The organism is Micromonospora sp. LOL_013 (assembly GCF_048060315.1).
Classification (GTDB): Bacteria; Actinomycetota; Actinomycetes; order Mycobacteriales; family Micromonosporaceae; genus Micromonospora_E.
Window position 1 is genome coordinate 1 of record NZ_JBHMIQ010000016.1, and the last position, 57671, is coordinate 57671.

Below are 57671 nucleotides of genomic sequence, written 5' to 3' on the forward strand. Positions count from 1 at the left end.
GGGCCGTCTCATTTATCGGGGGGTCCACTGTGGGTTATCGGGGCCCTGCTGAATAAGCCTCCGGGTTGTGAGTTCGGCGGTGGCGCGGCCTCGCGTTAGCTGGGCCCGGCGTCGCATCCCGTAATCGCCCTTTTCGCGCGTCGGGCCCGCCTGCTGGGCGGCGGCTCGGGGTTGACGTGGAGAGCCACCTCGGGTCGCCGCCCTTCCAACTCTCGTTGAGGGGGCGTTGTGTTCGGGAAGTGGTTTCAGCGTGCGGATGTGCCGGTGGATGTGGTGTATCCGGTGCCGGGTCGGCGGCGGTTTGCCGACCGTACGGTGCCGCCGCCGGACCGGCGGCCGGCGACCCGGACGGATCGGACGGATCGGCGTGGTGGTAACGCCGGCCGGTATTACCTGCGATGAGGACACCCGCAACCGGCAGGGAGCCGGTGCATGAGCCGGTGCGGCCGTCGTGGTGCTGCGCGGTCTGTCCGGACGGGACGCCGTGGCCGTGTCCGCCGGGCCGCACGCAGTTGGCGGAGGCTTACGTCGGTGAGCCGGTCGCGTTGTCGGTCGACGTCGGCGAACTGCTGACCCTGGCCGCCGAGGAGGCCGGCATCACCGACCCGGCCGAGCTGCACGAACGCTTCGTCTCTTGGACCTGGATCGACGGGACCGGGATCGATGCGGGTGGGCGGCCGTGAGCGTGGCGGTGGGGCGTCGGGTCGCCCTGTGGCGGGTACGGCGGCGGATGACCCAGCAGGTGCTCGCCGACCGGGTCGGTCGGTCTAAGAGCTGGGTGGAGAAGGTGGAGCGTGGTGTCCGGACGTTGGACCGGTTCTCGCTGATCCGGCAGGTCGCCGAGGTGCTGCGGGTCGACCCGGCGGAGTTGGTCGGCCCGGACCGGCCAGCGGAGGCCGGTGGGGCGGTCGACGGGGTGGCGGCGGTCCGAGCGGCGCTGGCCAGCTACGAGGTGTTCACCGCCGCCGACAGCGGACCGGCAGGGGAACAGGAGGTCACGCAGCGGGTGGAGCACGCCTGGTCGACGTACCAGCACGGCGACTATCCCCGGCTGCTGCGGACGGTGCCGGAGTTGCTGGACGCTGCCCGGCGGCTGCACGCCACCCGGCCTGCGCCTGGGGCGGAGTTGTTGGTGCGCGCTTACCGGATTATCGCGCTCGTGCTGGTCAAGGTCGGTGAACCCGAGCTGGCCTGGTTGGCGGCCGATCGGGCGCTGGCCGTGGCCGGCAGCGATCCGGTGCTGGCCGGTTCGGCGGCGGTGCCGCTCGGGCAGGCGCTGCGCGGGCTGGGCCAGGACCGGTTGGCGATGACGACGACGGTCGCCGCCGCCGACCGCATCGCGGCGGCGTCTGTCGAGCGCGGCACGGTGTACGGGACGTTGCTGCTGCAGGCCGGGTTGGCCGCTGCCGGCTGCGGCGAAACCCGCAGCGTCGACGAGCTGCTCGGCCGGGCCGCTGACGTCGCTGGCCGCATCGGCGACGGGCTGGACTACCGTACGGCGAGCTTCGGCCCGGCGGCTGTCGAGCTGGCGCACGTCGCGGCGGCCGTGGAGTCGGGCGACGCCCGGCAGGCGGTACGCCGACACGAAACGGCCACCCGGCAGCTGACGTGGCGTGGACTGCCGGCGGAGCATCGGGCGGCGTACCTGGTGGACGCCGCGCGGGCGTACCTCGACGTCGGTGACTTCGTAGCGGCAGGACGCTGGCTCGTCGAGGCGGACCGCGTCGTACCGGCTGAGATCCGCTGCCGGCCTTCCGCCCGTACGGTCGTGGCGGAGATCGCCCGGTGCGGGCCGGACGCGGCCGGCGTCGCCCGGCTGGCGACGGCGCTCGGGCTGACGACCGGCGTTTCGTAACGAGGGAACCTGTATGACCCTCAACCCGCCAGTTTCACGACAATACAGGTTCCCTCGCCAGCGTCAGCCGGGCAGCGTCACCGCGTTCCTCGGTGAGGTGGAAGGCACTGATCCATGCCTCGGTACGCGCGCGTTCCGTCGCCAGCGCGGCATCGTCCCCATCGTGCAGTTCGCTGCGGACGTCGTCCCAGTCGTGGAACTCGGTCATTGCCTCTCCTGTCGGCGGGTCGAGGGGCAGGCCATCCATGTCGCCGTGTTGCGCCACGATCTGGCGCTGGAGCAGGCGTCACGCCCGGATCAGGTTGACCGTCCGGCCTGACCCAGCACCCGGAGCAGGTCCTCGACCAGGTCCTCGGCGCTGGCGTGGCCCTTTCCGTCGGCTGCCAGGTGGCCGGTGATGGCCAGGTCGGCGGCGCCGTGCGCCAACGCGCGGACGAGGGCGGCGGCCCGTTCCGGGTCGCCGGCGGGTAGGGCGGCGGCGGCCTGCGCCTCGGCGGTCAGCTCGACGAGTCGCCGCCAGGTGGCGCCGGCCCGCTCGTGCAGGTCCGCTGAGGCGTTCATCGACCACCCGTAGACCAGCGCGAACCGTCGCGGGTGCTGCTGCGCCCAGCGTACGTATTCGAGCAGGACGCGCCGCAGCGGCGCGGCGGCCTCGGTCCGTGGCGTCGGCGTCGCCGTCATGACCCGGTCGAGCCGGTCGAACTCCTGGATGGCGACGGCCTCCAGCAGGGCCTGCTTGTCGGTGAAGTGCTTGTACGGCGCGTTGTGTGACACGCCGGCCCGACGCCCGACCTCCCGCAGGGTGACCCGATCGGGGCCGCCCTCGTCGAGCAGTGCGGTCGCTGCGGCGACCAGGTCGTCCCGGGTGCTCATCGCCCGATCCTAGATCAGGTTGACGCTGTCAACCTGGGCGACGTAAGGTCAGGTTGACAACGTCAACCCATGAAGGGGTTCATTCTGATGAGGACCGTCGTCATCACCGGGGCAACCACCGGCCTCGGACTGCGCGTCGCCGGGCGGCTCGCCGCCCAGGGCTGGCACGTTGTGCTCGGCTACCGGGCGGAAAGCCGGGGAGAAGCGGCGGCCCGGCAGATCCGTCGCCGGACCCCCGCTGCGAGCCTCGAACCGCTCCGGATCGACCTGGCCGACCTGCGCTCGGTCGCGGACGCGGCCGGGGCACTGCGCCGCTCCGGGCAGCGTCCGCCGCTGCACGCCATCGTCGGCAACGCCGGCGTTCAGATCATCGACGGGGTACGCCGGTCCGCCGACGGCTACGAGCTGACCTTCGCCACCAACCACCTCGGTCACCACCTGCTCGTCGCCGGGCTGCTGGATGACCTGGCCGCCGGGGCCCGGATCGCGATTGTCAGCAGCGGCACCCACTGGCGGGAGAAGAGCATGGGCTTTCCGGAGCCGCGTTGGACGAGTGCCCGCGAGCTCGTCGACCCGTCCGACGCCGCCGCGACCCCGACGGCGGGCCGGGTCCGCTACTCGACGTCGAAGCTGGCGAACATCTACTTCGTCTACGAGCTCGCCCGCCGCCTGGACGGGCGGCCGATCAGCGTCAACGCGTACGACCCGGGGCTGATGCCCGACACCAGCCTGTCCCGCGACTATCCGACGCTCGTCCGGACCGGCTTTCGGATGGCCGCTCCGCTGATCAGCGCGCTGCTGCCCGGCGCGCGCAGCTCCCGGGCCTCCGCCCGGCACCTGGCCGACCTGGTCAGCGACGCCCGGTTCGACGGCACCACCGGCGCCTACCTGGAGGGTCCGAAGATCGCCCCGTCCTCACCCGAGTCGTACGACGTCGCTCGGGCCCAGCAGCTCTGGGCCGACAGCGAGCAACTGATCGACCAGGCGCTCGCCCGCCGCTGAGCTGAGTGGGACCGCTGCGGATCGCGTCACCAGCAGCCGTGTTACCGTTGACGTTCGGGAAGTCCTGAACGTTCGTGATACTGATGTCCCGTGGTGGGATGTCGCCGGTGACGGAGGAGATGACGCGTGGACCCGGACGCCGGGCGGCGGTACGCCGAAGAGGTCGGTGTCGCCCTCGCTCAGATGGGCACCACCCCGGCGTTCGGCAAGCTGCTGGGCTGGCTGCTGATCTGCGACCCGCCGGGCCAGACCACCGCACAACTGTGCGAGGCGGTCGGGCTGTCCAAGGCCTCCGTCTCGGCCGGGATGCGGGCCCTGGAGCAGTCCGGCATGGTGCGCCGGGTGCCGACCAGCGGCCGGGGCCACGCGTACGAGATACACCCGGACGCCTTCGCCCGGGCGATCGACCCCACAGACAAGATGCGCACCTTCATCGACCTGATGCAGCGCGGCATCGACCTCGTCGGCGACGCGGACGCTCCCGAAGCGGACCGGCTCCGGCACACCCGCGACTTCTACACGTTCATGATCGAACGCACGCCCGCGCTGATGGAGGAGTTCCGCCGGCAGACCGGAAGGAGCGTGTGACGGTGCGGGTCCTGATCGTCACCGTCGGATCGCGCGGCGACGTCCAGCCGTACCTGGCGCTCGGCACCGGGCTGCGGGCGGCCGGCCATGACGTCACCCTGGCCACCTGCGCCAGATTTCGGTCCTTCGTCACCGACCACGGCCTGACGTACGGCCACCTCGGCGACGAGATCCTGCAACTGCTCGACTCGGCGGCGGGCCGCGCCGCGATGGAGGACACCACCGGACTTCTCGGCTCGATCAAGACCAACATCAGGCTGGCCCGGCAGGCGAACCCGATCAACCGGGGGCTGCTGGCCGACGTCTGGCAGGCGGCCCGCCAGGCCGACCCGGAAGTGATCGTCTACCACCCCAAGGCGCTGGCCGGCCCACACGTCGCCGAGAAACTCGGCGTGCCGGCGGTGCAGGCGGTGCCCGTACCGATGTCCGTGGCGACCGGCGACTTCCCGATGATCGGCATGCCGTCGCTGCCGCTGGGCCGCCCGTACAACCGGCTCACCTACCGGCTCGCCGGTGCCGGCTACCGGATGTACGACGGCATGGTCAACACCTTCCGGCAGGAGACGTTGGGGCTCGCCAGGACCAGCGGCGCGGCCCTGGCCACCCGGCTGCCCGACGGGCGGCCGATCCCGGTGCTGCACGCGATCAGCGGCCACGTCCTGCCGCGCCCCGCCGACTGGCCCGGCCACGCCCAGCTCACCGGATACTGGTTCCTCGACGATGCCACCGGCTGGCAGCCACCGGCCGAGCTGGTCGACTTCCTCGACGCAGGCGACCCGCCGGTGTACGTCGGCTTCGGCAGCATGGCCGGGCGCGACCCGCGGCGCCTCACCCGGGCCGTCGGCGACGCGTTGCGCCTGGCCGGCGTACGCGGCATCGTCGCCACCGGCTGGGGCGGGCTGGACGCGGCGGACCTGCCGGACAATGTCCTGCCCATCACCCAGGCGCCGCACGACTGGTTGTTTCCCCGGGTGTCCGCCGTGGTGCATCACGGCGGTGCCGGCACCACCGCCGCCGCGCTGCGCGCCGGCAGACCGTCGGTGATCTGTCCGTTCATCCTGGACCAGTTCTTCTGGGGTCGGCGGATCGCCGCGCTCGGCGCGGGCAGCACCCCGGTGCCGCAGTCCACACTCACCGCGCAGCGGCTCGCCGCCGCGATCCGCCAGGTCACCACCGACATCGACGTTCGGGATGCGGCGGCCGGGTTGGGGCGGCGCGTCACGGCCGAGGACGGCGTCGCGAGCGCGGTGGCACGGATCGAAGCCGCAGCGGCGTGACCGACCCCGGGTCGTTGACGGTCACGGTCCCGAGTCGGGTTTCGGCCGCACGATGAACCACATCGCGTGCACGTCCTGGTTGCCGACCTGTTCGTCGTACAGCCAGCGGCACCGGATCGATGCCGGTGTCCACCCGACGCCGGCCAGTCGCTGCGGTTCTTTAGCAGGTGCGGGCGGGACGAGTCGAACACCATGCTGTCCCCGGCGCCGAGCACGACCTCCTGGAAGCCGACCTGGCAGGTCAGCTCACCCTCCATGATGTAGGCGTGCTCGTGGCCGGTGTGTCGCTGGAACCGGCCGGACACACGCGGGACGCGCCGGGTCGTCGACATCCCGATCTCCGAGCAGGCCATCCTCGGTGCGGTGCTGGGCGCGGCGATGACCGGGCTGCGCCCGGTCACCGAGATCATGTTCTCCGACTTTTTCGCGGTCCGCTGGGACATCGTGGTCAACCAGATCGCCAAGACCCGGTACATGACCAACGGCCAGGTCAGCCTGCCGCTGGTGATCAAGTCCGGCAACGGCGGAAGCCTGCGGTTCGGTGCCCAGCTTTCGCAGTCGGTGGAGAACCGGGCGATGGCCGTACCCGGTCTGAAGGTGGTCAGCCCGTCCGCCCCGACCGACGTGATCGGCCTGATGGCCGCCGCCGTCCGCAGCGACGACCCGGTGCTGTTCTTCAAACACAAGGGACTGTACGCGGGGCGGGCCGAGGTGCCCGACGGGGAGATCGTCGACACCCTCGGCACCGCGAAGATCCGCCGGCCGGGCCGGGACGCCACCGTCGTCGCCCTCGGCCTGATGGTGCCCCGGGCGCTGCAGGCCGCCGACGAACTCGCTGGCCGGGGCATCGACGTCGAGGTCATCGACGTCCGGTCGCTGGTGCCGCTGGTGTTCTGGGACCTGGACGGGCCGGTCCAGCGGATCACCACCCCGCACATTCCGCCGGCACTACCTGCGATGAGGACACCCGGAACCGGCAAAGGGCCGGTGCATGAGCCGGTGCGGCCGTCGTGGTGCTGTGCGGTCTGTTCGGAGGGTACGCCGTGGCCGTGTCCGCCGGGTCGGACGCAGTTGGCGGAGGCGTACGTGGGTGAGCCGTTGGCGCTGTCGGTCGACGTCGGTGAGCTGCTGACGGTCGCCGTCGAGGAGGCGGGGATCACCGATCCGGCCGAGTTGTACGAGCGTTTCGTGTCGTGGACGTGGGTCGACGCGGGTGGGCGGCGGTGAGTGTGGCGGTGGGGCGTCGGGTGGCGCTGTGGCGGGTACGGCGGCGGATGACCCAGTGTTCGCCGCCGCCGGCCGGGTCGCCGCGGCGTCTGTCGAGTGTGGCGCGGTGCACGGGACGTTGCTGCTGCAGGCCGGGTTGGCCGCCGCCGGCTGCGGCGAAACCCGCAGCGTCGACGAGCTGATCGCACAGGCTGCTGAGGTGGCCAGGCAGATCGGGGACGGCCCGAACTACCGGCAGGCGAGCTTCCGCGCGGGCGTACCTCGACGTCGGCGACTTCAAAGCGGCGGGTCGGTGGGTGGTCGAGGCGGACCGCGTCGCACCGGCTGAGATCCGCTGCCGGCCCTCCGCCCGTACCCTCGTGGCGGAGACTGCCCGGTGCGGGCCGGACACTGCCGGCGTCGCCCGGCTGGCGACGGCGCTCGGGCTGACGACCGGCGTTTCGTGACGAGGGAACCTGTATGACCCTTAAACCGGCGGGTTGAGGGCCATAGCGGTTCCCTCGGTGGCGTCGGCCGTGCCGAGTACCCGGATCTGGTCGCCGGGCCGGATGACGCCACCGACCACGACGCGGGCGTAGAGGCCACGCAGCCGGGCCTGGCGACCCTGCTCACTCCAGACCAGCTTGTGCGCGTCGCGTCCGTAGCGGTTGGCGAACTTCGCGCACCCGGTGTGCGGCTCGGCCGTCACCTCGATGACCGCCTCGTCGCCGACCGCCAGTCGGGTGCCGGCGGGCAGCGCGTCGGCGTGCAGGTCGAGGTCGGCGAAGAGCTGGTCGCCGGCCAGCCCCCAGTGCTGCGGGTCGTCGCCGGCGACCAGCCGGACGAACCGGGAGTTCATCACGGTGAGCTGCCGGTCCGGGTGCGCAGACCCGTCACTGGTCGCCGAACTGCCGCGCTGCGCCCAGCCGTCGCCGACCAGCCCGTCGGTGATGTCGAGCCTCCCCTCGGCCAGCAGTTCCCGCTCGGCAACGGCCGGCCGGCGGACCACGAGGTGCAGCGTGCCGGAGCCGCGCGGGGAGCGAGCCACCTCCGCGAGCCCGGCGGTGAGCTCGGCGGTGGTCAGGTGGCGGGGAGTCGTGGTGTGCGCCGTGGGCCGGTCCATGCCCGTAGTGTGCCAAAGCTTTTCGCGTCGTCGCCTGCTGTCTGGCCGACCGCGTTCCCGCCGACTGAAGCTTCGTGATCGGTTCTGTTTCTTTGTGACCACCTTGCGCCGCCGCGTAGGGCGGCTGGCTGCGGTTACTGGCACCACGATGCCAACCGGGATCACCTGAGGGCGCACCCGGCCAGTGCGGTGCGGTCGATTGTGATCGGATGCGATCGACTCTGTTCTTTTCTGTTGTTGACTGGTGTCTTTCGATCGATTTACTGTCGCGAGACCAGCCGTGCATCGGACAGAAACATGCGGTCGGCAGAAGGAGATATTCATGAGACGTGGATCAGCCGTCGCAGCCCTGCTCGTGCTCGGGATGATCGCGCCAGCTCAACTGGTCTCTGGTACGTCTACCGCTGCGGCTGCACCTGCGGCGACCGTCGACATCACCGTGGACGCGAGCGTCGTCGCGGCTGACAACGTCAACGGCCTGACCTTCAAAGGCTTCGGCGTGCTGAGCGCGAACAGCACCAGCGCCGTGCTGATGGACTACAAGGCCCAGCACCCCGAGACGTACGCGCGGCTGCTGCGGGTCCTCTTCGGCGGCGACCGACCCGTCATGAGCCACGTCAAGATCGAGATGGGCAACGACCGGAACAACTCGACCGGACCCGACCCGGCCACCATGCGCCGGGAGACCGAGCCGGCGAACGTGGCCCGGCACCCGGGCTTCCAACTGGCCGCCGACGCCAGGAAGGTCAACCCCGACCTCAAGGTCAGCATCCTGCGGTGGAACGCGCCGGCGTGGGCGAACACCAACGACAAGATCTACACCTGGTACAAGAACACCATCCTGGCGGCCTACCGCGAGTACGGCTTCATGGTCGACTACGTCAACCCCGGGGTGAACGAGCACACCGCCGATCTCACCTGGACCAAGCAGTACGCGAACCAGGTGCGCAGCGACACCACCGGCTACGTCAGCGACGATCCCGCACTGGCCGGCTTCCGCCCCGGCGAGGCGCAGCTCTACCACCAGATCAAGGTCGTCATCTCCGACGAGGTCGGCATCGGCAGCTTCGGCGGCGCGATGGTCGGCGACGCCGAGCTGCGCGACGCAGTCGCGGTGGCCGGCTACCACTACAACACGAACGACGACGGTCAGCACAACTTCACCCGGCTCGCCGAGCAGTTCGACAAGGAAATCTGGAACAGCGAGGCGCAGGCCACCTTCAGCAACTCGTCGTTCCGGCAGAACAACAACACGGCAGACCCGACCGTGCCGGGCACCGGCATCGGCGGCACGGGCAGCGCGCTGGAGATGGCCAACACCATCGTCAAGGGCTTCGTGATGTCGCGGCGGACGCACTTCGTCTACCAACCCGCCATCGGCTCGTTTTTCGAAGGCGGCCAGTACTCCTTTAAGGAGCTCGTGTCCGCCCGCGACCCGTGGTCAGGGTGGATTCACTACGACGCGGGACTCGCCGTGCTGCAGCACTTCACCAGCTTCGCGCAGACCGGTTGGGAGAACGACTCCAACACCGCCGGGGTCTGGCGGGTTGTCCCGCAGGCCAGCGCCTCCACCGCCACCGGCACCAACCCGGTCGTCGGGCGCAACGGTCAGCCCAACTACCTCACCATGGCCGCGCCGGACCGGTCGGACTTCTCGACCGTGATCGTCAACGACTCCGAGTACGCACGGACCTATGAGATCACGCCGGTCGGTTTCGATCTCGGGGTCGACCCGAAACTCGCCGTCTGGCAGACCGGGGCTGCCGGCGGCGGCGAGGCGTTCGACGCCAACTACAAGCGCCACGTCGCCGATGCGGTGCCCGGCGTCACCGGCGGCTACCAGGTCAGCGTCGAACCATACTCCATCGTCACCGTCACCTCGCTCGACGTCACCGCAGATCCGGAGTGGGCCACGCCGCTGCCGGTCGAGGGCGAGCGCACGGTGCTCGACGCCGACCCGGAGCACGGCGTGCTGTGGGCCGACGACTTCGACTACGTCGGCCGGACCGTGCCGGTGATCGGTCCGGGTGGCGTCGTCACGAGCCAGACCGAGAGCTTCATCGACTCCCGTGGCGGCGACACGGGTGCCATCCCGCTGTACACCTGGGACCGGAACGGTGCCTTCGAGACGGTGCGGACCGGCGACGGGAACAACGTGCTGCGCCAGCAGATCGACCGGGCGACGACCGGTGTCGGCGGTGCCTGGAACAGCGCCGATCCCGTCACCGGCGTCGGTGATCTGCGCTGGACCAACTACCAGGCGGGCGTCGACGTGCGGTTCGACCGGGGCCCGGCGTCGGACAACTACGCAGCCATCGGCGCGCGTTCGACCGGCGGTGGCAGCTCACACAGTCTGAGCGGCACACCCTATGCGTTGCTGCTGGCCTCCGACGGGACCTGGCAGTTCCGCCGTACCGGTAGGACGATCTCCGGCGGGACCGTCGCCGGATTCGACGCCACCGCCTGGCACCGGTTGGCGATCCGGGTCGCCGGTCACCAGATCACCGGCTTCGTCAACGGCGACCAGGTGTTCAGCTGGACCGACGACGTGCCGTACCTGTCCGGTCGCGTCGACCTCGCCAGCGGCTTCCACCACACCCGGTTCGACAACCTGACGATCGAGCGGGTGCCGGGCTACCTGCCGTACTACCGCGAACTCCTCGACAATCTGGAGATGAACGACCTGGCCGACCCGCCGGCCGCACGGCTCGCCTACAGCGGAGACTGGCGGCACGCCAACGGCGGCAGCATGTACGAATATCATCGCTCGTCGTCGACCAGTCGGGGGCCCGGTGCCACCCTCGCGTACACGTTCACCGGTTCCGGGATCGACGTCACGGGAGTCAACGACGGCAGCGCCCGGCTCGACGTGCGGGTCGACGGCGAACTCGTCGCGACGAACCTGCCGACCAGGTCCGTCACCAACTTCCAGCAGACCGTGGCCGTGCGAGGACTGCCGTGGGGTCGGCACACTGTGACCTTTGAGGTGATCGCCGGGACGCTGGTGGTCGACTCGGTCGGTGTCCTGGGGACGCCGGCAACCGAGCCGGCGTCGAGCGATGCTGTCAGCCAGGCGTTGGCGGTAGCCTCGCGGATCGAGCGGACCGAGGACTTCACCGACCGGGACTGGGCGCTGCTGCAGTCCAACATCGCGATGGCCGGTCGTGCGGTGGCCGACCCGGTGGGCTATCGGCTCGACGGGGAGGGCGCCCGGCAGATCGTCTCCCGGCTTCAGGCGGCCAGCTACCCGCTGGCCAATCGGGTGGCCGCGCTGCCGCAGGTCTGGCGGGCGACCTTCCTCGGCCAGGCGCCGGACGATCTGCCGGCGACGCTGCCCGCCACGCTCACCGACGGCACCACCCGGGATCTCGCGGTGACCTGGGATCTCGACGGAATCGACGTCAGCCAGGCGTGGACGACGGTCGCCGTCCGGGGCAGCCACGGTGGTGCCACCACGACCGCCTGGGTCGAGGTCGTGCCGCCAGGGCTGAGGTACTTCGCGGACGTCAACGGGACCGCGGCCGGCACCCTGGGCTACAACTCGCCGGCCCACGCGGCGGTCGCCGAACTGCTGGGCGACGATCTGCGCAACGGCGCACCCGACCAGGTCCTCGAAGGAGATGCGACCTGGGGCCTCGGGGCGTCCAACGCCGCCGGCGACCGTGACATCCGGTACAAGGGGATCGTCGCTGGTGACTACAGCAAGACGACCACCACGGGGGTGTACACGGCCAACCAGGTGGGGGCGACCCTCAGTTACACCTTCACCCTGCCGGCGGGTCGCCACACGATCGTGGCGGGCAGCCACTCCTGGTGGCCCGGCAACAGTCGCGGCTACGACGTGTTCCTGGACTATAACGGTGCCGCGCACCAGGTCGGAGCGCAGGTCACCCTCGACACCGCCACGCCGTCGAGGGTGTTGAGCTACGACATCGACCTGGCCGCGGCCGGGCCGGTGACCATCCGGCTGCGGGCGACCAACAACCAGTCGCCGATGCTGTCGTGGGCCGCTGCGGTCGAGGGGGTCTACTCCGTGTCGTACGACGTCAACGGCGGCATCGGCACGGCCCCCGAGGCGCGCAATGGTCTGTTGCGGACCGATGCTGGTCTGGACGCGCCGGGCACCGGTCTGCGCAGGCCCGCGTTCGAGTTCGCCGGTTGGAACACCGCGGCCGACGGCAGCGGCACCACGGTGACCGCCGCCACCGAGGTGTCGGCCCTGGCCCAAACCGCGGCGACGCTGTACGCCCAGTGGACGCCGGTGGTACCCACCTGGGAGCCGTCGCAGGTGTACACCGAGGGTGATCTCGTGTTCCACGCCGGCCGGGCGTACCAGGCCCAGTGGTGGACGAGGAACCAGGTACCGGGTGCCACGCAGTGGGGTGCCTGGGCCGAGCTCGGTGCCTACCAGCACTGCGGCAGCGATTTCTACCCGGAGTGGACGTCGTCGTGGATCTACACCGGCGGCGAGACCGTCGAGCATGACGGGCAGCTGTGGACCGCACAGTGGTGGACGCGGGACCAGCAACCTGCCGCCTCCGGGTGGGGCCCCTGGAAACGGGTTGGTGCCTGCTGATCCCGCTCCGCCCGCCCGTCCCGCGCCGATCATGTCTGCCGGGTCGGGCGGCGCCGGCCGCCACCCGGTGTCCGGCGCGGTCCCGGCCAGCTCGCCGCCCAGGGCCGGTAGCGACCCCAGCCGGTGTCGTCGTCGAAGCGGATCGCCTCGCCGTGCCAGACCCCCCCGCTGCGGGCCTGCAACCGGACGAGATGACCGAGGATCTCGTACGTCGCCAGACTGTTGCGGGCGCAGAGCGCGCACCGCACCACCTCGGCCGGGCACTTCATAGCCGAGGAGGCACCCGAGGAAATCATCAAGATGCTGCGCCCCCCCTGCTTGAGCGCTAGCGCCGCTCAGCGCCGCTCATGCGTCGTCGCCGGGCCGCTGGCCCGGCCCCGGGACGGGTCGGGGCCGGGCCAGCGGTGGTTCAGGTCGCGGGCGAGGGCGAGGTACCGCAGTCGTTCGGCCGCGCTGGTGGCCCGAGTGAGCGCGGTCCTGACCTCGGCCGCTCCCCGGCCACACTTGATCATGTAGAAGAGGAAGAGGTTGATCGACGCCACGGACAAGGCGTACACGTACACGTCCTGCAGCGCGCCCTGGTAGACCGCGAGCCCGATTGTCCAGACGATCCCCGCGTAGAAAAGCGAGGTCGGCGTCCACTCCGCGAACGACGCGAGCCCGGTTGCCTTCGCGTCGCTCGACGGCACCGTGCTCAGCCCGCGTCGCCGCGCGTCGGCCAGAGCGCGCCGGGCAAACAGCAGCACCGCGCTGTTCGTGAACAGCGACAGGGTCTGGCCGATGGCACTGTTGATCGGCCAGAGTCTGGGGTCGTAGAGCACGATCGGCAGCACCAGTAGGGCACCGGTGATCGTCTGTATCCGGATGGTGAACTGGGCGAGGACGGCGCGGACGGTGAGACCGCCGGCCCGCCAGCCGGCGGCCAGCGGATCCATGCCCGCGAAGAGGTTGTGGTAGTACTTCGCCGACACCATCGCGTACGTCAGACCGACCAACAGGGCCGGCGCGTTCGTCTCGATGTCCGGTATGGAATAGCCCGGAGCGCGGAGCGAGTCGAGGACCGGAAAGCGGTCCTCCGAGCCGCCGAGCATCCGTTGCAGCGCCTCCACCATCCGGTTGCCCCAGGACCAGTCGAACTGCCGGACGATCCAGATGAGGGTGATGGAGAAGGTGACCGCCCAGGCCACCGAGGAGAGCCAGGACCAGGCCAACAGCCGGGCCGCGACGAGGGCCGACGCGCGGCTGGCGGCACCCGACTCACCTCGGCGGGTCCGGTAGATGCGGCGCAGCTGACCGGGGGCACCGGCGAGTGGCCGGAACAGTCCGAGGGTGAGTCGGGTCTGAAACAGTTCCCAGGTGCCGCGGACCAGCCGGTCGTCGGTCGGCGGAGTCCGGGCCGCCTCGGCATCGAGTTCCGCGGTGAAGGCGGCGTGGAGTCGGGCGTACCGGGAGATGTCCGGTGCCGGTTGATGTTCTTCACCGGCTACGGGGCACAGCTCGGTGGGATCGGCGTCCGGCGAGAACAGCAGCAACCGGTGGTCCGGGTGCGTGTCGATGAGGTCCTCGATGAACCGGGCCAGTAGCGGCGCGTGGGCGTAGAACTCGTCCGGAACGACATCACCCGGTTCCCCGCCACCGAACATCGTCAGCAACTTGCCCAGCGAGTAGACGTCGGACTTGTCACCGGCCGTCCCGTCGGCCTTGACCTCAGGAGCGACGAACTGTCCGTCCGGGCCTTCGAGCGCACCGAAGGCGTACGTGTACAGGTAGTTCGCGCCGATGTCGATCAGCCGGAAGACGGGCCGGCCATCCCGGTAGGTCACAATGATGTTCGACGGGGCGAGGTCGCCGTGCCCCCGCCTGGTCGGCTCGGTGGGGTGGTTGCCGGCGTTGAGAAACCGGTCGAGTTCCGCGAGCGCCAGGAAGGCGGCCGTGCCGTAGGCCCGCAGGTCGGCCAGGAGCGCGAACCGGTCGACCGAGGCCTCGCCGAGGCCCTGGTCGTCGCCGGCTGTCGCCGACCGCCCGGGCCGCACGCGTCGAGCGGAGCGGCGTCGTGCGGCACGCTCCCGCCACACCTCGTGGAGCGGACGCCCGGCGACGAAGTCCATCAGGATCCAGCTCTGCGAGCTGGCCCAGACCGCGACCAGATGGTCCGCCGGGACGCCGGCGAGATCGTAGAGCCCGGCGTACGCCTTCGTCGTGCTCGCGATGCGCGGAATCCGCAGGTACGGGTAGAGGATCAACTTGAGGGCGAAGGGTCGACGCAGCCCACCCCGTCGCGTGCCGGACCCGCGCAGGATCAGCGAGGTGGTCCCGTGTTCGTGGAACTCGAGGGTGTCGAAGTCGACTCCGGCGGTCCACTCGGACCCCGCGACGGCATCCTGGCCGGCCTGGTCCGAAAGCGGTCCGCCGACCGGCCGGTACAGCTCGCGGATCGTCTCGCGTACCGGCCGCTGCCGTACAAGACGCCCGCACACGCCGGGACAGTCGTGGCCGGGTAGGGGTGCGCTCCCGTCGGCGGTACCCGCCCGGGCCGGCGCGGTGGCGGTCCGGCGGTCACTCGATTCGGCCAGGCCGGTCAGAGTGATCAACAGCAGCGCCAGGAAGCCGACCGTCTGCCGACGCGGTGCCGGCAGGTCGGCGGCACCATCGGCGAGCCGGTCGCACTGTCGCGCCAGGTTGTCGAGGACCGCTTTCCAGCTGCCCGGGCGGAACCGATCGTCGAAGGACCGCTGGTCGAACGGGACGTCACGCAGCAGCGCCCGCCAGGAGGTCAGCTCGTCAGCCGTCGGTCGGTCCGCCGCAGTCGCCCGCCGCTCGGCGGCCGCCTGACCGCTGGCCGGCAGCAGTAGTTTCGTCAGCCGGTCGAGCTCCGGGCCGGGCGGCGTGGGCGGTCGGGAAAGCTCCTCGACCAGCTGGTCGAGGGTGGGTCGGCCAGCCATCAGCGCTGGTCCACGACCATCAGGCGGGGCACCGCGTGCAGCCGGCCCGAACGGAGCAGCGCCGCCGGTCGTCCCTCGACCGCGCAGTACATCAGGGAGTACGCTCGGCGCGCCGCGCTGATCAGCAGATGCGAGCGCAGTTCGTGCCGCTTGACCTCGGTGTCCTCGGGCAACGGGGCGAGGTCGAGGACGTACGGCGGCAGCTGGCTCGCGGTGCCGCGCCGGGCGGCGAGGTCGACCTGGTCGCGGAGCCGTTGCCGGACCGAGGCAAGGTAGGCGGCGCCCAGCCCTTCCTTCATCTTCTCCAGGTAGCGGTAGGTGTACCGGTGCTGCAGACCGAGCCCGCCGTTGCCGCTGCGCATGGGCCGGGTACTCAAGGAGAGCACGTGGGTGCATCCGTCGCGCAGCGCGAGCCGGAACGGCAGCGCGGTGACCACGCCACCGTCGAGAGCCCGCCAGCCCCGGAACTGCGCCGTCCCCCGTACGGCGATCGGCAGCCAGGCGGAGGCCAGCAGCGCTGCCTTGAGGTCGGCACGGTCGGAGAAATCGGATATCAGCCGGGTGGAAATTGCATCGACATCGGTGATAGCTATATGAAGTGGGAGGTCGGCTGCCAGAACGCGGTCATAGGCAAGCGGCTTGATGATCTCAACGATCTCTCCGAACGCGTAGTCGAGATCGAGGATGTTCCCGCCACGCAGGCCGCGGGTGAAGTCGATGAACCGGTGGCTGGTCAGGTCGTCGTAGTAGATCGAAACGGGGTACCAGGTCCCGCCGGCGAGGAAATAGGCACTGTTCACCGCGCCGGACGAGCAGCCGTACACCGCGTCGAACGCGCCGCTGAAACCCTGGTCCTCCAGCGTCGCGAGCATCGACGCCGAGACGACTCCCCGCATCCCGCCACCCTCGACCGCGAGGCCGACCTTCGCTGTGTCACCGTGATCGCGGGCACCGGGCCGACTGCCGGAGTCACGCCGTTTCCGAATGATCTTCAGCACCGGGTGCTCGGCGTCCCAAGGCTGCATCTCGATGGCGTCCGGTGACTCGCCCACGATCTCAACCGACCTTCTCGGCGGTGCCGTGACCGGCGGGCGACACCATCGACGATGGACTCACTCTACCGATGTTGCCAGTCGACCGATCTATTCGGCAAACGCGAGTATTCGCAGATGCCGAACCCCCCCGGGAATTGATCTACGAATCCGGCGCCCCCTTCGTGAAGAAGACTCTGATGGTCCAGGTTTCACCGCCGTTGTCGCTCGACCGTCACATCGCGCGTCACGCACTTCACTGTCACGTCGGGTTTGAGCGGGTGGTCCTGGGGCAGATGTACCAACTGGACACCGTACGCGAGTGAGAGGAGCCGCAGATGGCGACGACACTGCAGGGCAAACGGGTCGCCTTCCTGGCCGCCGACGGGGTGGAGGAGGTCGAGTACACCCAGCCCCGCGAAGCGGTCGAGGCGGCGGGCGCCGCCGTCGAACTGGTGTCGGTCCAGCCGGGCGAGATCCGGGCCTTCAACCACCTGGACAAGTCCCGGACGTATCCGGTGGACGTCACCGCGGACAAGGCGGATCCGGATGCCTACGACGCGTTGGTGCTGCCCGGCGGGGTGGCGAACCCGGACTTTCTGCGCACCGACCCGGACGCGGTCGACTTCGTCCGGTCGTTCTTCACCGCGGGCAAGCCGGTCGGGGCGATCTGCCATGCGCCGTGGACGATGATCGAGGCCGGGGTGGTGCGAGGCCGCACCCTGACCTCCTGGCCGAGTCTGCGTACCGACCTGACCAACGCCGGGGCGACTTGGGTGGACACCGAATGCCAGGCGGACAACGGTCTGGTCACCAGCCGCAGACCGGACGACCTGCCGGCGTTCTGCGCCAAGCTCGTCGAGGAGTGTGCCGAGGGCCGGCGCTGACCGCACGGTGGGCCGGTACGGGCGCGTCGTTGAGCCCGTACCGGCCGTCGGTCCGCCGCCGGTGGCTGGCGGCTGTCCGCAACCCGCAGTGACCGCGGGGCGGCGTCAGCGCTGGTCCGTCACCGCGGCGGGGGACAGGTGCCGGGCGTACGCTTCGGTCGTGAAGAACGCCGGCAGTTCCTCGCCGAGCGCGGTCTCCTCGACGATTCGGGCCGCCGCCTCGGCGCGGTCGCGGTCCGGTCCGTAGCGTCCGTCGACCAGCGCAACCAGCTCCTTGGCCAGGATCGACCGGACCAGGTCCTCGGTGACGCACCCGCCGTCGGCCAGCGGGGTGCCGTGGTGCAGCCACTGCCAGAGCTGACAGCGGGCGATCTCGGCGGTTGCCGCGTCCTCCATCAGGTTCCACAGCGCCACCGCGCCGGCGCCGCTGAGCCAGGCATCGACGTACCGCAGCGCCACCGCGACGTTGGCGCGGACCCCGGCCGCCGTCACCTGGCCGGGCGTCTTGTCCACCGCCAGCAGGTCGGTCGCGGTCACCGCCACCTCGTCGCGCAACCGGTCGACCTGGTGCGGACGTCCGTCGAGCACCGCGTCGAAGACCTTCCGGCAGGTCGGCACCAGGCCCGGGTGGGCCACCCAGGAGCCGTCGAAGCCGTCGCCGGCTTCGCGTTGCTTGTCCGCCCGCACCTTGCCCAGCGCGGCCTCGTTGACCTGCGGGTCCCGGCTGGGGATGAAGGCGGCCATCCCGCCGATGGCGTGCGCGCCGCGTCGGTGACAGGTCCGCACCAGCAGTTCGGTGTACGCCCGCATGAACGGCACCGTCATCGTCACCTCGGCACGGTCCGGCAGCACGAAGTCCGGCCACTGCCCGAAGTTCTTGATCACGCTGAAGATGTAGTCCCACCGGCCGGCGTTCAACCCGGCCGAGTGCTCCCGCAGCTCGTACAGAATCTCCTCCATCTCGAACGCGGCGGTGATCGTCTCGATCAGCGTGGTCGCCCGGATGGTGCCCTGCGGCAGGCCGAGCCGGCGTTGGGCGAGGACGAACACGTCGTTCCACAGCCGCGCCTCGCGGTGGTTTTCCAACTTCGGCAGGTAGAAGTACGGCCCGGCACCGGCGTCGAGCTGCCGGCGGGCGCAGTGGAAGAAGTACAGCCCGAAGTCGACCAGGCTGGCCGAGATCGGCCGCCCGTCCACCACGATGCCCTTCTCCACCAGGTGCCAGCCGCGCGGGCGGACCACGATCGTCGCGAGGTCGTCGCCGAGGGCGTACCGCTTGCCGCGCTCGTCGGTGAAGTCGATCCGCCGGTCGAGGGCGTCCATCAGGTTCAGCTGACCGCCGATCACGTTGCGCCAGGTCGGGCTGGTGGCGTCCTCGAAGTCGGCCAGCCACACCTTCGCGCCCGAGTTCAGCGCGTTGACGGTCATCTTCCGGTCGGTCGGCCCGGTGATTTCCACCCGCCGGTCGACCAGCCCGGGTGCGGGCGGGGCGACCCGCCATGTCGGGTCGGTGCGGATGTGTTCGGTCTCCGGCAGGAAGTCGGGCAGCTGTCCGGAGGCGTACCGGGCCCGCCGGGCGCGGCGGGTGTCCAGCAGCGCCACCCGCCGGGCGGCGAACTCGCCGTCCAGAGCGATCAGGAACTCCAGCGCCTCGGCGGTGAGCACTTCGTTGAACCGGTCGGCCATCGGGCCGAGAATCTCGTACCTCACGCGAACTGCTCCTCCTCGGTCGAGCCGCGCAGCGCGGTGGTCTCGCCGGCCGGATTGAGCACGGTAGAGACTAGGTCGAAGTAGCCGGTACCCACTTCCCGCTGGTGTTTCACCGCCGTGTAGCCGGCCGGTTCGGCGGCGAACTCGCGCTCCTGCAGCGACACGTAGGCGCTCATCCCGTCACTGGCGTAGCCGCGCGCCAGGTCGAACATCGAGTAGTTCAGCGCGTGGAAGCCGGCCAGGGTGATGAACTGGAACTTGTACCCCATGTGGCCGAGCTCCCGCTGGAACTTGCCGATGGTCGCGTCGTCGAGGTGCTTGCGCCAGTTGAACGACGGTGAGCAGTTGTACGCCAGCAGCTGGTCCGGGTACTCGCGCTTGATCGCCTCTGCGTACCGGCGGGCGACTTCCAGGTCCGGCGTGCTGGTCTCCATCCACAGCAGGTCGGCGTGCGGCGCGTAGGCCAGGCCTCGGGCGATGCACGGTTCGATGCCGTTGCGCACCCGGTAGAAGCCTTCGGCGGTGCGCTCGCCGGTGACGAACGGCCGGTCCCGCTCGTCGATATCGGTGGTCAGCAGGGTGGCGGCCTGCGCGTCGGTGCGGGCGATGACCACGCTCGGCACGCCGGCCACGTCGGCGGCCAGCCGGGCGGCTTCGAGGGTACGGAGGTGTGCGCCGGTCGGGATGAGCACCTTGCCGCCGAGGTGGCCGCACTTCTTCTCGGCGGCCAACTGGTCCTCCCAGTGGACCCCGGCCGCGCCGGCGGCGATCATCGCGGTCATCAGCTCGTACGCGTTGAGCACGCCGCCGAAGCCGGCCTCGGCGTCGGCGACGATCGGGGCCAGCCAGTCGGTCGCCGGGCCGTGCCCACCGCCCGGCCCGGCACTGTCGGGTCCGGCGCCGTCCGTACCGCTCTCGGCGGTGCTGATCTGCGCTGCCCGTAGCAGCGCGTTGTTGATCCGGCGGACCACCGCCGGCACCGAGTTCGCCGGGTAGAGGCTCTGGTCGGGGTAGGTGTGCCCGGCAAGGTTGGCGTCGGCGGCCACCTGCCAGCCGGACAGGTAGATCGCCTTCAGCCCGGCCCGGACCATCTGCACCGCCTGGTTGCCGGTGAGCGCGCCGAGGGCGTGGACGTAGTCCTCGCTGTGCAGCAGCTGCCACAGCCGCCGAGCCCCGTGCCGGGCCAGGGTGTGTTCCTCGGTGATGGCGCCGCGCAGCCGCACCACGTCTTCGGGGCGGTAGCTGCGCCGCACCCCGTGCCAGCGCGGATCGGTGTCCCATTCGTGTCGCAACTGATCCACTGCGCTCTGCACGGTCTCTACTGCGGTGTGCATCGTCGTCTCCTTCGGGTGGCGTGCGACCAACGGTCACATGACGCCGGCGACTGGTCGAGAGACGGAAGTAGCCAATTATTGAAAAGTCTCCGGCCCATTCTGCCAACTTGTGAAAGCAGCGATTCGCAGCCCTGCTAATGCAGGCCGGTCGCGTGTTAACGTTGGCGGATCACAGCTGGAACGAGCGTGGAGGTGAGGGCGATCGCCAAGACCTTCGCCGGTGCCAGACTGCGCCGGATGCGTGAGGACCGGGGGATCAGTCAGACCGAGTTGGCCCGGCAGCTCAACATTTCAGCGAGCTATCTCAACCAGATCGAGCACGACTCCCGGCCGTTGACCGTCGCGGTGCTGATGCGGATCACCGAGGTCTTCGGCGTCGACCCGACCAGCTTCGCCCCGCACGACACCCCGCGACTCGTCGCCGGGCTGCGCGAGGCGCTCGGCTCCCGCACCGGCATCGGCGACCTGACCGAGTTCGCTTCCCGGCTGCCGGAGGTGGCCGAGGCCGTGCTCGACCTGCACCGTCGTTACCAGCAGGCCGACGAGCAGCTGTCCGAACTGGTCGGCGACCGGGAGCGGATCGGCCACAGCCCGCACGACCAGGTCACTGAGTTCTTCTACCGGCGACAAAACTACGTTCCGGCGGTCGACGAGGCCGCCGAGCGGCTGTCCGATCAGATCGGGATCCGCCGGGGCGAGGCGCGGGCGGCGCTGCAGGACCGGCTGGCGCAGCGACACGGCGTACGGATCTCCCGCGACGACGCCGACTCCCTCGGCGGCGAGCTGCACCGCTACCGGCCGCAGACCCGCACCCTGCACCTGTCCACCTCGCTGCGCCCCGGGCAGGAGGCGATCCGGATGGCCGCGCAGATCGCCCTGCTGGAGTACGCCGACGTGATCGACGAGATCATCGAGGAGGAAGGGTTCGACGATGTCCAGACCCAGATCCTCACCCGGGTCGGCCTGGCGAACTACTTCGCCGCCGCGCTGATTCTGCCGTACGAGCGGTTCCTCTCCGCCGCCGAGACTCGCCGCTACGACATCGACCTGCTCACCGAGCACTTCGCGATGGGCTGGGAGACGGTCTGCCACCGGTTGAGCACCCTGCAGCGGCCCCGTTCGCGCGGGGTGCCGTTCTCGTTCGTCCGGGTCGACCGGGCCGGCAACATGTCCAAGCGTCAGTCGGCGACCGGGTTCCCGTTCTCCCGTACCGGCGGCACCTGCCCGCTGTGGAACGTCTACGAGGCGTTCGGCTCGCCGGGCCGGGTGGTCACCCAGGTCGCCGCGATGCCAGACGGCCAGCGCTACCTGTGGATCGCCCGGACCGTCATCCGCCACCACGGTGGCTACGGTCAACCCGGCAAGGTGTACGCGATCGGTCTCGGCTGCCAGACCCGCCATGCCGGTCGGCTGGTCTACTCGGCCGGGATGGACCTGCACGCCGCCGACGCCGCCACCCCGATCGGCCCCGGCTGCAAGACCTGCGAACGGATGACCTGCCCGCAGCGGGCCGCTCCGCCGATCAGCCGGCGGCTCGACGTCGACGAGAACCGCAGCACCTTCATCCCGTACCCGCTGCGGGACTGATCCGTACCTGCTGCGGGGACCGACCTGTGACGTTGCGGGACCGGGCGGCGATGCCACGCCGCCCGGTCCCGCGGCCTGGCCGGCACCGGTCTCAGGAGACTCCGACCCGCTGCCACTGCTGGTTGCCGCCGGTACCGCAGGTGTACTGGATCACCCGGGCGCTGTCGGCGGTGGAGTACCCGGCGACGTCGAGGCACTTGCCGCTGTGCCGGGCCACGATCCGCTGGTAGCCGGAGCCGGCGTCGACCAGCTGCCACTGCTGGTCGGTGCGTCCCGGCTGGCAGGCGTACTGGGCAACGGCGGTGTGGTCGGCGGTGGAGCCGTTCGACACGGTCAGGCAGCGGTCGCTGTGCCGGGCCACCAGCTGGTGGTAGCCGGTGCCCAGGTCACGCAGTTGCCAGTGCTGGTTGCCGCCGTTGTGGCAGCCGTACTGGGCGACGCCGGCACCATCCGTAGTGGACTCGTTGAGCACATCGAGGCACTTGCCGCTGTGCCGGGCCCGTAGCGTCTCGTAGGCGTACCCGCCGCCGACGCCAGTGACCTGCCCGGTCGCGGTGTCGATGCTGATCTGTGGGTGCCAGCTCATGCTCAGCGACGTGTCCGACGGGAAGGTCAACGGCAGCCAGACGTAGCGGGACTCGTTGACCCGGCCGCCCCAGGCGCTGGCCCAGCGGTCACCAAGGTACAGGTATGAGGTGGTGGCGGTGCCCTGCACCGGCAGGACGTAGGCCGGCTGGGAGCCGTAGGTGATGCTGTCAGCGAACGCGGTCGGCGCGGTCCAGGTGCCGGTGATGCTGTAGGCGGTGGCGTACCGGGCCTGGTTGGGCTGCCAGCCGGTGGCGCCGGAGGTGACCAGGAAGTAGACGCCGTTACGTTTGAACATGGCCGGCGCCTCCCGGTAGTTGCCCGGCCACAGGGTCTGCACCAGGCCGGCGACGCCGGTGTAGTCGGAGGTCAGCCGGTAGATGTTCAGGTCCGCGTTGACCCGGGTCGAGGAGATCAGGTACGCGGTGCCGTCGTCGTCGCGGAACACGGTCATGTCCCGTGAGTCGTAGCCGAGTGGCCGGAAACTGCCCAGGTACGTGTAGTTGCCGTCGACGGTGTCGGAGGTGGCCACCGCCACCCGGGCCTGGCCGTAGTCGACGCCGTTCTCCCAGTGCATCCAGAGTACGTACTTGCCGGTGGCCGGGTTGTAGAGGATCTTGGGACGCTCGATGTTGGCGACAGCGAGCTCCGGGCTGCTGTTCTGCCGCAGCACGTGGTTGCGCAACTCCCAGGTGCGCAGATCGGTTGACCGGTAGACGGAGACGTACCGGAAGGTATGGTCGTCGTGGCGGTTCTCACCGAACCAGTAGTAGTACCCGCCCACCTTGATCATGCCGCCGCCGTGGGCGTGGACGCCGGCGCCGGTGGTGTCGGTGAACTGGGTGGCATTGGTGACGGTGACCGGTGCGGCGGCGGCCGGCGGGGCAGCCAGCGCGAGCGCGGCGACCAGCATGAGCGGGACGGACAGAGCGGCGCAGGCGGTGCTGACCAGACGCCGTCGGTGGGGGCGTCGCCGGGTGCGGGGTGCGGCAGGCATCGGGTGCCTCCTTCAGGTGGCCGGGTCTGGTGTCGCGGACGTACGACACCACGTATGTCGACTCAGACTAGGCATAGAAGCGACATAAATCGATATGCTGGGTCGCCGGTCACCTGCGGATCGTCGTACGGTCGTACCGACCGCCGATCCTCGACACTCGACTCTCGACCTCGAGCTTGACAGGAGCACCTGGTGTCCGATCTCGCGAAGACCGCGACCACCTCCGAGCCGCTGCACCCGCTGCTCGCCGACCGGTGGAGCCCGCGCGCCTTCGACCCCGAGCGCCGGCTCACCGACCGGCAGCTGACCGCGCTGCTGGAAGCCGCACGCTGGGCACCCAGCCCAGCACGAAGGGCTCGCCGTGCACCAGCTCGGCGGCTTCGATGCCCACGTCGGTCCCCGACCCGGCGTAGCTGTCACCCTGGTTGACCTGGGTGGCTAGCATTTCGCCGGACCGGTGCGCCGAGTTGCCCGAGCCGGGCGCCGACCGAGATCTACGGAAGGGGAACCGTGTCACGGGTCCAACAGGGTATACGCAAGGCTGCCTCTGCGATCGCTGAAGGTAATGATCCTCGCCAGCTGGCCATGGCCGAACTGGGCCGCCGTGGCGGTGTCGTGACCGGTGGGGCTGGTGGAGGTCAGTCGGTCGAGGACGGGATGGATCCGGTCGACTTTCCGGCTGCCCGCGACCTCGGCGGCAGCATCGACACCGTCATGGAGCAGCGCCGGGTGCCGCTTGACGACGCGGGTGAGGTGCTCAACCGCAGCGAGCAGCGGCGCGGCGAGGGCGGGGCGGCGCACGTCATCTGCCCGATGGTGATTCCGCGCGGTCGTTCGCTGGTCACCATGCTGCCGGTGTCGCTGCTGCTGGTGCTCGGCGTACTCGGCTCCGCGGTGGTCTCGGTCGGCGGTGGCAACCTGTTTCTCAACCCGCTGTTCGGAATCCACTACTGGGTGCTGTCGCTGTTCGCCGTCGGTTTCGTCTGGTGGCGCCAGGGCATGGTCATGGTGCCGGACGGCTGCGCCGCGTTGATCACCCGGTTCGGCAAGCTGGAGCAGGTCGTCGGCCCCGGCCGGGTGATCCTGCTGAACCCGTGGAAGCGGGTGTCGTACATCGTCAACACCACCCGCGAGTACCCGTTCAACGCACCGGTGCGTGAGGCCCCGACCAAGGGCGGCGTGAAGGCGTCCATCGACCTGTTCATCCAGTTCCGGATCAGTGACCCGGTGGAGTTCGTCTACACCCTCGGCGCGGTCCGCGGTTTCGAGGAGAAGCTCAGCAACGCGGTCAGCGAGACCATCCGTAGCCTGATCTACGAACAGCAGGCCGCCGACATCTACAACATGGTCGGCGAGGACACCGGTCGCCTGCTGGAGCAGCTCAACCAGCAGTTCCTGCCGGCTGTCGAGCTGACCAACGCCAATATCACCCACGCCGAGCCGGCCGACCGGGAGTACCGGATGGACCTCGCCGCGCCCGAGATGGTGCGGGTCGCCAAGGACGCCTACACCCACCAGTACGCGCTGCAGCTACGCAAGGAGCAGGACGAGGGCGACCTGGCCAAGGAGCTGGCCACCCTGCACGAGACCCTGTCCGGCATCCAGGCCGAGATCGCCCAGTACCAGGCGCAAATGGACACTGCGGTGGAGCGGGAGACCAACCGCGCCGAGGCACTGGCCCGCCAGCGGTACGTGCTGGCCGAGTCCGAGGCACGGGCCAACGCCGCCCTGCTGGAGGCGCAGGCCCTGGACATCCGGGCGGTCACCGCCGCCGAAGCGCCGGAGATCCTCGACTACCGCTACCAGCGGGAGGTGCTGGACACCCTGGAGGAGGTCGCCGACCACCTGCCCCGGCTGGTGCGCATCGGCGGCTCCACCGACCCGAACGGTGCGGTCGGGGTGGACCTGCTCAAGCTGGCCCGTGAACTGGTCGGCGAGCGGGGTGCCGACCTGTTCAGCGAGACCGACATGGCCGCGATGCGCACCCGGCTGGCCGAGGTCGCCGCCCGGATCGCCGGACGTGAGCCGGAGATCGCCGCGCTCCGTGCGGCCGACCAGCCGACCGTGCCGGGCACCGATGCCGGCGTTTCCCTGGCCCCCGGTGCGCCGGAGCCGACCGACGACGACCCGGAGGCACAGTGGTGATGAGCAAACTCAGTGGCGGCAGGTCGGTCATCTCCGAGGCGGTAGCGCCGTGGAGCGAGCTCGCCCAGCTGCTGCGCGGCGGTGACGCGGGCAGCCTCGTACCGGTGGTGATTCCCAAGCACCGGCGACGGCTCGGCTGGATGGTGCCGCTCTGGCTCGGTCTGCTCGCCCTGCTGTCCGGCGTGATGTTCACCCTGAACGGTGTCGACGGGCTGATCGGCGCCGCGTACGGGGCCCTCGCCGGTGCCAGCTACCTGGCCGGGGTGGTACTGCTGCTGATCGGTGCGCTCTGGTGGTGGCGCTCGTCCATCGTGGAGATCGAGCAGGGCACCCACGGGGTGCTCACCCGCTACGGCGCGGTCACCCGCACCCTGGAGCCGGGCCGGCACTACCTGTGGCACCCCTGGTCACGGGTCGACTTCGTCGTCGACGTCGCCACCGAGATCCCGTACTCGGCGCCGGTGATGGCCTGCCCGACCCGGGAGAACGTGCCGCTGCGGTCGATCGAGTTCTTCATGAAGCTGCGGATCACCGACGCGGTGCTGTTCGTCCGGACCATCGGCGCCGGCAACTTCGACCTGGTGCTGTCCAGCGCCGTGCAGGACGCCATCCGGCAGCGGGCCCGCCAGGTGCAGACCGAACGGGCGTACGACCTGCGTGGCTCCGACGTGGCCGACATGCAGGACCTGCTCAACCGGCAGCTGTCCCGCTACGGGGTGCGGATCACCGGCTGCAACATTCCCGACGTGCAGCTGCCCACCCAGTATCAGCAGCACCTGGCCACCCGGGAACGGGTCGCCAAGGAGCACGCCGCGTACGAGCAGGAGTGGGGGCTGACCCGCAAACGGCGCATCGACAGCCTGCAGATGGACATCGAGCGGGCCAAGAAGGTGCGAGACGCCCGGTTCGTCGAGGTCAAGGCGGCCCTGAACAAGGCTCGTGAGCAGGTCGCGCAGCTGCTGGAGGAGCAGGAAACCAACGCGCAGCGGGTCCGGTTCGAGATCGAGACCCGGGGCCGCAGCGGGCTGATCGCCGCCGAGAACGAGGCCAAGGCGCAACGCCGGCTGGCCCAGTCGTACCGGGACAACCGGGCGGTGCTGCAGTACGAGCTGGCGCTGCGCCGGCTCGAGGTGGGCGCGGCGCTCGCCGGCAAGGCCCCGCAGCCGGTGGTGGTACGCACCGACGGTACCGGCGGCGGCGACGTCTCGGCACTGTCCACCCTGCTCACCGCGCAGTTGCTGCCGCGTACCGTGGCGCTGCCGGCCCGCGGTGCCACCGCAGGCGGGGACGACGACGGCTGACCCGACACAGGTCCGACCCCGGTCCGGGTACGGTGCATCCACCGCACACCGGACCGGGGAGGCCGACATGACAGTGGACGGATGGGTCGACGGCGGGTTCACCAACCCGGTACTGCCCGGCTTCCATCCGGACCCGAGTGTCTGCCGGGTCGGCGACGACTACTACCTTGCCTGCTCCAGCTTCGAGTACTTCCCCGGCGTACCGATCTACCACAGCCGCGACCTGGCCAACTGGGCCCAGATCGGCAACGTGCTGGACCGCCCCGGGCAGTTGGCCATCCCCGCGTCGACCCTGTCGTCCGGCGGGGTGTATGCACCCACCCTGCGCCACCACGACGGCCGGTTCTGGCTGATCACCACCAACGTGGCCAACGGCGGCGGCAACCTGCTGGTCACCGCCGCCGACCCGGCCGGGCCGTGGTCCGACCCGGTGCGCCTGGCCGGCGTGGCCGGCATCGACCCCGACCTGGCCTGGGACGACGACGGTCACTGCTGGTGCACTACGGCCGGAGTCCACCAGGTGCGGATCGACCCGCGGACCGGTGCCACGCTCGGGCCGACCCGCCGGTTGTGGTCCGGCACCCCCGGCGCCCAGGCGCCGGAGGCCCCGCACCTGTACCGGATCGGTGCCTACTGGTACCTGCTGATCGCCGAGGGCGGTACCGAACGCGGCCACGGCATCTCCGTCGCCCGGGGCCCGGCGCCGGGCGGCCCGTTCGAGCCGTGCCCGGCGAACCCGATCCTCACCCACCGCGGTACCGACCGGCCGATCCAGAACACCGGCCACGGCGACCTGGTTCAGGCACCGGACGGCTCCTGGTGGCTGGTGCTGCTCGGGGTCCGGCCGCGCGGCGGCACCCCCGGCTGGCACGTGCTCGGCCGGGAGACGTTCCTCGCCCCGGTCGACTGGGTCGACGGCTGGCCGGTCGTCGGCGCGCTCACCGGGCGAATGACCGCACCGCGCTGGCCTGCGGCACCGGTGACGCCACCGCCGACCCGGGACGACTTCGACGCCGACCGGCTGCACCCACGGTGGCTGTCGGTGCGGTCCCGGCCTGACGACGTGTGGTCGACGACCCGGCCGCCGGGCTGGCTGACCCTGCAGGCGCGCGGTGCGTCGCTCGGCGACGCCGACGTCACCTTCGTCGGCCGCCGCCAGCAGCACCTGTCCTGCCGGGTCCGGACCCTGATCGACCCGGGTGCCGGCCGGGGCGGCCTGGCGGTGCGGATGGACGAGAACCACCACTACACGGTCGAGGCCGGCGGTGGCGAGGTGCGGGCCGCGGCCCGGATCGGCCCGCTGCGGCCGGTGCTGGACTTCCAGCCGGTACCAGCCGGGCCGGTGGTGCTACGGGTCGACGCCGTCCCGTCGCCGACCTGGCATCCCCGGCAGGGGCCGGACGTGCTTCGGCTCGGCTTCGAAACCGCCGACGGTGAGTTCGCCGTACTGGCCGAGCTCGACGGCCGTTACCTGTCGACCGAGGTCGCCGGAGGCTTCACCGGCCGGGTGATCGGCATGTACGCCGCCGCCGGTACGGTCCGCTTCGACTGGTTCGACTACGAACCGGATGTGGCTTGCCAGATCTGAATACCACTGGTGTCCGGGCAGGTCACAGCCGGGGTGGCAGGTGTGACGGGCGTCCTTGGTACAGATGATCACCGGTGGTTAGCGTGGCCGGATGGTCTCACCCGGCGCGGTCCCCGTCGACAGGCCGGCCGGGGTCCCGCGGCCGCAGATCCCGCTGCTGCTCGGCGCGGTCTTCCTGGTCTTTCTCGGCCAGATGTCGATGAGTCCGATCATCGCCCCGTTGGCCCGCGAGATCGGTCTCGCCGAGTGGCAGGTCGGGGTGACCATCAGCATCTCCGCGTTGATGGTGGTGGCGACCAGCCAGCTGTGGGGACGTCGGTCCCAGTCGTGGGGTCGCAAGCCGGTGCTGGTCGCCGCGTTTACCCTGGCCACTTTGACGATGGCGCTGTTCGCGCTGCTCGCCGACCTCGGCATGCGGGGCGTCGTCACCGGCACCACCATGTTCCTGCTGTTCGTGGTGTTCCGGGGCGTCGGGTTCGGCACCGCGATGGCTGCTGTGCCACCGACCGCGCAGGCGTACATCGCCGACGTCACGGTCGACCAGTCCGCCCGGGTCAGAGGGATGGCCGGGATCGGGGCGGTGCAGGGCGGGGCAATGGTCGCTGGCGCGTTGGTCGGTGGCCTGCTCGCCGGTTTCGGGCTGATGGCTCCGCTGGTGGTGGTGCCGGTGCTGCTCGCCGTCGGGCTGGCCGTCGTCGCGGTGCGGCTGCGCCGGGAGAGCCGTACCGAGTTGATCGAGAAGCCGGTCCGGGTCAGCCCGTTCGACGCCCGGGTGTGGCCGTACCTGCTCGCCGGGTTCGGCATGTTCACCGCGCTCGGTTTCGTCCAGGTGGTCAGCGGGTTCCTGGTCCAGGACCGGTTCGGGTTGGACGCGGAGGCCACCGGTCTGGTCACCGGTGCGGCGCTGCTTGCCGCCGGTGTCGGGATGGCGTTCGCGCAGACCGTCGTGGTGCCGCGCAGCGGCTGGCGGCCGGCGAGGCTGCTGCGGGTCGGTGGGGCCGTCGGGCTGGTCGGGTTCGTTCTGCTGGTGCCGGACACGCACATCGGGTTCCTGGTCGCCGCGATGGCCATGATCGGACTCGGTCTCGGTATCGCGATGCCCGGCTACGTCGCCGGTCCGACGCTGGCGGTCCGCCGCGACGAGCAGGGCGGGCTGGCCGGAGTGATCGGCGCCACCAATGGGCTCACCTTCGTGCTCGCGCCGACCGCCAGTACAGCGCTGTACGCCGTCTGGGTGCCGCTTCCGGTGCTGATCGGCGCCGCGCTGATGGCCAGCGTGACCGGCTTCGTCCTGATCCATCCCACGTTCCGTTGACGCGTCGCGGGCCTTCACCCAGCCGGGCCCGGCCCGGTCGTGGTTGCGCGGTCCCAGCCCTGGTGTGAGCGAGCAAGGGCCCACCCGGTCGACGCTGTCGGGCAGCTGGCTCCCGGCTGTTGACGGGATGACATCTATCAATATGATGTGTGGAAAGCGCTTTCACGCACCTCACCGCAGGCCGTCGAAGTCCAGGAGGTGACTCGGCCGGCCGGTCGGCACCGGCCCGTCGGCTTGCTCGTCGTCGAACCTCACTCACCAGTGATCCCGGTCGTCAGTGGGGCGTGCCGCCCGCCGGTGACCGCTGGACCGACCATCAGGAGAACTCATGACTCGACACCTCCAACGGCCGGCGTGGCCGGTGGCGGCTGTGGCCACCGTGGCTCTCACTGCGGGAATGACCGCGGTGACCACCCTGTCGGCCAGCGCTGCCAGTGGCTGCCAGGTCACGTACACCGTCGCCGCGCAATGGCCGGGTGGCTTCGGCGCCAACCTCGCCATTACCAACCACGGTGCGCCGATCAACGGCTGGACGCTGAGCTGGACTTTTGCTGCCGACCAGGCCATCACCCAGTCCTGGGGATTTACTGCCGACCCGGCAAGTGGCACCGTCGTCGTGCGAAACGTCAGCTACAACGCGTCGATCCCTACCGGCGGCACTGTGACCGGGGGATTCAACGGCACCTGGAACAACTTGTCGAACCCAGTGCCGACCACTTTCACTCTGAACGGCACGGTCTGCAACGGACCCGCTCCCACCAGCCCGCCGCCGACGACCGTGCCGCCGACGACCGTGCCGCCGCCGACCGTGCCGCCACCGGGCAACACGCTTATCGTCGCGACCAACGGAAACGACGCGAACCCTGGCACAGTCGGGGCTCCGCTGGCGACCCTGGCTCGGGCGGTGACCTTGGCTTCCCCCGGCACGACGATCGCCATGCGGGGCGGCACCTACCAGTTCAGCACCAACGTGCGGATCATGAAGGACGGCACTGCGGCCAACCCTTACACGATCACCAGCTACAACCGGGAGCGGGTGGTTCTCGACGGTGAGGACCTGCCGCACACCCCGGCGCCGGTCGGTGGCAGCATCCCCAACCTCGAGCGTGGCGTGCTGCACATGGAGGCCGACTACTGGCGGGTACGTGACCTGGAGATCATTCACGGGCCGTACGCCATCTTCTGCCGCGACTGCAGCAACAACGTCTTCGAACGCCTCGTCACCCGCGACAACTACGAGTCCGGCCTGCAGATCCAGGGCGCCGCGAGCAACAACCAGGTGATCGACCTCGACTCGTACGGCAACCGGGACCCACGCAAGAACGGCGAGAGCGCCGACGGCCTGGCCATCAAGGAGGGCTCCGGCACCGGCAACGTGGTACGCGGAGTCCGGCTGTGGAACAACTCCGACGACGGTTTCGACGCCTGGGAGTTCGCCTCTCCGATCCTCGTCGAGGACTCTGCGGCCTGGGGCAACGGCTTCAACCGGTGGGATCTGCCCAACTACACCGGCGACGGCAACGGGTTCAAGATGGGCGGCGGTGACCCCGACCCGGCCGCGAACCACACCATCCGTAACAGCTTCTCGTTCAGCAACGCGGTGAGCGGGTTCATCGACAACGGCAACCCGGGCACCATCACGGTGGACCGCACCACGGCCTGGAACAACGGCGGCAGCGGGTACAAGTTTGCGAACTCGACCTCGCGGTTGACCGCGAACCTCGCGGTCGGCAACGGGGCGGGGGTGTCGCTGGGCAATTCCACGGCGACCAGGAACTCGTGGAACATCAAGAGTTCCTGGAGCAACTCGGATCTGCTCAGCACGGATCCGTCGGTGCTGATCGGACCGCGCGACACAGACGGCGGGATCCGGAGCTCTGCCTTCCTGCAACCACGCAGCTACCCGAACCTTGGGGCCCGCAGCTGACCACGAAAGCGACAATTAGCGGTTCTTACCACAAAGTTCCACTGCATCCCGATGCGCCTGACGGGCCTGTACGCCCCGTCAGGCGCATTCGTGTTGTCGATGACTGGTCGGCGATATATCGTCAAAGTATCGACAACGCATTTGGAGGCAGACATGAAGTTCCACCACCGGTTCCACGGCGGACGGCAGGCATGGATGCGGGGCGGATTCGGAGTCCCGCCGTTCGGCCCCGGCCTCGGGTTCGGTCCCGGCCCAGGCCCCGGCTTCGGCGCAGGGCCGGGCGGCGGCCCGCGGCGGGGCCGGGGCGGCGGCCGCAGCCGCCGGCCGAACGTGCGTGCCGCCGTGCTCGCCCTGCTCGTCGAAGGACCGATGCACGGGTACGAGATGATCCGGGAACTCGACTCCCGCACCGGCGGTGCCTGGCGACCGAGCCCGGGATCGATCTACCCCACCCTGCAACTGCTCGAGGACGAAGGGCTGGTCGTCGGGACCGTGGACGCGGCCGGCGGCAGCCGCCGGCAGTACGCGTTGACCGACGCCGGCCGCCCCGAGGCCGAGCAGGCCGCCGAGCAGGCGCCGTGGACGCAGTTCGCCCCGGAAACCGTGGAGAGCTGGCATGACGTGCGCGAATCCGGTATGCAGACGTTGCACGCGCTGCGCCACGTGATGATGAACGGCACCCCCGAGCAGCGGGAGCGGGCCCTGGCCGTACTCGACGAGACCCGCCGCAAGCTGTACGCCATCCTGGCCGACTCCGAGTAGGTCCCGGCAGGATTCGCAGGGATCAGCTGTCGAAACGGCGGTCCGCCGATCGTCGTCAAGGCGTACGACAACACCACCACCTGCGAGGAGCCCGACATGAAGTACATGCTGTTGTTCGTCAGCCCGCCGACCGACGGCCCGGACCAGCCCGGGGCGCAGTGCACCGTCGAGGACTGGATGGCCTACGACAAGCAGATGAAGGACGCCGGCATCTGGGTCAGCGGCAACGCCCTGGCCGACCTGACCACCTGCACCTCGGTCAAGGTCGACGTCGACGGACAACGAATCGTCACCGACGGTCCGTTCGCCGAGAGCCGGGAGGTGCTTGGCGGGTACGACGTCATCGACGTACCGGACCTGGACGTCGCGCTGGACTGGGCGGCCCGCTCGCCCGGCGCTCGGGACGGGGGATCGGTGCAGGTGCGTCCGATCGCCGAGTTCGGGCTCTGACACCGGATGATCGGCGGCGAGCCGCAGAACCACCCGGCCGCCCGGGCCCCGGAAACGGACCCGGCGGCGGTACACGCATCGGTGGCGGCCGTGTTCCGCGAGGAACACGGCCGGCTGCTCGCCACCCTGGTACGCCGCTTCGGTGACCTGCACCTGGCCGAGGAGGCAGCCGCCGAGGCCATCGAGGCGGCGCTGACGCACTGGCCGGTCTCCGGGGTGCCGACCCGGCCCGGCGCGTGGCTGCTGACCACCGCGCGCCGCCGGGCCGTCGACCGCATCCGCCGCGACCGGACGTTGGCCCTGCGGATCGCGGTGCTGCAGACCGAGGCGGACCGGGCCGACCCGGCTCAGGCGGCGGACGTCGACCGGGACCTGCCCGACGACCGGCTCGCCCTGTTCTTCACCTGCGCCCACCCGGCGCTGACCGCCGAGGACCGGGTGGCGTTGACCCTGCGCTGCCTCGGCGGGTTGACCACCGCCGAGGTGGCCCGGGCCTTCCTGATGCCGGAGGCGACCATGGCCCAGCGGATCGTCCGGGCGAAACGCAAGATCCGCGACGCGCGTATCCCGTTCCGAGTGCCCGGTGCCGACGAGTTGCCGCAGCGGCTTCCCGGTGTCCTGCAGGCGGTGTACTCGATCTTTACCGAGGGGTACGCGGCCAGCTCCGGCCCCCGCCTGCAACGCCTGGACCTGGCCGAGGAGGCCATCCGGCTGGCCCGCATCCTGCACCGGCTGCTGCCCGCGCAACGGGAGACCGCCGGACTGCTCGGCCTGCTGCTGCTGGTGCACGCCCGCCGTCACACCCGGACCGGACCGGACGGGGTGCCGGTACTCCTCGACGAGCAGGACCGGCGTCGGTGGGACCGTCCAATGATCGGGGAAGGCTGTGCGTTGGCCCGCACGGCGTTGACCGGCGGCCCACCGGGCCCGTACGGGCTGCAGGCCGCCATCGCCGCGCTGCACGACGAGGCGCCCGACGTCGCCGGCACCGACTGGCCGCAGATCGTCGCCCTCTACGACGTACTGCTGAGGGCGGCACCGTCGCCGGTGGTGGCGTTGAACCGGGCGGTGGCGGTGGCCATGCGGGACGGCCCGGCAGCCGGTCTGGCCCTGCTCGACGAGCTGGTCGCCGATCCGCGCCTGCGGTCGTACCACCCGTTGCCGGCCGCCCGGGCCGATCTGCTGCACCGGCTCGGCCGGTACGCCGACGCGGCCGACGCCTACCGGCAGGCGGTGGGCCTGGCCGGCACCGAACCGGATCGGGAACATCTACGGCGTCGGCTCACTGCCGCCGAGGCGGCGGCCACTGTAGCGGACTGACCATCTGGCTGTCAAAGGTATGACTTTTACTTGCAAGCAGCCCATCAAGCTAGAAGCCGGAGTGGACGGAGTCGTTGACACCCCTGACATTCATAGGTCAGACTTTTGGCGGGAGGTCGACATGAGTGAGCTGCGACGATTGGCGGTCATCAACTCCGACGCGAAGCGGGCCCCGGTGCTGCCCGATCCACCCGGCCTCGTCGCCGAACTCGTCGAACCACGGCTGCGCCGATTCGCCCGTACCCCGTACGAGCATCTACTCACCGAGGTCGGCACGGTCGACGTCGCCGAGGCGGCGATCGTCGCCGGCTGCGACGCCGTTTACATCGATACGTTCGGCGACTACGGCGTGGGCCGGCTGCGCGCCGCCACCTCGGTGCCGATCGTCGGTGCCGGCGAGGCCTCCCTGGCCTGGGCGGGCCAGCTCGGTCGGCGGTTCAGCATCGTCACCGTCTGGCCCGCCTCGATGGACTATCTCTACGCCGAGCGGCTGAGCAGCTGCGCCGGCGGTGCCCTCGCCGCCGGGGTGCACTACCTGTCCGACGAGACGGAACTGCACCGGGTCGGCACCGACGCCGGGGTCAAGGCACGGATGGCCCGGGGCGAGACCGACGTCGTCGACGCCATCTCCGCCGCGTGTCTGCGGGCCGCCGACCGGGACGGCACTGACCTGATCCTCTTCGGCTGCACCTGCATGACCCCGGTGGCCGCCGAGGTGGCCGGCCGGGTCGGCATCGAGATCGGCGACCCGTCGGTCGTCGGACTGGCCGCCGGGCACGCCGCGGCCCTCGCCGCGACCCGACCGGCACCGCCGACCGGCCGGCTCGGCGCGGTCAGCGCGCTGGTCGACGCCTACCTGGGCGTCGCGGCGCAGTCGGGCTCGAACTGCACCGTCGAGGACGACGGCTGCGAGGTCTGCGCGGTGACCCTGGGCACGTCGTCGTGACCCCGCTGTGTCGACGGATCGGCATCGACCTGCCGGTGATCGCCTTCAGCCACTGCCGCGACGTGGTGGCGGCGGTCAGCCGGGGTGGTGGGCTCGGGGTACTCGGCGCGGCCTCGATGTCCCCCGACGACCTCGAACAGGATCTCGCCTGGCTTGATCGCGAGTGCGGGCGTCGCCCGTACGGCGTCGACCTGCTCTTTCCCGCCAGGTCCGCTGGTGACGACCCGACCGACCTGCTCGCCCAGATCCCGGCCGGGCACCAGGACTTCGTCGCCGGGCTGCAGACCCGGCTCGGGATTCCGCTGCGCCGCAGTGAACCTGGCCGGACCCGGCTCGGCGGGATGCCGACCGAGATCGACCACCTGATGACCCACGCGAACGCGTTCGCGCTGTGGGAGGTCGTGCGGGCCCACCCGGTGCGGCTGGTGGCCAGCGCGCTCGGGCCGCCTCCCGCCCAGGTGCGGGCCGCCGCGACGAGACTGGACATGCTGGTCGCCGGCCTGGTCGGCGACCCACGACACGTACGCCACCAGCTGGCCGCCGGCGTCGACGTGATCGTCGCCCAGGGCTACGAGGCGGCCGGACACACCGGTGAGATCACCTCGATGGTGCTGGTGCCGCAGGTGGTGGCTGCCGCCGGCGACGTGCCGGTGGTCGCCGCCGGTGGCATCGCCACCGGCCGTCAGGTGGTGGCCGCGCTGGCACTGGGTGCCCAGGCGGTGTGGACGGGCTCGATCTGGCTCGCCACCGCCGAGAGCGATCTCGACCCGGTCGTCAAGGACAAGATCGTGACGGCGGCGGCCACCGACACCGCGAAGACCACGGCGTACACCGGCAAGCCGACCCGGCAGCTGACCACCGCGTGGACCCAGGCCTGGCGGCAACCGGACGCTCCGGCGCCACTGGCCTCCCCGGTGCAGCAAGTGCTGGCCCGCGACGCCGTGGTCAGCTCCTTCGAGCACCAGGTCACGCCGGTGATGGGTTCGGCGGCGGGTCAGGCGGTCGGTCTGGTGGACCGGGTGCGTTCCGTCGCCAGTGTGCTGGACGACCTGCGTACCGGCATGGCCGACGCGGTCGGCGATCTCACCGCCCTGGCCGACTCCGACGACACCAGCGACGACATCGGCGTCCGCGCCAGCGACTGACGTGCCGTGGCTCAGCGTGGTGCGCGCCCGCGACGGGCGTGGACCGCGCCGGCGACCAGCGTGTACGCGCAGAGTAGGGCGATGACGCCGGTCGCGACGGTCAGCACCGCCGGCAGCAAGGCCCCGGTCAACGCGAGGCCGCTGAGCAGCGAGCTGCCGCCGAGCGTCGCGAAGGCGGCCACCATCCACGCCGCGAAGATCTCCGCCCGCCGGTGGGTCGGCGCCGACTCGCCGATCAGTCGGGTGGCGCCGAGTAGCGTCAGTCCGCCACCGAAGCCGATCAGCGCGGCCCCGGTGACGGTGACCGCCGGGCTGCCCAGGTGCAGGGCCAGCGTGGTGGCGCCGGCACCGGTCGTGATCGCCACGACGCCGAAGCAGACCGACCGGATGGCGTCGAGTCGGTTCAGCAGCAGTTGGGACAGCAGGGTCATGCCGATCAGCAGGGTGAGCAGTCCGCCGGCGCCACCGGCGGCGGTGACGCCGGCGCCTTCGGCGAGGATGCGGGAGCCGAAGGTACCGAACAGCGCCATGCAGCCGTTGAGGGTCATCAGCGAGCAGGCGGCGATGCTGAACGGCAGCAGGATGTCGCGGGGGACCCGGACCGCCCGGACCAGTCGGACCCGCTGCGTCGTCCGGCGGTCGGCCGGCGTGCGGAACAGCAGGACCAGCGGCACCAGAGCGGCCGCGCCGATGACGACGAACGGTAGCACCAGCGGGTACCGGGTATGGTCGGCCAGCAGCCCGGACATCAACGGTGCGAGCCCCATACCGAGGGTGGTGCAGACCGCGTGGGTCAGGGTGCCCGCCCGGGTGCCCCGGGGGTGGAAGTCCAGCAGGGCGGCGGCGGTGGTGGCGCTGACCATCCCGGTCGCCATCCCCTGCACGATCCGCCCGGCGACCAGCGCCGGCAGCGACGTCGCGGTCGCGGTCACCAGGCACGCCGCCAGCACCAGCGCGACGCCGCCGAGCATCGCCGCCCGCCGGCCGATCCGGTCGGACAGGCCGCCGAGCAGCGTGACGACCAGGACCACCCCGACGGGATAGCCGGCGAACGCTAGAGCGATCTGCGCCGGGGTCAGCTGCCAGCGGTCGGCGTAGATCGGGAACAGCGGTGAGGCGGCGAAGCTGCCCAGTACGGCGACGAGGATCAGCGCGCCGGCGGCGGCGGCCATCCGCGCGGACGGTAGGTACGCCGATCCGGTCGTCGGGGCCCGCCGGTCGACGATGACCGGGCTGTCGGTCGCGTCGCCGCGCCGTGGGGGTTCCTCCAGCGGAGAGGTCGACACCGGCCACCGCCTTCCGGGCAAAAGTCTGATGAATAAGGATGGCGGCTGTCAAGGTCTTGCCAGACCGAGTCTCCCGCCGGCAGAGTGTGGTCGGGAAGTGCTGATGTGTTGGCGGTTCCTGGTCTACCAGGTGGAAACAGAGCCGGCTTCGGATGTCCGACGCCGATATCTACCCGACTAACGTCAGACATATTAGGCTGAGACCGTGGGCGCACTCGCCGGTGGCGGCGGGAGGTGGAGGTACCCGGATGACAGTCACGATCGTCGACGCCGAGGACGTGCCGTGGGTCAACGGCGAGCAGGTGTACGACTCGATGGAGCCCGCCTTCCGCGACAACTTCGGCGGCGACCCCGACCAGGTGCGTGAACTGCTGTCCCGGTACTGGATGCGGTCGTTGTGGCTGGACCGTGACAGCACCCGACGGATCGATCACATCCGGGCGGTCGCGGGCTACCGCGATCTCAGCGAGGCGTACCACGACAGCGTCGAGGAGGCGTACTTTCTCGACGGTGCCGCCGAACTCAGCGCCGAGGGGCGGCTGATCGCCGGAGACTACTTTTGGCGTCCGCCGGGTTGGGTGCACAAGGCTTGGAGCGACGAGGGATTCGAGAACATCCTCTGCATGGAGGGTGCGGTCGCCAGTGAGGGCAGCGACCGGGTGACCCGGGTGGTCTGCCCGGACCACCAGGCCGGAGAGCAGGCCCTCGCCGCCCTGGTAGGAGAGACCGGCTCGCCCGCCGGCGGCGTCGGACCGCGCGGCTACCTGCGCCGGGTCGAGTCCCGGCATCTGCCCTGGGCACCGATCGACGCCAACTGGTCAGGCCTCGACCCCGGCGTACTCGGTCTGCCGGCGGGGGCGGCCGCAGCGGTGCGGCCGGCGACGCCGGGCGCCGGCCCGGCGGGCGTCGCGTCACCGACCGTGCCAGTCGGCAAGCCGCTGAGCCGCAACGTGGCCACCGGGGCGTGCAGTGCGTTGGTCCGGTTACCGGCCGGGTACACCGGCACGCCGCAACCGGTCGACCGGGAACGGTTCCTCGTCACCACCAGCGGGACGGCGACGGTCGCCGGGTGGACCCTGACCGCCTGCTCGCTGGTGCACGTACCGGCCGGGGCACCGGCACCCACGTTCGTCGCCGACACCGACGTCGAACTGTTCGTCAAGGTGGGGGAGGCGACGACGTGACCGACGTACGGTTCGCCACCGACGACCAGGTGATGACGATCGTCCTCGACGGCCCGGATTCGATGAACAGCCTGACGCCGGCGGCGATCGCCGGACTGGACGCCGCCCTGGCCGCCGCCGAGGTCGATCACACCCTGCGGGCCGTGGTGATCACCGGAGTGGGGGACCGGGCGTTCAGCGTCGGGATGGACATCGACTTCCTGGAATCCTGCTTCGACGACCCACAACGGATCTTCCTGCCGTTCCTGCGCTCGTACCATGCGGTGCTGCGTCGCATCGAGCAGCTCGGCGTACCGGTCGTCGCCCGGGTCAACGGCCTCGCCCGAGCCGGTGGCTTCGAGCTGATCCTGGCCTGTGATTTCGTGATCGCCGCCGACGAGGCGAAGGTCGGCGACATCCACCTGGAGTTCGGCATGCCGCCCGGTGCCGGCTCCAGCCAGCGCGCGCCGCGCAAGCTCGGCGACCAGCGGGCCAAGGCGCTGATGCTCACCCCGCTGTGGCTGCGTGGGCCGGAGCTGGTGCAGTGGGGTGTCGCGTTGGCCAGCGCACCCCGGGCGCAGCTGGACGACGAGGTCGGCAAGCTGCTGTCGTCGCTGCGCGGCCGGTCCCGTCCGGCGATGGCGATCACCAAGCGGCTGCTCAACTCGGTGCACACCATGACGCTGGAGGAGGGCCTGCGCTACGAGCGCGAGATGTTCTCCCGGCTGCACGAGGAGGTGCCCGAGGCGGCCGAGGGCTACCGGGCGTTCGTCGACAAGCGCGAGCCGGTCTGGGGGGACGTCGATGTCCGCGGCCTTGCCTGAACCGTCGGCCCCGCCCTCGCCGTCGGCGGATCCGCCGTTGGTCACCGTCACCGCGGAGCTGGTCGACACCCTGATCAGTCGGGGCGGCTACACCCATCCGCTGTTCAACCCGCCGGACCCGGGCAGTGGCGGTGGCCCGCCGCTGCCCGGCCAGGCGGTGCTGCTACTGATGGGCGGCCTGGCCGAGCAGTCCGGGCAGCTCGACGACGCGATCGCGCTGCTGGAGCTGCGCCGGATGCGGTTCCATCAGCTGGTCCGGGCCGGCGCCACGCTGCGGGTGCGGATTGAGCGCCTCGCCAGCCGGAGTACCTCCAGCGGCAAGGTCGTGGCCGAGCTGCGGTGGACCGCCGTTGACGCCGACGGTGCGCCCGTGGCCGAGGCCGAAGCCGTCATGCTGATGAACGAATCGGGAAAGGCGGACCAAAGGTGACGGGTGTGCAGCTCAACATGGCGGCCGGGATCCGGGAGTTCGGCCGCGCCACGCCACGCCGGGTCGCGGTGGTCGACGGCGACCGTGAGGTCACCTTCGGTGCCCTGCACCAGCGGTCGAGCCAGCTGGCCAGTGCGACCCTGGACCGGGGGTTGGCGCCCGGAGAGCGGATCGCGGTGCTGAGCAACAACCGGTACGAGTACTTCGAGATCTCCGCGGCGATGGCCAAGGCCGGCATCCCGACGGTGCCGTTGAACCCGCGCAACAACGTGACCGACAACGCGTACATCCTGGCCCACTCGGCCGTCCAGGGGATCATTCTGGCCGACGACCTCGCCGATCGGGTCGACGGGCTGCTCGACGGCCTGCGGCTGGTGCTCAGCTTCGACGGCGGGGTGGGCGAGCACTACGGGAGGTTCCTCGACGGTGGGCGGGCGGTCGACCCACAGGTGCCGGTCGACGAGCTGGACCCGTTCTGTGTCACGTACACCTCCGGCACCACGGGACGGCCCAAGGGTGTGCTGCTCACCCACCGGGGCCGGGTGTTGACCGCGTTCGGGGTGGGGCTGGACTACGGGTTGGGCCCGAACCGCAGCACGATCGCGGTGGCCCCGATGTACCACGGCGCCGGCTTCGAGTTCGCGTACGCGGCACCGATGCTCGGCGGCTCCTGCACCGTGCTGCCGACCTGGGATCCGGAGCGGCTGCTCGATCTGATGGTGAGCAGCCGGGCGGAGACGGTCTTCCTGGTGCCCACGCACGCCCAGCACATCCGCCGGTTCTGCCCGGAGCCGGTGGCCCGCTACGACCTGTCGGCGCTGAAGACCCTCTACTTCAACGCCGCCGCGTTGCCGGTCGCGCTCAAGGAGTGGGTGATCGAGGCGTTCCCCGGCGTGGAGGTGCACGAACTCTACGGGTCGACGGAGTGTTCGATCGTGACCAACCTGCGGCCGGAGTTCGCGCTGGACCGGGCGGGCAGCGTGGGCCATCCGTGGTTCTGGAACGAGGTACGCCTGGTCGACGAGGACGGGGCGCAGGTCGGTCCCGGCGAGCCCGGCGAGCTGTACGCGCGTTCGCCGCTGTTGCTGACCGGCTATCTCAACGACGAGGAGGCCACCCGGGCCGGGTACGACGCCGACGGGTTCTTCTCGGTCGGCGACATAGCGGTCCGTGACGAGGAAGGCTTCATCTCGATCGTCGACCGAAAGAAGGACATGATCATCGCGGGTGGGGTGAACATCTTCCCCCGCGAGATCGAGGAGGTCATCGCGCGGCACGGGCCGGTGGACGAGGTCGCGGTGGTCGGCGTTCCGGACGAGGTGTACGGAGAGCGGGTCGCCGCGTTCGTGGTAAGCCGTTACGGCCAGCAGATCGACGTCTCCGCGCTGGACGGCTACGTACGGGAGCACGTGGCTCGGTACAAGGTCCCCCGGGAATGGCACTTGGTCGATCAGTTGCCGCGCAACCCGAGTGGGAAGATCCTCAAGCGGACGATCCGTGACGAGTACGTCAGTCAACCTGGAAAGGGTTGATTGCGTGCCTCTACTTTTAATGTCTGACCAATTCCGGTAAGTGGCGGTTCTCGCTGTCGTTCCGCTGTGGGACGTGGTGCCTGCCGCTCGTTGGCTGCTGCTAGCAGTGGCGAGTATGTCAGTACGGTAAAACTCTGACTTTTAGTGGACTGGCTGCTCAGGGGCCGTTAGTGTCATCCGCACCAAGGTCCCGATGCGGCTCGCGGCTCACCCGTCGGCCGCACGGACTTCGTGATCAGGAGGCCATCGTGTCCCACTTCAATAGTTCCGGTGCCGCCCTCTCCCGTCGCTCCGTGCTCGCCGGTCTCGGCGGCGCGTTCATGGGCGGCGTACTGCTGACCGCCTGCGGTAGTGGCGACTCCGACTCCGACTCCGACTCCACCGGGGCCGCCGACGGCGGCCTCACCACGATCCGACTCGCCGGACTACCGGCCTCGGCGCTCGCCGCGTTCAAGCTCGCCATGTCCGACGGTGCCTTCGAGGCCGCCGGCCTCGACATCCAGTACGAGGAGTACGCCGAGGCGGCCGCCGTTTACACCGCGTACCGGGCCAACGAGGTCGACGGTGGCCTCGGCGGGATCCCGTCCACCGCCAACCTGGTCGCCACCGGCGTCGACCGCAAGGTGGTCTTCGCGCTGCAGCGCACCACCAACGGAATCCTGGTGCGCGCCGACAGCGACATCCAGTCCCTCGCCGACCTGCGCGGGCGCAAGCTCGGACTGTTCGGCAGTGCCATCGGTTCCTCCACCAACCAGTTCTTCGCGCTCTGCCGCGAGTACCACGGCTTCAACCCCACCACCGATTGCGAGGTGCAGTACGGCGCCCCGAACCTGATGGCTGAACTGCTCGGCGAGGGCGACGTGGACATGGCGCTGGTGATCGACCCGGCCGGCGCGGACCGAGTGGTCAGCGGCGAGTACCGGTCGCTGGGCGACCTCGGCGTGCTGCTGGAGGAGGCCACCGGGCTGCAGGCGTTCACCGCCGGCTGGGACTTCGCCACCGACTTCATCGACGCCAACCAGGAGGCCGTGCAGGCCTTCGTCGATGTGAACCTCGAATACCAGACCCGGTTCAACAGCGACCAGTCGCTGTGGGACGCCGCCCTGCGGGAGCTGTACGACATCGACGACCAGGCGGTGCTCGACGTGATCTGGGAGAACCAGCGCGGCCGACTCGTCGAGCAGTGGGGCGAGCAGGAGAAGCAGCAGGCCGCCGAGCTGCTCACCTTCCTGAGCGAGAACGGTGAGCCGGAATTCCTGCCCGAGGTGCCCGACGGACTGTTCGTCTGACCTCGACCACCCCGCCTCGCGAGGAGACGCACGATGACCCTGTCCGAAACCACCCAACCGGCGCTCGCGACAGCCGGCGCGGCGGATCGTGGCGCGGCGGGGGGCCGTGGTGGCGGTGGGCGCGGTGGCGCCCACCGCTTCCTGCGGCACGGCGTCTCGCTGCGGATCGCCTCCGTGTTCATGCTGATCGTCATCTGGTGGCTGGGTTCACTGGCCGTCGGGGAGCGGATCCTGCCGACCCCGTGGACCACCGCGTCGGCGTTGGTGACCAGCGTGCAGGAGACGGTCTTCTGGACCGACCTGCAGGTCACCATGGTCCGGATCCTGATCGGCTTCGCCGCCTCCATGGTGCTCGGTGTGCTGGTCGGTCTGGTGATGGGGCTGTCCCGGATCGCCGAAGGGCTGCTGGACATCTGGATCGCCGTCGGCCAGACCATCCCCAGCCTCTGCTGGGTGATCGTCGCGTTCATCATGTTCGGCCTCAACGACACCGCCACCGTCGTGGCGATCACCCTGACGTCCTTTCCGATCATCGCGATCAACATGTGGTCCGGGGTCAAGGCGATCGACCCCCGGCTCGGCCAGATGGCCCGCACTCTCGGCGCGTCGCGGGGCCTGCGTACCCGGGAGGTGACCCTGCCCCAGGTGCTGCCGGCGGTGATGGCCTCGGCCCGGTTCGGGTTCGGCATCGTGTGGAAGGTCGTCGTCCTCGCCGAGTTGCTCGGCCGCACCGACGGCATCGGCTACCGGCTCAACTACTGGTTCCAGCTCTTCCGGATGGAACAGGTCTTCGCACTCACGCTGTTCTTCTCGATCCTGATGGTGGTGCTGGAGTTGGCGGTGTTCAAACCGATCGAGGCCAAGCTGTTCCGCTGGCGTCCGGAGGGGGGCCGATGAGCGCCGACGCCCGGATCGTCATATCCGACCTGGTCAAGGGCTTCCACACCCGCAACGGCTTCATCACGGTCATCGAGCGGATGAACCTGGAGATCGCCGACGGCGAGTTCGTCGCGCTGGTCGGACCGTCCGGCTGCGGCAAGTCGACCGTGCTGAACATGCTCAGCGGGCTGGACACCGATTTCACCGGCACAGCCGAGATCCGCAGCGGGGCGCCGGGGGTGCAGTTCAGCTACGTGTTCCAGGAGCCGCGGCTGCTGCCCTGGAAGACAGTCCGGCAGAACGTCGAGTTCGCCCTGAAGGCGACCGGGGTGGACCGGGCGCAGTGGTCCGACCGGGTGATGCCGGTGCTGCGTCGGGTCGGATTGGCCGGCTTCGAGAACCACTATCCGCACCAGATCTCCGGCGGCATGCAGCAGCGCACCGCGCTGGCCCGGGCGTTCGTCCTGGACGCGCCGGTGATGCTGATGGACGAGCCGTTCAGCGGGCTGGACGAGTTCACCGCCCGCAGCCTGCGTCAGCTGCTGCTGGAACTGCGTACCCAGACGGCGGGCAAGGCGTTCGTCTTCGTCACCCACAACGTGTTCGAGGCCGCGGTGCTCTCCGACCGGGTGGTGCTGATGTCCAACCGGCCGTCGACCGTACGCCGGGTGGTCGACGTCGAGGTGCCGTTGCCGCGCAGCTACGACGATCCCCGGCTGTTCGACGTCAGCCGCGAACTCACCCACGAGATCATCTCGACGATGACCGCCACCGACGACGGTGGTCTCGTCGTCGACGAGGCACACACCCGACTCGCCGGGCCGGGTGCGTCGTGACCGGCGCGTTGCGACCCCGGCTGCCGACCGCGTTCGCGGCCGGGGCGGTGCTGCTCACGCCGGCCCGGACGCTGACCGACGGAGACTTCGCCGCGATCGTCAACGTCTCCTGGGAGAATGGCCCGCTGCACACCGACGCCGAGTACATGCGCGGCACCGGGTTCGGCCGGCCGATCCTGGGCGGGCCGTGCCTGATCGCGCTCGCCGCCGGGCTCACCTCGACGACCATGTACGCCGCCTGGTATGCCGCCGGCCTGGACTGTCACGCCGCGCTCGGCATCGACGAGATCCGGTACACCGGGCCGGTGTTCGCCGGTGACACGCTACGGGTGCGTATCGAGGTGACGCGGTTGGAGCCGACCCCGGGCGGGCGGATGTACGTGGGCGTGGTGCACGACGACGTACGCAACCAGCGGGACGAGACCGTCCTGCGGATGACGCGTTCCTACCTGCTGCGCCCACTGCCCGAGCCTGAGCCGGAGCCCGATTCTGCGCCGGGCGTCGGCGCGGCAAACCCGGAGCAGCCGTGAAACCGCCGCCGACCAGCACCCTCACGCTGGCCCGGCACGGGCGGGTGCTGCTGGTCACCCTGGACCGGCCGCACCGGCTCAACGCCTACGACCGGGCGATGGTCGACGAACTGCGGCGTACCTGGCGCTGGTTCGGTGCCGACGACGGCCTGCACGTCGCCGTGCTGACCGGAGCCGGCGAGCGCGGCTTCTGCACCGGCTTCGACGTCGACGACACCCTCGACGTCGGGGTCACCAGTCCGTCGCTGGACCACGCCGGCCGGGTCGCGTTGACCGCCCGTGACCTGAGCGTCTACAAGCCGGTGGTGACGGCGGTCAACGGGCACTGCTGCGCCGGTGGCTGGCACTTCGTCAACGACGCCGACGTGGTGCTCTGCACCGAGACGGCGACCTTCTTCGACACCCACCACGACGTGGGCCTGGCCAACCCGGTTGAGGCGGTCGGCGCGCTGGGGCGGCTGCCGCTCGGCGAGCTGATGCGGATGGTGCTGACCGGGCGCGCGTATCGCATCGACGCCCGCCGGGCGCTGGAGCTCGGTCTGGTGACCGAGGTGACCGCTCCGGCCGATCTGGTGGACCGGGCGTTGGCCATCGCCACCGAGATCGCCCAGCATCCGCTCGACGTGCTGACCACCACGGTGGAGACGGTGTGGACGGCGGTGCAGGCGCAGCGGTCCGCAGCCGAGGCGTTCGGGTTGGCGATGCTGGCCCGCTCCGACGCCTCGACCGCCCGGCGCGGCGAGTCCATGCGGGAATTCCGGCACTGAGGGGCACGATGGACTACGGGATCTTCAGCCACATTGAACGGCTCGACGACCTCGAGCGTGACCTCCGGGCCGCCGACGCCGACGGGATCGCCAGCTACTGGCTGACCCAGGGCTTCGGGCACGACGCGCTGACCGTGATCGGCGCGTACGGTCGACACCTGACCAGGCTGCGGATCGGCACCGCCGTGGTGCCGGTCTACCCGCGTCACCCGATGGCCCTGGCCCAGCAGGCGCTCACCACCAACATGCTGCTCGGCGGCCGGTTGGTGCTCGGCGTCGGGCCGTCGCACCCGCAGGTGGTCGAGCCCTGCTGGGGGATGTCCTACGAGCGGCCGGCGCGCTACATGCGCGAGTACCTGACCGCGCTGACCGGCGCGCTGACCCAGCGGGTCCGCTACACCGGTGAGGTGATCACCGCCCGGGGTGACCTGACGATCAGCGGCGACCCGCCGGCACCGGCGGTGATGGTCTCCGCGCTGGGCCCGAAGATGCTGGAGCTGACCGGTGCCCTTGCCGCCGGCACGATCACCTGGATGGTCGGCCCGCGCACGCTGACCGAGCTGACCGTACCGGCGATCACCGCCGCCGCGCGGACGGCTGGTCGGCCGGCCCCCGAGATCGTGGTGACCGCCGCGGTCTGCGTCACCGACGACCCGACCCGGGCCCGCGCGGCGATCGACCCGGTGCTCGGCTGGTACGACGACAAGCCGTCCTACCGGGCGATGCTGGACCGTGAAGGTTTACAGCGGGCCAACCAGATGGCGATCGTCGGTGACGCAGACGAGGTGCGGGCCGAGATCGACCGCTATGCGCGGGCCGGGGCGAGCACCTTCGCGGCCCAGTTCTACGGCACCCCGGAGGAACGGGCGGCAACGCGGGCGCTGATCGGCGAGCTGGCCGGGACCACCCGTTCGACCGGGGATGGCCGACAGTGACGCGGATCGGCGTCCGCCATGCCCTACCGTGGTGGTTCGCGACGAATCCGCACTGCGGTGTGCGGGTCCGAAAGGATGCGGAGCCGAAGTGACCATGGCCAAGGACGTGACGCACGAGCCGGCGAGCCGGTCGGAAAAGGCGATCCCGGGGCACCGCCGGGATCCTGGGGTGCTCGGGGTGACCCGGGTCCAACCCGCGTACCAGCAGGTCGCCGACCAGTTGCGGGAGCGGATCCTGGACGGGTCGCTGACCGCGGGGGACCGGTTGCCGACCGAGGTCGAACTGTCGGAGATCTTCGGGGTCAGCCGTAGCACGGTACGGGAGGCGTTGCGGGTGCTGGCGTCCAAGGATCTGATCCGCACCACCCGGGGAACCACCGGCGGCACCTTCGTGGCCCGGGTGCAGTTCGACCAGGTGAGCGAGTATCTGGAGATGAGCTTCGGGCTGATGTCCGGGGCCCGGGACATCACGTTGGACAACCTGCTGGAGGCGCGGGAGTGCCTGGAGGTGCCGGCGGCCGGGCTGGCCGCGCTGCGCCGCGCCGACGAACATCTGGTGCTGATGCGTCAAGCGGTGGAGCGGGAGAAGTCGACTCGGGCCCGCGGCCGCAAGTTCCGTGAGCACCGGACCTTCCACGGGGTGCTGGTCGAGGCGACCGGTAACCAGCTGCTCGGGGTGATGGCCGAGCCGGTCTTCCGGGTGCTGCAGGCGCGGACCGCCGACCGCGACATGCCCGCGGAGTACTGGAGCCAGATCGACGCCGAACACACCGAGATCTGCGGCTATGTCGAGGCCGGTGATGTCGAGGGTGCGCAGGCGGCGATGCGGGCCCACCTGGGTACCGTCCGCCGGGCGTACGACGGACACTGAAGACAATCTCACAACTAAATACCTGATGTTTCGGAACTACGCCCTGCTGTCGTGCTGAGCAGGGCGTTTTCGTTGGCCTGGTTGAGTTGCTGACCCTTGACTCGTAAAAGTCAGACAAATAAGCTGGTGGCAGTTCACGGGCGGGCGAGAGGATCGGTCGATGTCGGTACGGCAGGGGTGGACCGGACGCTTCTTTGAAGACTTCGGCGTCGGCGACGTCTACCAGCATCCCCTCGGGCGCACCGTGTCCGAGGCGGACAACACCTGGTTCACCCTGCTGACGATGAACACCAGCCAGATGCACTTCAACACCGAGTACGCCGCCCGGTCGGAGTTCGAGCGGCCACTGGTCGTCTCCACCCTGACCCTGGCCATCGCGGTCGGGCAGAGCGTCACCGACCTCACTCAGAACGCCTTTGCCAACCTCGGCTGGAACGAGATCGTCCTGCCGCACCCGGTGTTCGCCGGCGACACCCTCTACAGTGAATCGTTAGTGCTCGACAAGCGTGAATCCGGGTCTCGCCCGTACGCCGGGATCGTGACGGTCCGCACCCGCACCCTCAACCAGGACGGCGCACAGGTCTGCGCCTTCAAACGCACCTTCTACGTCTACAAGCGTGGCGCCAAGCAGGTCGAGGGGATCTTCCCGGCCGCCGCCACCCCGCTGTCGCTGGAGAACGAGGCGACCGGATGAGCCTGCGCCTGACCTACCAGCCCTGGGGAGAGACCCTCGCCGAACTCGCCGCCGCCGGCCGTCGCGCCGAGCAGGCCGGCGCCGAGGTGCTCTGGGTCTCCGAACTGCACCGTAGTGCCACCGGCACCGCCGCCGCGCTGGCCGGCACCACCACGACCGCCCGGATCGGCACCTCGATCGTGCTGGCCTTCACCCGCAGCCCGATGATCACCGCGCTGGAGGCGCTCGACCTCGACGAGCTCTCCGATGGACGGTTCATCCTCGGCCTCGGCACCGGCGTCCGGCGACTCAACGAGGACTGGCACCACGTCGACTTCGGCAAACCCGTCGCCCACCTGCGGGAGACCGTCCGTAACATCCGGCACTTCTGGGCCAACTGCGCCACCGGCGAACCGATGATGCTCGACGGCGAGCACGAGCCGATGCGCATCCGCGGCTACGAACGCCCGTTCCCGGTGCCGCCGGCCGGCATCCCGGTCTACCTGGCCGCGATGGGGCCGCTGATGACCCGGCTGGCCGGGCAGATCGGCGATGGCTGGATCAGCCACGAACTCTGCTCTCCGGCGTACCTGGCCGGGCAGATCCTGCCCGACCTGACCGCCGGCATCGATCGGGCCGGCCGGACCCGCGCCGACCTCGACGTCGTCGTCTCCGCCTGCTGCTCGGTCGCCGACGACCGGGCGTTGGCCCGCCGCCGCGCCGCCGGCCTGGTCGGCTTCTACGCCACCGTGCGCACCTACGCCGACTTCTTCGCCTTCCACGGCCTCGCCGACGACCAGCAACAGGTGATCGACGCGTTCCGGGCCGGCGCCGGCGCCGACCACCTCGCCGACTCCGTCAGCGACCGGATGGTCGACACGCTGACCCTGGCGGGTGACCGCGCCGAGGTTGCCGAGCGGATCGCCGGGTACGCGGGCATCGCCGACTCGGTCAAGTTGAGTCCACCCACCCACGGGCTGCCCGCCGCCGAGACCCGCGCCGCCCAGGACGAGATCATCGCGCTGATCGCCGAGCTGACCGGAGCCGCAGCATGACGCCGCTGGCCGACATCCGGATCATCGCCGTGGAGCAGTACGGCGCCGGCCCGTTCGGCACCGTACACCTGGCCGACCTCGGCGCCGAAGTGATCAAGATCGAGGATCCACGGGCCGGCGGCGACGTCGGCCGCTACGTGCCGCCGTACGCCGAGGACGAGGACTCGCTGTTCTTCGAGACGTTCAACCGCAACAAACGCAGCCTGTCACTGGACCTGACCACCGACGCCGGCCGCGAGGTGTTCGAGAAGCTCGTCGCCGTCGCCGACGTCGTCTACTCGAACCTGCGTGGCGACGTGCCGGAGAAGATGCGAATTCGCTACGACGACCTCAAGCACATCAACCCGCGGATCGTCTGCGTCTCGCTGACCGGCTTCGGGATGACCGGCCCGCGTCGGGCCGAACCCGGCTACGACTACATCCTGCAGGGACTCGCCGGCTGGATGGAGCTCACCGGTGAACCCGACGGACCACCGACCAAGTCCGGACTGTCCCTGGTCGACTACTCCGGCGGGTTCGTCGCCGCCATCTCGCTGCTCGCCGGGGTGCACGCCGCCCGCCGCGACGGCGTCGGCATGGACTGCGACGTCAGCCTCTACGACACCGCGATCTCGATGCTCACCTACCCGGCCACCTGGCATCTCAACGCCGGCTTCCAGCCGGCCCGCACCCACCACTCGGCGCACCCGTCGCTGGTGCCGTTCCAGGTCTTTCAGGCCAAGGACGGCTGGATGGTGGTTGGCTGCGCCAAGGAGAAGTTCTGGGGAAGGCTCGCCGACGTCGTCGGCCACCCCGAATGGGCCGCCGCCGGATCGCCGTACGGGACCTTCGGCACCCGCCGCGACAACCGCGACGAGTTGCTCGCCGAACTGGAGCAGATCTTCCGGCAGCGCACCGTCGAGGAGTGGCTGACCCAGCTGTACGCCGCCGCGATCCCCTGCGGGCCGATCAACGACGTGCCGGCGGCGCTGGCCGAGGAGCACACCGCCGCCCGGGACCTCGTGGTCACCACCGAACACCCCCGGTTCGGCACCGTGGCGCAGCTCGCCAGCCCGGTGCGGGTCGGCGCCGAACCGCCCGCGTACCGCCGCGCGCCGCAACGCAACGAGGACTTCGCGACCGTCACCGGCGACATCCTCGGGCTCGACCCGCAGACCCTGGCCGAGTTGACCGCCGCCGGCGCGTTCGGCGCCCCCCGTAGCCCCGGCCCGGCCGCCGCCGGCTCCGAGGACACCGCACGATGACCGGCCCGCGATGATCGCCGCAGCCCTCGCCGACTGGGCGACCGGACCGCTCGACCCGCCGGCGGCGGTCCGGCGGGCCGCGCTACGGCACCTGCTCGACGGCCTCGGCACCGCCCTGGCCGGCCGGCGCGGCGGCACCGTCGACCCGGCGCTGCACGTCGCCCGCGACCTCGGCGGCCCACCGGAAGCCACCCTGCTCGGTGGCCGGGACACGATCGGTGCCCCCGCCGCCGCGCTGGCCGCTGGCGCCATGGTGCACGCGCTCGACTTCGACGACACCCACGCCGCCGGCCTGGTGCACGCCACCGCCGTGGTGCTGCCCGCGGCCTTCGCCGTCGGCGAGCAGGTCGGCGCCAGCGGCCGCGACGTACTGCACGCCGCCATCGCCGGGTACGAGACGGTCTGCCGGGTCGCCGCCGCCGCCCCGCACGGCTTCCACGCCCGCGGCCTGCACGCCACCATGGTCGCCGGGGTCTTCTCCAGCGCGCTGGTCACCGCCCGGCTGCTGCGGCTGGACACCGCCCGCGCCACCGACGCGCTCGGCATCGCCGGCAGCCAGGCCGGCGGGCTGCTCGCCTTCCTGCACACCGGGGCGGCCACCAAACAACTGCACCCCGGCTTCGCCTCGCACGCCGGCATCCTCGCCGCCCGGCTCGCCGCCGCCGGCGCGGCCGGCCCGGCGAACGTCTTCGACGGCCCGCACGGCGTCTTCGACGCCCTGGCCGCCGGCCCCGTCGACCCAGCGTCGATCATCGCCGGCCTCGGCCAACGCTGGGAAACCCTCCGGATCGGCATCAAGCCCTACCCGGCCTGCCAGCTGTCGCACGCCGCGATCGACGCCGCCCGCGCCGCCCGCCGCCAGCCCGGTTTCCCCGCCGACCCGGCCGCGATCGCCCGGATCGACGTCGACGTGCACCCCGACTCGGCACCCACGGTCTGCGGGCCCGGCCGGGACCTGACCCGGCCGGCCACCCCGTACGCGGCGAAGTTCTCGCTGCCGTGGAGCGTCGCCGCGACACTGCTCGACGGCGACCTGACCACCGCCAGCTACCGGCCCGACGCCATCGACCGCGCCGACGTGACCGCCCTCGCGGCCCAGCTGCACTGGCGGATCGTCGCCACCGGCGGGCATGCCGCCGACGCCCCCGGCTCCGTCGTGGTCACCCTGGCCGACGGCACGACCGTACGCGGCGTGGTGCCGCGCAGCGGCGGCGGCCCGGACACCCCGCTGACCGACGACGAGCTGGCCGCCAAGTTCCTCGGCAACGCCGGCCCGGCCGGCGCGCCCGTCGTCGACCTGCTGCGCCGCCTCGACGACCTCGACGACCTCGACCCGATCATGGCGGCGCTGGCCGCCGCCGGTGACTGACCAGGGAGACGCCCGTGCCGCCCGCCGCGATCCGACCCGCCGACTTTCCCTGGTTCCCGTACGACGGGTTCACCTTCTGCCTCGGGCTGGCCGACGGCGACGCCGCCTGGACCTCCGGGCACACCGCCGCCGCGCTCGACACCACGCTCGGCAAGATGACCGTCGGCGGTGACCTGGCCACCCAGACCGCCACCGCGTACCGCAAGGTGCTGACCATCCTGGAAGCCGCCGGCTACGGACCGGCCGACGTCACCCGGGTCACCGAGAACGTCACCGTGGCCGGCCTCGACGACTACGCCGCCGCGGCCGCTGCGCGCGCCGAGGTGTTCGGCGAGCACCAGCCGGTGGTCCGTACCGTCGTGGTCGAGCGGCTGGTCCGCCGGGCCGCGCTGATCGAGATCGAACTGCACGCCGTCGGCGGCGGCGGCCAGTTGCTTGTCGCCAGCGAACCGCGAGCCGCCGGCAGCTGGGTGCCCTCACCGGTGCGCGGCGGCCACGACGGTGCCGTCTACCTGCCGACCATGCTGCCGGTCGACGCCACCGGCGAGGTGGTCCACCCGGGCGACTTCGTCAGCCAGTACGCGTACTGCCTGGACCGGGCGCAGGACCTGCTCGTCGCCGCCGGTCTGTCGCTCGACGCCGCTGTCACCACCTACGACTACTCCACCCCGGCGACCCGAGAGGTGTACCGCAGGACCCACCGGGTCCGCGCCGAACGGCTCGGCGGTGCCGGCGTCTACCCGGGAGCCGGTGGCATCCTGATGAGCCGGCTGCACCATCCCGATGCGCTGGTCGCGATCGACGTCACCGCGTCGCGGCATCCGCTGGAACTGGTCAACCCCGGCTGGTCGCGGTACGACTCGCTGACCTACGCCCCCGGGGTGAAGGCCGGCCGGACCCTGTACATGTCCGGTTTCGCCGCCCTGGACATGCGGACCCAGCAGGCGCTGCACCCCGACGACATCGGCGCGCAGGCCGAGGTGACCTACGGAGCGATCCGCGAACTGCTCGACCACGCCGGGCTCGGCCCGCAGGACCTGGTGGAGACCACCGAATTCTGCGTCGCCTCGGCGATCGGCGACTACCGGGCGGTCGCCGGGGTACGCGAGCGGCTGCTCAGCCCGCCCTGGCCGGCGTCGACCGGGGCGATCTGCGCGGCGCTGCTGCGCCCCGAGTTCCTGCTGGAGGTCTTCCCGACCGCCGTCTACCCCGAGCCCGCCGACGAACCGGCCGAGCTGGCCGTCGACCGGGTCGAGCCCGCCGACGGGCCGAGCACCGCTGGAGGTAGCTGATGGGCCTGCTCACCGACGAGCTGCGGGCGCTGCTCGGCACCCGCAAGGTCTACACCGCGCCGGAGGCGCTCGGTGCTGCCGCCGGGCGCTACTTCGCGATGGCGGTCGGCGACGACAATCCGATCTACCGCGACGGCGACTACGCCCGGGCGCACGGCCTGCCCGGGGTGACCGCCCCGCCGACGCTGATCTGCGAGACCGGCCAGTACACCGGGCTGCCGATGGCCTCCGACGGCTACGCCGGCCACTCCTGGCACCTGGACGTGCCCGGCACCCGGCAGGTACGCGGCGGCAACACGTACACCTTCCACCGGCGGGTCCGCCCAGACGACGTGATCACCGCGACCTGGGAGATCCACGACCTGACCGAGAAACGCACCCGGGGCGGCGACGACATGCTGGTCGTCGGCTCCCGGGCCACCTACACCAACCAGCACGGCGAACTACTGACGGTCAACGAGGAAACCATCATCCTGGTCGCGATGGGCGGTGATCCGACGTGATCGCGCAGGTCGGTGACACCCTGCCGGGGCTGGAACGCACCATCGCCCTGGCCGACATGGTCGCCTACGCCGGCGCCACCTGGGACTGGTACCGGTTGCACTACGACCCGGAGTTCGTGGCGGCCGCCAAGGTGCCCGGCCCGGTCGTCGACGGCCAGGTCTTCGGCGCGCTCTTCGTCGAACTGGTACAGGACGCCTTTGGGCCGTACTGCTTCGTGCGGCAGCTCTCCTTCACCTTCCGCAACCTGATGTTCGCCGGTGAGACGGTGCGTTGCACAGGCACGGTGGTCAAGGTCGACGGCGACCGGATCGAGGTCGAACTGGCCGCCGTCATCGCCGCCAGCGACTACGGCCCCGAACGTCCGGCGGCCCGGCCGGCCCGGGCTGTCGTCCTGCTCGGCACCGCCGACGGACCAGGCGCGGGCACCGCCGACGGTGTGCCGTGACCGGGCGGGACCGGGCGGCGGTGGCGATCGTCGGGGCGGCCGAATCCGACCTCGGGGTCACCACCGCGTCGACGCTGACCCTGCAGACCCAGGCGGTCACCCGGGCGTTGGCCGACGCCGGGCTCACCCTCGCCGACGTCGACGGGCTGGCCACCACCGGCATCTCCCGCTTCTCGACCACCGCGCTCGCCGACCACCTCGGGCTGCGGCCCCGCTGGGTCGACGCCAGCTTCGTCGGCGGCAGCGCCGCCGAGATGATGGTGGCCCGCGCCGTGCAGGCCATCGACGCCGGCCAGGCCAGCGTCGTGGCAATCAGCTTTGCCTCCAACCAGCGGTCGGCACGGTCGCGCAGCCTGGCCGGGGTGATCGAGGAGCACACCCCGGAGGCGCAGTTCGAGACGCCGTACGCGCCGCTGTTCCCGATCTCCTACTACGCGATGGCCGCCCAGGCGTACCTGCACCGCTACGCCGGCAGCCCGGAGCAGCTGGCCGAGATCGCCGTCGCCGCCCGCGAATGGGCCCGGCTCAACCCGGCCGCCTACCGTTACGGTGCGCCGCCGCTGACCGTCGACGAGGTGCGGGCCGCCTCGACGGTCTGCACCCCGCTGACCGTCGCCGACTGCTGCCTGGTCACCGACGGCGGCGGCGCGATCGTGCTGACCAGCGCGGACCGGGCCCGTGACCTGCGCCGGGTGCCGGTCGCGGTGCTCGGCTACGGCGAACGCTCCACCAACACGTCGATGACCGCCGCCGACGACATCCTGGACACCGGGGCCCGCGAGGCCGGCGCGGAGGCGTTCGCCCGGGCCGGGATCACCGCCGCCGACGTCGACGTGCTGCAGGTGTACGACTCGTTCACCATCACCGCCGCGCTCAGCGTCGAAGCTCTCGGTTTCTGCGGCGAAGGCGAGGTGCTCGACTACATCGCCGGCGGCCGGATCCGCCCCGGTGGTGACCTGCCGCTGGACACCTCCGGCGGCGGGTTGTCGTACTGCCACCCCGGCCAGTTCGGGGTGCTGCTGCTGGTCGAGGCGGTCCGCCAGCTGCGCGGCGAGGCCGGTGCCCGGCAGGTGCCGGGCGCGCGGATCGCCGTCGCGCACGGCACCGGCGCGATCCTGTCCACCCACGCCACCGTCGTGCTGGGGGTGTCGTGATGAACCCGCTGCCCGAGGTACCACCCGCCGACGACCTGACCGCCGACTGGTGGCAGGCGACCTGTGAACACCGCCTCGTGCTGCAGACCTGCACCGGCTGCGGGCACCATCAGCATCCGCCCCGCGCGGTCTGCGTCCGCTGCGGCGACACCACGCGGCTCGGCTTCACCGAAGCCAGCGGCGACGGCACCGTCGACACGTTCACCGTCGTGCACCGGGCGCCGCGCCGCGACCTGGCGGTGCCGTACACCATCGCCCGGGTCCGGCTCGCCGAAGGCCCGCTGCTACTCACCCGCCTCGACGGCCTCAGCCCCGGCACCGAACCGGACGATGCCGGCTGGCGGATCGGCGACCCGGTCACCGTCGACTGGGTCGACCTGCCCGACGGCCGCGCCCTGCCGGTCTTCCGCCGACCCACGCCACGCCGACCCACGCCGGCCGATCCCCGCTGAGCCCGCTTTTCGCTGAGCCCGCCGACCACCCAGGAGGCCCCGATGGACTTCACCCTCACCGAGGAACAGCGCGAGTTCCAGCAGCTGCTGCGCTCCTTCGTGGACCGCGAGATCATCCCGGTGGCCCGGGCATGGGAGCAGACCGGCCGCTATCCGACGGAGATCGTCAAAGGCATGGCCGACATGGGCCTGTTCGGCGTCACCGTCCCCGAGTCCTACGGCGGCCTCGACCTCGACCCGGTGTCATTCGCCCTGGTCTTCGAGGAGATATCCCGGGGATGGATGGGCATCGCCGGCATCCTCGGCAGCCACTCGCTGGCCTGCCGCATGATCGTCATGCACGGCACCGAGGAGCAGAAGCAGGCGTACCTGCCCGCTCTGGCCAGCGGTGAACGGCGCACCGGCATCGGGCTGACCGAACCCGACGCCGGCACCGACCTGCAGGGCATCCGCACCACGGCCCGCCGCGACGGCGACCACTACGTGGTCAACGGCACCAAGATCTGGATCACCAATGCCCGGTACGCCGACCCGCTGCCGGTCCTGGTCAAGACCGACCCGCAGGCCAGCCCGGCACACAAGGGCATGAGCATCCTGCTGATCGACGCCGACCTGCCCGGCTTCACCGTCACCAAGGACATCCCCAAACTCGGCTACAAGGGCACCGAGTCCTGCGAGATCCTGCTCGACGACGTCCGGGTGCCCGCCGACCGGCTGCTCGGCGGAGTCGAAGGGATCGGTCTCAAGCAGGCGCTGTCCGCCCTGGAGTGGGGCCGGGTCAACATCGCCGCCCGGTCGGTCGGCATCGCCCAGCGGGCCCACGAGGAGGCCCTGGGTTACGCCCGCCAACGTAAGGCGTTCGGCAAGCACATCGCCGAGTTCCAGGCCATCCAGCTCAAGCTCGCCACCATCGCGACCCAGGTGCAGGCGGCCCGGCTGATGGCGTACTGGTCGGCCGACGCGGTCCGCCAGGGTCGCGCCGACGCGCAGACCGGCATGGCGAAGATCTTCTGCTCGGAGGTCGCCCTGGAGGCCGCCATCGACGCGATGAAGATCCACGGAGGTTACGGCTACTCGACCGAGTTCGAAGTGGAGCGGCTGTACCGCGACGCGATCCTGATGAGCATCGGCGAAGGCACCAACGATGTGCTGCGTACCGTCGTGGCGAAGGCCCTCGTACGTGGCGAGGTGACCGTCTGATGGGCGACCCGGTGCCACCCCGGTCCTACCTGTACGTGCCCGGCCACGCCGCCGACAAGCTGGCCAAGGCGGCCCGGCGCGGCGCCGACGCGCTGATCGTCGACCTGGAGGACGCGGTGCCGCTGGCCGGCAAGGCCGCTGCCCGCGAGGCCGTCGTCGGCTGGCTCGCCGCCGGACCCGGCGACCTGCCGATCTGGGTACGGGTCAACTCCGGCCCGCTGCGCGACACGGACCTGCGGGCCGTCGCCGGCCAGCCGGCGCTCACCGGCGTGGTACTGGCCAAGGTCGGCACTGCCAGCGAGGTCGCTGACGCCGCCCGGGTGCTCGCCGACGCCGCTGACCACGACACGCTGCTGATGCCGATGGTGGAGACCGCCGCCGCGCTGCTCGACATCGCCGCCATCGCCCGGCAACCCCGGGTGTACCAGCTGCAGCTCGGTGAGGTCGACCTGGCCGGCGAACTCGGCCT

The 57671-nt window shown here is 70.7% G+C and carries 52 protein-coding genes and 2 pseudogenes (1 of these 54 running past the window's edge); 43 read left to right on the plus strand and 11 right to left on the minus strand.

Annotation, left to right across the window (positions count from 1 at the left end; genetic code table 11):
• Window positions 1-512: 512 nt before the first annotated feature.
• Together ACFHWS_RS12550 and ACFHWS_RS12555 are read left to right on the plus strand one after the other, a co-directional pair.
• Entirely contained in the window at window positions 513-683 is a 171-nt protein-coding gene (locus tag ACFHWS_RS12550; protein ID WP_416568235.1) for a hypothetical protein, read from the plus strand.
• The gene (locus tag ACFHWS_RS12555; RefSeq protein WP_416568236.1) at window positions 680-1855 is read left to right on the plus strand and encodes a helix-turn-helix domain-containing protein; all 1176 of its coding nucleotides are present in this window, start codon (window positions 680-682) and stop codon (window positions 1853-1855) included. Before ACFHWS_RS12550 ends, ACFHWS_RS12555 begins: the two co-directional genes overlap by 4 nt.
• A gap of 34 nt (window positions 1856-1889) precedes the next feature.
• Here ACFHWS_RS12555 and ACFHWS_RS12560 read toward each other — a convergent pair whose 3' ends face one another.
• A complete protein-coding gene (locus tag ACFHWS_RS12560) occupies window positions 1890-2063 on the minus strand; it encodes a hypothetical protein (RefSeq protein WP_416554147.1) in 174 nt (57 codons plus the stop codon).
• A gap of 89 nt (window positions 2064-2152) precedes the next feature.
• Entirely contained in the window at window positions 2153-2728 is a 576-nt protein-coding gene (locus ACFHWS_RS12565; protein WP_416554149.1) for a TetR/AcrR family transcriptional regulator, read from the minus strand.
• Between the two features lie 87 nt (window positions 2729-2815).
• Here ACFHWS_RS12565 and ACFHWS_RS12570 point away from each other — a divergent pair, with 87 nt between their 5' ends.
• The 3 genes from ACFHWS_RS12570 to ACFHWS_RS12580 all read left to right on the plus strand — a co-directional run bounded on the left by ACFHWS_RS12570 (window position 2816) and on the right by ACFHWS_RS12580 (window position 5595).
• A complete protein-coding gene (locus ACFHWS_RS12570) occupies window positions 2816-3730 on the plus strand; it encodes an SDR family NAD(P)-dependent oxidoreductase (protein ID WP_416568237.1) in 915 nt (304 codons plus the stop codon).
• A gap of 126 nt (window positions 3731-3856) precedes the next feature.
• On the plus strand, window positions 3857-4318 hold the full coding sequence (locus tag ACFHWS_RS12575; protein ID WP_416554153.1) for a GbsR/MarR family transcriptional regulator: 462 nt from the start codon (window positions 3857-3859) through the stop codon (window positions 4316-4318).
• A complete protein-coding gene (locus ACFHWS_RS12580) occupies window positions 4315-5595 on the plus strand; it encodes a glycosyltransferase (RefSeq protein ID WP_416568238.1) in 1281 nt (426 codons plus the stop codon). Before ACFHWS_RS12575 ends, ACFHWS_RS12580 begins: the two co-directional genes overlap by 4 nt.
• Before the next feature lie 197 nt (window positions 5596-5792).
• On the opposite strand, the pseudogene ACFHWS_RS12585 reads toward ACFHWS_RS12580, so the two are convergent.
• Window positions 5793-5948 (minus strand): annotated as a pseudogene (locus ACFHWS_RS12585) (cupin domain-containing protein); the annotation flags it as partial.
• On the opposite strand from ACFHWS_RS12585, the gene ACFHWS_RS12590 reads away from it, so the two are divergent.
• Both ACFHWS_RS12590 and ACFHWS_RS12595 read left to right on the plus strand, forming a co-directional pair.
• Window positions 5875-6822 (plus strand): alpha-ketoacid dehydrogenase subunit beta, encoded by a 948-nt coding sequence (locus ACFHWS_RS12590; RefSeq protein WP_416568239.1) that lies wholly within the window; start codon window positions 5875-5877, stop codon window positions 6820-6822. The pseudogene ACFHWS_RS12585 and the gene ACFHWS_RS12590 sit on opposite strands and share 74 nt — an antisense overlap.
• A gap of 28 nt (window positions 6823-6850) precedes the next feature.
• Window positions 6851-7150: a hypothetical protein gene (locus tag ACFHWS_RS12595; protein ID WP_416554159.1), complete on the plus strand. Its 300-nt coding sequence runs from the start codon at window positions 6851-6853 to the stop codon at window positions 7148-7150.
• 138 nt (window positions 7151-7288) lie between these two features.
• Here the strand turns inward: ACFHWS_RS12595 and ACFHWS_RS12600 are convergent, their stop codons facing one another.
• A complete protein-coding gene (locus ACFHWS_RS12600) occupies window positions 7289-7924 on the minus strand; it encodes an MOSC domain-containing protein (RefSeq protein WP_416554161.1) in 636 nt (211 codons plus the stop codon).
• Between the two features lie 322 nt (window positions 7925-8246).
• Here ACFHWS_RS12600 and ACFHWS_RS12605 point away from each other — a divergent pair, with 322 nt between their 5' ends.
• The gene (locus ACFHWS_RS12605; RefSeq protein WP_416568240.1) at window positions 8247-12500 is read left to right on the plus strand and encodes a carbohydrate-binding protein; all 4254 of its coding nucleotides are present in this window, start codon (window positions 8247-8249) and stop codon (window positions 12498-12500) included.
• Window positions 12501-12529: 29 nt separating this feature from the next.
• Here ACFHWS_RS12605 and ACFHWS_RS12610 read toward each other — a convergent pair whose 3' ends face one another.
• The 3 genes from ACFHWS_RS12610 to ACFHWS_RS12620 form a co-directional block, all read right to left on the minus strand.
• The gene (locus ACFHWS_RS12610) at window positions 12530-12769 is read right to left on the minus strand and encodes a hypothetical protein (RefSeq protein WP_416568241.1); all 240 of its coding nucleotides are present in this window, start codon (window positions 12767-12769) and stop codon (window positions 12530-12532) included.
• Between the two features lie 66 nt (window positions 12770-12835).
• Window positions 12836-15442, minus strand: coding sequence for a hypothetical protein (locus tag ACFHWS_RS12615; protein ID WP_416568242.1), 2607 nt, complete (start codon window positions 15440-15442; stop codon window positions 12836-12838).
• Window positions 15442-16494 (minus strand): patatin-like phospholipase family protein, encoded by a 1053-nt coding sequence (locus ACFHWS_RS12620; protein WP_416554169.1) that lies wholly within the window; start codon window positions 16492-16494, stop codon window positions 15442-15444. Before ACFHWS_RS12620 ends, ACFHWS_RS12615 begins: the two co-directional genes overlap by 1 nt.
• Before the next feature lie 317 nt (window positions 16495-16811).
• On the opposite strand from ACFHWS_RS12620, the gene ACFHWS_RS12625 reads away from it, so the two are divergent.
• On the plus strand, window positions 16812-17360 hold the full coding sequence (locus ACFHWS_RS12625) for a type 1 glutamine amidotransferase domain-containing protein (protein WP_416554171.1): 549 nt from the start codon (window positions 16812-16814) through the stop codon (window positions 17358-17360).
• A 105-nt stretch (window positions 17361-17465) separates the two neighbouring features.
• Here the strand turns inward: ACFHWS_RS12625 and aceB are convergent, their stop codons facing one another.
• Together aceB and aceA are read right to left on the minus strand one after the other, a co-directional pair.
• Window positions 17466-19070: a malate synthase A gene (gene aceB, locus ACFHWS_RS12630; RefSeq protein ID WP_416554173.1), complete on the minus strand. Its 1605-nt coding sequence runs from the start codon at window positions 19068-19070 to the stop codon at window positions 17466-17468.
• Entirely contained in the window at window positions 19067-20404 is a 1338-nt protein-coding gene (gene aceA, locus ACFHWS_RS12635) for an isocitrate lyase (protein ID WP_416554175.1), read from the minus strand. The genes aceB and aceA overlap by 4 nt, the downstream gene beginning before the upstream one ends.
• A 192-nt stretch (window positions 20405-20596) precedes the next feature.
• Here aceA and ACFHWS_RS12640 point away from each other — a divergent pair, with 192 nt between their 5' ends.
• On the plus strand, window positions 20597-21991 hold the full coding sequence (locus tag ACFHWS_RS12640; protein ID WP_416554177.1) for a short-chain fatty acyl-CoA regulator family protein: 1395 nt from the start codon (window positions 20597-20599) through the stop codon (window positions 21989-21991).
• A gap of 91 nt (window positions 21992-22082) precedes the next feature.
• On the opposite strand, the gene ACFHWS_RS12645 is transcribed toward ACFHWS_RS12640, so the two are convergent.
• Window positions 22083-23573, minus strand: coding sequence for an RICIN domain-containing protein (locus tag ACFHWS_RS12645; RefSeq protein WP_416554179.1), 1491 nt, complete (start codon window positions 23571-23573; stop codon window positions 22083-22085).
• A gap of 231 nt (window positions 23574-23804) precedes the next feature.
• On the opposite strand from ACFHWS_RS12645, the pseudogene ACFHWS_RS12650 reads away from it, so the two are divergent.
• From ACFHWS_RS12650 to ACFHWS_RS12700, 11 genes and pseudogenes are all read left to right on the plus strand, one after another.
• Window positions 23805-23927, plus strand: a pseudogene (locus ACFHWS_RS12650) (nitroreductase family protein); the annotation flags it as partial.
• A gap of 231 nt (window positions 23928-24158) precedes the next feature.
• Window positions 24159-25718: an SPFH domain-containing protein gene (locus ACFHWS_RS12655; RefSeq protein ID WP_416554181.1), complete on the plus strand. Its 1560-nt coding sequence runs from the start codon at window positions 24159-24161 to the stop codon at window positions 25716-25718.
• Entirely contained in the window at window positions 25718-27019 is a 1302-nt protein-coding gene (locus ACFHWS_RS12660; protein WP_416554183.1) for an SPFH domain-containing protein, read from the plus strand. The genes ACFHWS_RS12655 and ACFHWS_RS12660 overlap by 1 nt, the downstream gene beginning before the upstream one ends.
• 67 nt (window positions 27020-27086) lie before the next feature.
• Window positions 27087-28607 (plus strand): glycoside hydrolase family 43 protein, encoded by a 1521-nt coding sequence (locus tag ACFHWS_RS12665; protein ID WP_416554185.1) that lies wholly within the window; start codon window positions 27087-27089, stop codon window positions 28605-28607.
• Between the two features lie 91 nt (window positions 28608-28698).
• On the plus strand, window positions 28699-29922 hold the full coding sequence (locus ACFHWS_RS12670; RefSeq protein WP_416554187.1) for an MFS transporter: 1224 nt from the start codon (window positions 28699-28701) through the stop codon (window positions 29920-29922).
• Between the two features lie 328 nt (window positions 29923-30250).
• Window positions 30251-31849 carry a cellulose binding domain-containing protein gene (locus tag ACFHWS_RS12675; protein ID WP_416554189.1) on the plus strand — a complete coding sequence of 533 codons (1599 nt, stop codon included), beginning with the start codon at window positions 30251-30253 and terminating at the stop codon, window positions 31847-31849.
• A gap of 153 nt (window positions 31850-32002) precedes the next feature.
• Window positions 32003-32611, plus strand: a complete 609-nt coding sequence (locus ACFHWS_RS12680) for a PadR family transcriptional regulator (protein ID WP_416554190.1) — start codon at window positions 32003-32005, stop codon at window positions 32609-32611.
• Between the two features lie 96 nt (window positions 32612-32707).
• Window positions 32708-33061 carry a YciI family protein gene (locus ACFHWS_RS12685; RefSeq protein ID WP_416554192.1) on the plus strand — a complete coding sequence of 118 codons (354 nt, stop codon included), beginning with the start codon at window positions 32708-32710 and terminating at the stop codon, window positions 33059-33061.
• Between the two features lie 6 nt (window positions 33062-33067).
• A complete protein-coding gene (locus ACFHWS_RS12690) occupies window positions 33068-34381 on the plus strand; it encodes an RNA polymerase sigma factor (RefSeq protein ID WP_416554194.1) in 1314 nt (437 codons plus the stop codon).
• Window positions 34382-34502: 121 nt separating this feature from the next.
• Complete coding sequence (locus ACFHWS_RS12695) at window positions 34503-35327, plus strand: aspartate/glutamate racemase family protein (protein WP_416568243.1); 825 nt, start codon at window positions 34503-34505, stop codon at window positions 35325-35327.
• On the plus strand, window positions 35324-36472 hold the full coding sequence (locus tag ACFHWS_RS12700) for an NAD(P)H-dependent flavin oxidoreductase (protein ID WP_416568244.1): 1149 nt from the start codon (window positions 35324-35326) through the stop codon (window positions 36470-36472). Before ACFHWS_RS12695 ends, ACFHWS_RS12700 begins: the two co-directional genes overlap by 4 nt.
• Before the next feature lie 11 nt (window positions 36473-36483).
• On the opposite strand, the gene ACFHWS_RS12705 is transcribed toward ACFHWS_RS12700, so the two are convergent.
• Window positions 36484-37758, minus strand: a complete 1275-nt coding sequence (locus ACFHWS_RS12705; RefSeq protein ID WP_416568245.1) for an MFS transporter — start codon at window positions 37756-37758, stop codon at window positions 36484-36486.
• Window positions 37759-38006: 248 nt separating this feature from the next.
• Here ACFHWS_RS12705 and ACFHWS_RS12710 point away from each other — a divergent pair, with 248 nt between their 5' ends.
• The 22 genes from ACFHWS_RS12710 to ACFHWS_RS12815 all read left to right on the plus strand — a co-directional run.
• Window positions 38007-38942 (plus strand): hypothetical protein, encoded by a 936-nt coding sequence (locus tag ACFHWS_RS12710; protein WP_416554202.1) that lies wholly within the window; start codon window positions 38007-38009, stop codon window positions 38940-38942.
• Window positions 38939-39745 carry an enoyl-CoA hydratase/isomerase family protein gene (locus ACFHWS_RS12715; protein WP_416554204.1) on the plus strand — a complete coding sequence of 269 codons (807 nt, stop codon included), beginning with the start codon at window positions 38939-38941 and terminating at the stop codon, window positions 39743-39745. Before ACFHWS_RS12710 ends, ACFHWS_RS12715 begins: the two co-directional genes overlap by 4 nt.
• 37 nt (window positions 39746-39782) lie before the next feature.
• Window positions 39783-40175, plus strand: coding sequence for a hypothetical protein (locus ACFHWS_RS12720; protein WP_416554206.1), 393 nt, complete (start codon window positions 39783-39785; stop codon window positions 40173-40175).
• A gap of 5 nt (window positions 40176-40180) precedes the next feature.
• Window positions 40181-41707 carry a class I adenylate-forming enzyme family protein gene (locus tag ACFHWS_RS12725; protein ID WP_416568246.1) on the plus strand — a complete coding sequence of 509 codons (1527 nt, stop codon included), beginning with the start codon at window positions 40181-40183 and terminating at the stop codon, window positions 41705-41707.
• 248 nt (window positions 41708-41955) lie between these two features.
• Window positions 41956-42996, plus strand: a complete 1041-nt coding sequence (locus ACFHWS_RS12730; protein WP_416568247.1) for an ABC transporter substrate-binding protein — start codon at window positions 41956-41958, stop codon at window positions 42994-42996.
• Window positions 42997-43029: 33 nt separating this feature from the next.
• Window positions 43030-43893 (plus strand): ABC transporter permease, encoded by an 864-nt coding sequence (locus ACFHWS_RS12735; RefSeq protein WP_416568248.1) that lies wholly within the window; start codon window positions 43030-43032, stop codon window positions 43891-43893.
• On the plus strand, window positions 43890-44711 hold the full coding sequence (locus ACFHWS_RS12740) for an ABC transporter ATP-binding protein (protein ID WP_281554286.1): 822 nt from the start codon (window positions 43890-43892) through the stop codon (window positions 44709-44711). Before ACFHWS_RS12735 ends, ACFHWS_RS12740 begins: the two co-directional genes overlap by 4 nt.
• Window positions 44708-45241 carry a MaoC/PaaZ C-terminal domain-containing protein gene (locus ACFHWS_RS12745; protein ID WP_416568249.1) on the plus strand — a complete coding sequence of 178 codons (534 nt, stop codon included), beginning with the start codon at window positions 44708-44710 and terminating at the stop codon, window positions 45239-45241. The genes ACFHWS_RS12740 and ACFHWS_RS12745 overlap by 4 nt, the downstream gene beginning before the upstream one ends.
• On the plus strand, window positions 45238-46008 hold the full coding sequence (locus ACFHWS_RS12750) for an enoyl-CoA hydratase/isomerase family protein (protein ID WP_416568250.1): 771 nt from the start codon (window positions 45238-45240) through the stop codon (window positions 46006-46008). The genes ACFHWS_RS12745 and ACFHWS_RS12750 overlap by 4 nt, the downstream gene beginning before the upstream one ends.
• A gap of 8 nt (window positions 46009-46016) precedes the next feature.
• Window positions 46017-46943: a TIGR03564 family F420-dependent LLM class oxidoreductase gene (locus ACFHWS_RS12755; RefSeq protein ID WP_416568251.1), complete on the plus strand. Its 927-nt coding sequence runs from the start codon at window positions 46017-46019 to the stop codon at window positions 46941-46943.
• A gap of 94 nt (window positions 46944-47037) precedes the next feature.
• Entirely contained in the window at window positions 47038-47814 is a 777-nt protein-coding gene (locus tag ACFHWS_RS12760; protein WP_281555537.1) for a FadR/GntR family transcriptional regulator, read from the plus strand.
• A 160-nt stretch (window positions 47815-47974) separates the two neighbouring features.
• Window positions 47975-48508 carry a MaoC family dehydratase gene (locus tag ACFHWS_RS12765; protein ID WP_281554290.1) on the plus strand — a complete coding sequence of 178 codons (534 nt, stop codon included), beginning with the start codon at window positions 47975-47977 and terminating at the stop codon, window positions 48506-48508.
• On the plus strand, window positions 48505-49542 hold the full coding sequence (locus ACFHWS_RS12770; protein ID WP_416554219.1) for an LLM class flavin-dependent oxidoreductase: 1038 nt from the start codon (window positions 48505-48507) through the stop codon (window positions 49540-49542). Before ACFHWS_RS12765 ends, ACFHWS_RS12770 begins: the two co-directional genes overlap by 4 nt.
• Window positions 49539-50786 (plus strand): CaiB/BaiF CoA transferase family protein, encoded by a 1248-nt coding sequence (locus ACFHWS_RS12775; protein WP_416568252.1) that lies wholly within the window; start codon window positions 49539-49541, stop codon window positions 50784-50786. Before ACFHWS_RS12770 ends, ACFHWS_RS12775 begins: the two co-directional genes overlap by 4 nt.
• A gap of 10 nt (window positions 50787-50796) precedes the next feature.
• Window positions 50797-52155 (plus strand): MmgE/PrpD family protein, encoded by a 1359-nt coding sequence (locus ACFHWS_RS12780; protein ID WP_416568253.1) that lies wholly within the window; start codon window positions 50797-50799, stop codon window positions 52153-52155.
• A 14-nt stretch (window positions 52156-52169) separates the two neighbouring features.
• Window positions 52170-53447, plus strand: a complete 1278-nt coding sequence (locus ACFHWS_RS12785; protein WP_416554225.1) for a Rid family hydrolase — start codon at window positions 52170-52172, stop codon at window positions 53445-53447.
• A complete protein-coding gene (locus tag ACFHWS_RS12790) occupies window positions 53447-53950 on the plus strand; it encodes an FAS1-like dehydratase domain-containing protein (protein WP_416554227.1) in 504 nt (167 codons plus the stop codon). Before ACFHWS_RS12785 ends, ACFHWS_RS12790 begins: the two co-directional genes overlap by 1 nt.
• Window positions 53947-54396 (plus strand): MaoC/PaaZ C-terminal domain-containing protein, encoded by a 450-nt coding sequence (locus ACFHWS_RS12795; RefSeq protein ID WP_281554296.1) that lies wholly within the window; start codon window positions 53947-53949, stop codon window positions 54394-54396. Before ACFHWS_RS12790 ends, ACFHWS_RS12795 begins: the two co-directional genes overlap by 4 nt.
• A complete protein-coding gene (locus ACFHWS_RS12800; RefSeq protein WP_416568254.1) occupies window positions 54393-55550 on the plus strand; it encodes an acetyl-CoA acetyltransferase in 1158 nt (385 codons plus the stop codon). The genes ACFHWS_RS12795 and ACFHWS_RS12800 overlap by 4 nt, the downstream gene beginning before the upstream one ends.
• On the plus strand, window positions 55550-56002 hold the full coding sequence (locus ACFHWS_RS12805; protein ID WP_416568255.1) for a Zn-ribbon domain-containing OB-fold protein: 453 nt from the start codon (window positions 55550-55552) through the stop codon (window positions 56000-56002). Before ACFHWS_RS12800 ends, ACFHWS_RS12805 begins: the two co-directional genes overlap by 1 nt.
• 42 nt (window positions 56003-56044) lie before the next feature.
• Window positions 56045-57202: an acyl-CoA dehydrogenase family protein gene (locus tag ACFHWS_RS12810; RefSeq protein ID WP_416554235.1), complete on the plus strand. Its 1158-nt coding sequence runs from the start codon at window positions 56045-56047 to the stop codon at window positions 57200-57202.
• Window positions 57202-57671, plus strand: partial view of an HpcH/HpaI aldolase/citrate lyase family protein gene (locus ACFHWS_RS12815; protein ID WP_416554237.1) — the 5' portion only. The gene runs 391 nt beyond the window's last position; 470 of the gene's 861 nt are visible here — the first part of the coding sequence; its start codon is at window positions 57202-57204; its stop codon lies beyond the right edge, outside the window. Before ACFHWS_RS12810 ends, ACFHWS_RS12815 begins: the two co-directional genes overlap by 1 nt.

Bases quoted from the DNA above. Each gene is read 5' to 3' on its own strand.
- ACFHWS_RS12560 (WP_416554147.1), bottom strand. From the start codon at position 2,063: ATGACCGAGTTCCACGACTGGGACGACGTCCGCAGCGAACTGCACGAT.
- ACFHWS_RS12565 (WP_416554149.1), bottom strand. From the start codon at position 2,728: ATGAGCACCCGGGACGACCTGGTCGCCGCAGCGACCGCACTGCTCGAC.
- ACFHWS_RS12570 (WP_416568237.1), top strand. From the start codon at position 2,816: ATGAGGACCGTCGTCATCACCGGGGCAACCACCGGCCTCGGACTGCGC.
- ACFHWS_RS12600 (WP_416554161.1), bottom strand. From the start codon at position 7,924: ATGGACCGGCCCACGGCGCACACCACGACTCCCCGCCACCTGACCACC.
- ACFHWS_RS12605 (WP_416568240.1), top strand. From the start codon at position 8,247: ATGAGACGTGGATCAGCCGTCGCAGCCCTGCTCGTGCTCGGGATGATC.
- ACFHWS_RS12610 (WP_416568241.1), bottom strand. From the start codon at position 12,769: ATGAAGTGCCCGGCCGAGGTGGTGCGGTGCGCGCTCTGCGCCCGCAAC.
- ACFHWS_RS12615 (WP_416568242.1), bottom strand. From the start codon at position 15,442: ATGGCTGGCCGACCCACCCTCGACCAGCTGGTCGAGGAGCTTTCCCGA.
- ACFHWS_RS12625 (WP_416554171.1), top strand. From the start codon at position 16,812: ATGGCGACGACACTGCAGGGCAAACGGGTCGCCTTCCTGGCCGCCGAC.
- aceA (WP_416554175.1), bottom strand. From the start codon at position 20,404: ATGCACACCGCAGTAGAGACCGTGCAGAGCGCAGTGGATCAGTTGCGA.
- ACFHWS_RS12645 (WP_416554179.1), bottom strand. From the start codon at position 23,573: ATGCCTGCCGCACCCCGCACCCGGCGACGCCCCCACCGACGGCGTCTG.
- ACFHWS_RS12655 (WP_416554181.1), top strand. From the start codon at position 24,159: ATGGCCGAACTGGGCCGCCGTGGCGGTGTCGTGACCGGTGGGGCTGGT.
- ACFHWS_RS12660 (WP_416554183.1), top strand. From the start codon at position 25,718: ATGAGCAAACTCAGTGGCGGCAGGTCGGTCATCTCCGAGGCGGTAGCG.
- ACFHWS_RS12665 (WP_416554185.1), top strand. From the start codon at position 27,087: ATGACAGTGGACGGATGGGTCGACGGCGGGTTCACCAACCCGGTACTG.
- ACFHWS_RS12670 (WP_416554187.1), top strand. From the start codon at position 28,699: ATGGTCTCACCCGGCGCGGTCCCCGTCGACAGGCCGGCCGGGGTCCCG.
- ACFHWS_RS12675 (WP_416554189.1), top strand. From the start codon at position 30,251: ATGACTCGACACCTCCAACGGCCGGCGTGGCCGGTGGCGGCTGTGGCC.
- ACFHWS_RS12680 (WP_416554190.1), top strand. From the start codon at position 32,003: ATGAAGTTCCACCACCGGTTCCACGGCGGACGGCAGGCATGGATGCGG.
- ACFHWS_RS12685 (WP_416554192.1), top strand. From the start codon at position 32,708: ATGAAGTACATGCTGTTGTTCGTCAGCCCGCCGACCGACGGCCCGGAC.
- ACFHWS_RS12690 (WP_416554194.1), top strand. From the start codon at position 33,068: ATGATCGGCGGCGAGCCGCAGAACCACCCGGCCGCCCGGGCCCCGGAA.
- ACFHWS_RS12695 (WP_416568243.1), top strand. From the start codon at position 34,503: ATGAGTGAGCTGCGACGATTGGCGGTCATCAACTCCGACGCGAAGCGG.
- ACFHWS_RS12710 (WP_416554202.1), top strand. From the start codon at position 38,007: ATGACAGTCACGATCGTCGACGCCGAGGACGTGCCGTGGGTCAACGGC.
- ACFHWS_RS12735 (WP_416568248.1), top strand. From the start codon at position 43,030: ATGACCCTGTCCGAAACCACCCAACCGGCGCTCGCGACAGCCGGCGCG.
- ACFHWS_RS12740 (WP_281554286.1), top strand. From the start codon at position 43,890: ATGAGCGCCGACGCCCGGATCGTCATATCCGACCTGGTCAAGGGCTTC.
- ACFHWS_RS12755 (WP_416568251.1), top strand. From the start codon at position 46,017: ATGGACTACGGGATCTTCAGCCACATTGAACGGCTCGACGACCTCGAG.
- ACFHWS_RS12760 (WP_281555537.1), top strand. From the start codon at position 47,038: ATGGCCAAGGACGTGACGCACGAGCCGGCGAGCCGGTCGGAAAAGGCG.
- ACFHWS_RS12765 (WP_281554290.1), top strand. From the start codon at position 47,975: ATGTCGGTACGGCAGGGGTGGACCGGACGCTTCTTTGAAGACTTCGGC.
- ACFHWS_RS12770 (WP_416554219.1), top strand. From the start codon at position 48,505: ATGAGCCTGCGCCTGACCTACCAGCCCTGGGGAGAGACCCTCGCCGAA.
- ACFHWS_RS12775 (WP_416568252.1), top strand. From the start codon at position 49,539: ATGACGCCGCTGGCCGACATCCGGATCATCGCCGTGGAGCAGTACGGC.
- ACFHWS_RS12780 (WP_416568253.1), top strand. From the start codon at position 50,797: ATGATCGCCGCAGCCCTCGCCGACTGGGCGACCGGACCGCTCGACCCG.
- ACFHWS_RS12790 (WP_416554227.1), top strand. From the start codon at position 53,447: ATGGGCCTGCTCACCGACGAGCTGCGGGCGCTGCTCGGCACCCGCAAG.
- ACFHWS_RS12805 (WP_416568255.1), top strand. From the start codon at position 55,550: ATGAACCCGCTGCCCGAGGTACCACCCGCCGACGACCTGACCGCCGAC.
- ACFHWS_RS12810 (WP_416554235.1), top strand. From the start codon at position 56,045: ATGGACTTCACCCTCACCGAGGAACAGCGCGAGTTCCAGCAGCTGCTG.